Annotated in this window: 39 protein-coding genes, 2 tRNA genes, 1 other RNA gene and 1 pseudogene (1 of these 43 running past the window's edge); 16 read left to right on the forward strand and 27 right to left on the reverse strand. The window is 59.3% G+C overall.

Going from position 1 to position 57,671, the window contains the following annotated elements; genetic code table 11:
* Window positions 1-8: 8 nt before the first annotated feature.
* Both HMPREF2888_RS03800 and HMPREF2888_RS03805 read right to left on the reverse strand, forming a co-directional pair.
* Complete coding sequence (locus HMPREF2888_RS03800) at window positions 9-269, reverse strand: pentapeptide repeat-containing protein (protein ID WP_070497559.1); 261 nt, start codon at window positions 267-269, stop codon at window positions 9-11.
* Window positions 270-530: 261 nt separating this feature from the next.
* Window positions 531-1,961 carry a hypothetical protein gene (locus HMPREF2888_RS03805; RefSeq protein ID WP_070518294.1) on the reverse strand — a complete coding sequence of 477 codons (1,431 nt, stop codon included), beginning with the start codon at window positions 1,959-1,961 and terminating at the stop codon, window positions 531-533.
* A 114-nt stretch (window positions 1,962-2,075) separates the two neighbouring features.
* Here HMPREF2888_RS03805 and HMPREF2888_RS03810 point away from each other — a divergent pair, with 114 nt between their 5' ends.
* Window positions 2,076-2,600 carry a hypothetical protein gene (locus tag HMPREF2888_RS03810; protein WP_070518296.1) on the forward strand — a complete coding sequence of 175 codons (525 nt, stop codon included), beginning with the start codon at window positions 2,076-2,078 and terminating at the stop codon, window positions 2,598-2,600.
* 16 nt (window positions 2,601-2,616) lie between these two features.
* Here the strand turns inward: HMPREF2888_RS03810 and HMPREF2888_RS03815 are convergent, their stop codons facing one another.
* Window positions 2,617-4,164, reverse strand: coding sequence for a catalase (locus HMPREF2888_RS03815; RefSeq protein WP_061920137.1), 1,548 nt, complete (start codon window positions 4,162-4,164; stop codon window positions 2,617-2,619).
* A 185-nt stretch (window positions 4,165-4,349) separates the two neighbouring features.
* Here HMPREF2888_RS03815 and HMPREF2888_RS03820 point away from each other — a divergent pair, with 185 nt between their 5' ends.
* The 3 genes from HMPREF2888_RS03820 to HMPREF2888_RS03830 all read left to right on the forward strand — a co-directional run bounded on the left by HMPREF2888_RS03820 (window position 4,350) and on the right by HMPREF2888_RS03830 (window position 8,042).
* A complete protein-coding gene (locus tag HMPREF2888_RS03820; protein ID WP_061920135.1) occupies window positions 4,350-4,901 on the forward strand; it encodes an RNA polymerase sigma factor in 552 nt (183 codons plus the stop codon).
* A gap of 267 nt (window positions 4,902-5,168) precedes the next feature.
* Window positions 5,169-6,491: a YkvI family membrane protein gene (locus tag HMPREF2888_RS03825; protein WP_061920133.1), complete on the forward strand. Its 1,323-nt coding sequence runs from the start codon at window positions 5,169-5,171 to the stop codon at window positions 6,489-6,491.
* A 231-nt stretch (window positions 6,492-6,722) separates the two neighbouring features.
* The gene (locus HMPREF2888_RS03830; protein ID WP_070432787.1) at window positions 6,723-8,042 is read left to right on the forward strand and encodes a YkvI family membrane protein; all 1,320 of its coding nucleotides are present in this window, start codon (window positions 6,723-6,725) and stop codon (window positions 8,040-8,042) included.
* A gap of 97 nt (window positions 8,043-8,139) precedes the next feature.
* Here the strand turns inward: HMPREF2888_RS03830 and HMPREF2888_RS03835 are convergent, their stop codons facing one another.
* Together HMPREF2888_RS03835 and HMPREF2888_RS03840 are read right to left on the reverse strand one after the other, a co-directional pair.
* On the reverse strand, window positions 8,140-9,177 hold the full coding sequence (locus HMPREF2888_RS03835) for an aspartate-semialdehyde dehydrogenase (RefSeq protein WP_070432788.1): 1,038 nt from the start codon (window positions 9,175-9,177) through the stop codon (window positions 8,140-8,142).
* A 21-nt stretch (window positions 9,178-9,198) separates the two neighbouring features.
* A complete protein-coding gene (locus tag HMPREF2888_RS03840) occupies window positions 9,199-10,464 on the reverse strand; it encodes an aspartate kinase (RefSeq protein ID WP_070518297.1) in 1,266 nt (421 codons plus the stop codon).
* Window positions 10,465-10,723: 259 nt separating this feature from the next.
* On the opposite strand from HMPREF2888_RS03840, the gene HMPREF2888_RS03845 reads away from it, so the two are divergent.
* Window positions 10,724-11,581, forward strand: a complete 858-nt coding sequence (locus HMPREF2888_RS03845; protein ID WP_061920124.1) for a DMT family transporter — start codon at window positions 10,724-10,726, stop codon at window positions 11,579-11,581.
* On the opposite strand, the gene HMPREF2888_RS03850 is transcribed toward HMPREF2888_RS03845, so the two are convergent.
* On the reverse strand, window positions 11,578-12,729 hold the full coding sequence (locus HMPREF2888_RS03850; RefSeq protein WP_246815032.1) for a hypothetical protein: 1,152 nt from the start codon (window positions 12,727-12,729) through the stop codon (window positions 11,578-11,580). The two genes, HMPREF2888_RS03845 and HMPREF2888_RS03850, sit on opposite strands and share 4 nt — an antisense overlap.
* Window positions 12,730-13,045: 316 nt before the next feature.
* On the opposite strand from HMPREF2888_RS03850, the gene leuA reads away from it, so the two are divergent.
* The 6 genes and pseudogenes from leuA to HMPREF2888_RS03885 all read left to right on the forward strand — a co-directional run bounded on the left by leuA (window position 13,046) and on the right by HMPREF2888_RS03885 (window position 21,289).
* Window positions 13,046-14,863, forward strand: coding sequence for a 2-isopropylmalate synthase (gene leuA / locus HMPREF2888_RS03855; RefSeq protein WP_070432790.1), 1,818 nt, complete (start codon window positions 13,046-13,048; stop codon window positions 14,861-14,863).
* 19 nt (window positions 14,864-14,882) lie between these two features.
* Window positions 14,883-15,782 carry a hypothetical protein gene (locus HMPREF2888_RS03860; protein WP_070432791.1) on the forward strand — a complete coding sequence of 300 codons (900 nt, stop codon included), beginning with the start codon at window positions 14,883-14,885 and terminating at the stop codon, window positions 15,780-15,782.
* Window positions 15,783-16,689: 907 nt separating this feature from the next.
* On the forward strand, window positions 16,690-17,583 hold the full coding sequence (locus tag HMPREF2888_RS03870; protein ID WP_141744818.1) for a hypothetical protein: 894 nt from the start codon (window positions 16,690-16,692) through the stop codon (window positions 17,581-17,583).
* A 56-nt stretch (window positions 17,584-17,639) separates the two neighbouring features.
* Window positions 17,640-18,740 (forward strand): annotated as a pseudogene (locus HMPREF2888_RS03875) (DNA polymerase III subunit epsilon); the annotation flags it as partial.
* Window positions 18,741-19,224: 484 nt separating this feature from the next.
* Window positions 19,225-20,511 (forward strand): Mur ligase family protein, encoded by a 1,287-nt coding sequence (locus HMPREF2888_RS03880; protein ID WP_061920111.1) that lies wholly within the window; start codon window positions 19,225-19,227, stop codon window positions 20,509-20,511.
* Window positions 20,504-21,289, forward strand: coding sequence for a type 1 glutamine amidotransferase (locus HMPREF2888_RS03885; RefSeq protein ID WP_061920109.1), 786 nt, complete (start codon window positions 20,504-20,506; stop codon window positions 21,287-21,289). Before HMPREF2888_RS03880 ends, HMPREF2888_RS03885 begins: the two co-directional genes overlap by 8 nt.
* A gap of 140 nt (window positions 21,290-21,429) precedes the next feature.
* On the opposite strand, the gene recR is transcribed toward HMPREF2888_RS03885, so the two are convergent.
* The 6 genes from recR to ffs all read right to left on the reverse strand — a co-directional run bounded on the left by recR (window position 21,430) and on the right by ffs (window position 27,219).
* Window positions 21,430-22,086 (reverse strand): recombination mediator RecR, encoded by a 657-nt coding sequence (gene recR / locus HMPREF2888_RS03890; RefSeq protein ID WP_061920107.1) that lies wholly within the window; start codon window positions 22,084-22,086, stop codon window positions 21,430-21,432.
* A 78-nt stretch (window positions 22,087-22,164) separates the two neighbouring features.
* On the reverse strand, window positions 22,165-22,539 hold the full coding sequence (locus HMPREF2888_RS03895) for a YbaB/EbfC family nucleoid-associated protein (protein WP_061920106.1): 375 nt from the start codon (window positions 22,537-22,539) through the stop codon (window positions 22,165-22,167).
* A gap of 65 nt (window positions 22,540-22,604) precedes the next feature.
* Window positions 22,605-25,148: a DNA polymerase III subunit gamma and tau gene (locus HMPREF2888_RS03900; protein ID WP_061920103.1), complete on the reverse strand. Its 2,544-nt coding sequence runs from the start codon at window positions 25,146-25,148 to the stop codon at window positions 22,605-22,607.
* A 56-nt stretch (window positions 25,149-25,204) separates the two neighbouring features.
* Complete coding sequence (locus tag HMPREF2888_RS03905; protein WP_061920101.1) at window positions 25,205-25,681, reverse strand: suppressor of fused domain protein; 477 nt, start codon at window positions 25,679-25,681, stop codon at window positions 25,205-25,207.
* A 69-nt stretch (window positions 25,682-25,750) separates the two neighbouring features.
* A complete protein-coding gene (locus HMPREF2888_RS03910; protein WP_061920099.1) occupies window positions 25,751-27,022 on the reverse strand; it encodes an aspartate aminotransferase type Ic in 1,272 nt (423 codons plus the stop codon).
* A gap of 100 nt (window positions 27,023-27,122) precedes the next feature.
* Window positions 27,123-27,219, reverse strand: an RNA gene (gene ffs / locus HMPREF2888_RS03915) — signal recognition particle sRNA small type.
* A gap of 186 nt (window positions 27,220-27,405) precedes the next feature.
* On the opposite strand from ffs, the gene HMPREF2888_RS03920 reads away from it, so the two are divergent.
* Together HMPREF2888_RS03920 and HMPREF2888_RS03925 are read left to right on the forward strand one after the other, a co-directional pair.
* Window positions 27,406-27,494, forward strand: a tRNA-Ser gene (locus HMPREF2888_RS03920).
* A gap of 541 nt (window positions 27,495-28,035) precedes the next feature.
* Window positions 28,036-28,124 (forward strand) — tRNA-Ser (locus HMPREF2888_RS03925).
* 90 nt (window positions 28,125-28,214) lie between these two features.
* Here the strand turns inward: HMPREF2888_RS03925 and HMPREF2888_RS03930 are convergent.
* The 3 genes from HMPREF2888_RS03930 to HMPREF2888_RS03940 are packed head-to-tail and all read right to left on the reverse strand — an operon-like array spanning window position 28,215 to window position 33,424.
* Window positions 28,215-28,739, reverse strand: a complete 525-nt coding sequence (locus tag HMPREF2888_RS03930; protein ID WP_061920097.1) for a methylated-DNA--[protein]-cysteine S-methyltransferase — start codon at window positions 28,737-28,739, stop codon at window positions 28,215-28,217.
* 21 nt (window positions 28,740-28,760) lie between these two features.
* Entirely contained in the window at window positions 28,761-30,812 is a 2,052-nt protein-coding gene (locus HMPREF2888_RS03935; RefSeq protein ID WP_061920094.1) for a YhgE/Pip domain-containing protein, read from the reverse strand.
* Window positions 30,812-33,424, reverse strand: a complete 2,613-nt coding sequence (locus HMPREF2888_RS03940; protein WP_235590981.1) for a YhgE/Pip domain-containing protein — start codon at window positions 33,422-33,424, stop codon at window positions 30,812-30,814. The genes HMPREF2888_RS03935 and HMPREF2888_RS03940 overlap by 1 nt, the downstream gene beginning before the upstream one ends.
* Window positions 33,425-33,951: 527 nt before the next feature.
* Between HMPREF2888_RS03940 and HMPREF2888_RS03945 the strand changes: the two genes are divergently transcribed.
* Window positions 33,952-35,940 carry an acyltransferase family protein gene (locus HMPREF2888_RS03945; RefSeq protein WP_070518299.1) on the forward strand — a complete coding sequence of 663 codons (1,989 nt, stop codon included), beginning with the start codon at window positions 33,952-33,954 and terminating at the stop codon, window positions 35,938-35,940.
* A 21-nt stretch (window positions 35,941-35,961) separates the two neighbouring features.
* On the opposite strand, the gene HMPREF2888_RS03950 is transcribed toward HMPREF2888_RS03945, so the two are convergent.
* The 3 genes from HMPREF2888_RS03950 to gluQRS all read right to left on the reverse strand — a co-directional run bounded on the left by HMPREF2888_RS03950 (window position 35,962) and on the right by gluQRS (window position 38,891).
* Window positions 35,962-36,294 (reverse strand): hypothetical protein, encoded by a 333-nt coding sequence (locus HMPREF2888_RS03950; RefSeq protein WP_061920092.1) that lies wholly within the window; start codon window positions 36,292-36,294, stop codon window positions 35,962-35,964.
* 24 nt (window positions 36,295-36,318) lie between these two features.
* Entirely contained in the window at window positions 36,319-37,875 is a 1,557-nt protein-coding gene (locus tag HMPREF2888_RS03955) for a cation:proton antiporter (protein ID WP_061920089.1), read from the reverse strand.
* A gap of 71 nt (window positions 37,876-37,946) precedes the next feature.
* The gene (gene gluQRS, locus HMPREF2888_RS03960; protein WP_061920087.1) at window positions 37,947-38,891 is read right to left on the reverse strand and encodes a tRNA glutamyl-Q(34) synthetase GluQRS; all 945 of its coding nucleotides are present in this window, start codon (window positions 38,889-38,891) and stop codon (window positions 37,947-37,949) included.
* Window positions 38,892-38,943: 52 nt separating this feature from the next.
* Between gluQRS and HMPREF2888_RS03965 the strand changes: the two genes are divergently transcribed.
* Window positions 38,944-40,353: a hypothetical protein gene (locus HMPREF2888_RS03965; RefSeq protein ID WP_061920085.1), complete on the forward strand. Its 1,410-nt coding sequence runs from the start codon at window positions 38,944-38,946 to the stop codon at window positions 40,351-40,353.
* Here HMPREF2888_RS03965 and HMPREF2888_RS03970 read toward each other — a convergent pair.
* The 9 genes from HMPREF2888_RS03970 to HMPREF2888_RS13080 all read right to left on the reverse strand — a co-directional run bounded on the left by HMPREF2888_RS03970 (window position 40,340) and on the right by HMPREF2888_RS13080 (window position 56,751).
* On the reverse strand, window positions 40,340-40,870 hold the full coding sequence (locus HMPREF2888_RS03970; RefSeq protein WP_235590978.1) for a hypothetical protein: 531 nt from the start codon (window positions 40,868-40,870) through the stop codon (window positions 40,340-40,342). The genes HMPREF2888_RS03965 and HMPREF2888_RS03970 overlap by 14 nt on opposite strands.
* A complete protein-coding gene (locus tag HMPREF2888_RS03975) occupies window positions 40,867-41,880 on the reverse strand; it encodes a TRAFAC clade GTPase domain-containing protein (RefSeq protein WP_061920082.1) in 1,014 nt (337 codons plus the stop codon). The genes HMPREF2888_RS03970 and HMPREF2888_RS03975 overlap by 4 nt, the downstream gene beginning before the upstream one ends.
* A complete protein-coding gene (locus HMPREF2888_RS03980) occupies window positions 41,880-42,839 on the reverse strand; it encodes an apurinic/apyrimidinic endonuclease family protein (RefSeq protein ID WP_061920080.1) in 960 nt (319 codons plus the stop codon). Before HMPREF2888_RS03980 ends, HMPREF2888_RS03975 begins: the two co-directional genes overlap by 1 nt.
* Window positions 42,840-42,844: 5 nt before the next feature.
* Window positions 42,845-44,392, reverse strand: coding sequence for a GAP1-N2 domain-containing protein (locus HMPREF2888_RS03985; protein WP_061920078.1), 1,548 nt, complete (start codon window positions 44,390-44,392; stop codon window positions 42,845-42,847).
* Window positions 44,392-46,632 (reverse strand): SaeA-related protein, encoded by a 2,241-nt coding sequence (locus HMPREF2888_RS03990; RefSeq protein WP_061920076.1) that lies wholly within the window; start codon window positions 46,630-46,632, stop codon window positions 44,392-44,394. Before HMPREF2888_RS03990 ends, HMPREF2888_RS03985 begins: the two co-directional genes overlap by 1 nt.
* A 14-nt stretch (window positions 46,633-46,646) precedes the next feature.
* Window positions 46,647-49,508, reverse strand: coding sequence for a hypothetical protein (locus HMPREF2888_RS03995; protein WP_061920073.1), 2,862 nt, complete (start codon window positions 49,506-49,508; stop codon window positions 46,647-46,649).
* Window positions 49,508-53,179 (reverse strand): tubulin-like doman-containing protein, encoded by a 3,672-nt coding sequence (locus HMPREF2888_RS04000; protein ID WP_070518300.1) that lies wholly within the window; start codon window positions 53,177-53,179, stop codon window positions 49,508-49,510. The genes HMPREF2888_RS03995 and HMPREF2888_RS04000 overlap by 1 nt, the downstream gene beginning before the upstream one ends.
* 72 nt (window positions 53,180-53,251) lie before the next feature.
* Window positions 53,252-56,152: a vWA domain-containing protein gene (locus tag HMPREF2888_RS04005; RefSeq protein ID WP_070518302.1), complete on the reverse strand. Its 2,901-nt coding sequence runs from the start codon at window positions 56,150-56,152 to the stop codon at window positions 53,252-53,254.
* The gene (locus tag HMPREF2888_RS13080; protein WP_235590977.1) at window positions 56,152-56,751 is read right to left on the reverse strand and encodes a hypothetical protein; all 600 of its coding nucleotides are present in this window, start codon (window positions 56,749-56,751) and stop codon (window positions 56,152-56,154) included. The genes HMPREF2888_RS04005 and HMPREF2888_RS13080 overlap by 1 nt, the downstream gene beginning before the upstream one ends.
* 319 nt (window positions 56,752-57,070) lie before the next feature.
* Between HMPREF2888_RS13080 and HMPREF2888_RS04015 the strand changes: the two genes are divergently transcribed.
* Window positions 57,071-57,671, forward strand: partial view of a queuosine precursor transporter gene (locus HMPREF2888_RS04015; protein ID WP_061920064.1) — the 5' portion only. The gene runs 98 nt beyond the window's last position; 601 of the gene's 699 nt are visible here — the first part of the coding sequence; it begins with the start codon at window positions 57,071-57,073; its stop codon lies off the right edge, out of view.

The raw sequence follows: 57,671 nt of genomic DNA on the forward strand, positions 1-57,671 counted from the left end.
GGAGAGCTCTACAGAGACATCCCCACAGCCTCCGAAGCATCCGCTTCAAATCCTTCGCAATGCGCGAGCTGCTCTGACGAGGCGATTACTGGCTTCATGTACGCGTTGTGGAGGATGGCCCAGGCGAGCATCGCGCCGCGAAAAGAACAGCCGCGGCAGATACTTGCTTCCAGATTTATTCCGGTCAGGTCGTAGCCGGAGAAGTCTTTTCCGGAAATATCTCGGCCTGCGAATTCTTGGAACCAGGTATCAGGCGTTTGCTTATACATTGCCGGTTCTTCCTGTATAAGGGCCAAAACGGGAAACGACGCGGCGCCCCTACAGCAGCCGCGTCGCCCCTATTCCCTATCACTCACAACGGATTGGAGAAACCGTTTGCCTACCCCCTAAGTAGGCATTGTGAGCAAGATTCACTCTAGCACCGATTGGAAACAAAACGGTAACCAATCAAAAGTTTCCACAGAAGGAATCACAAAATTGCATGTTTGGTCTAATTTTAGAAAAACCAATTAGTCAGTACATTTAGCGTCTTAGCCTTTTCGTTTCGCCGAAAAGCCGCGCTTCATAATACCTATCGAAAAAATTCCAACTGCTACAAGGATGCCAAGCCCGATCCACGCGAGGCTCAGCTGCCCCGAGTTACCGGCAACCGTAAAGCCAACCGTTGACCAGTGCATTGGCAGCAAGCCCATCACGGTCTTCCACACCCCGGCCACAGCGGTGGCGGCAGTTGCAGACTTCCAGAACCAGCCCACCGCAGCAAGTTGCAGCAGGCCAAGAACGATGACCACGCCAAACCCAAGCTTCGGGAAGTAGTGCAGCACCACTGCCGTAAGACCAGCGCTTCCCAACGCGGTCGCCGCAGCCATGGCAGCAGCCAGCCCCGCAGCCATACCATCAACGCCGGTAGCCAGAATCATAAAGACAATCTCAGCCGCGGCAGTCAGCACAACTACACCAGCAAGAAGGCTCAGCCAAGGCTTCCGCGAACGCACCACATAAGCGCCCAGGGCAGTTCCACCGAGCGAGACCATCGCCGCGATAAGCAGCGCCACGATGGGGCTCAGCAGCTTTACTTCCATACCCTGACCAGCCGCGGCAGCCGGCAACGCACGCTGCACATCCTGCACCTTGGTTTGGTTCTGCTTCGCCATGCCGTCAACACGCTTGGCACCTTTGTCCAGCTTGTCGACGCCACCGAGAGCCTCATCAACCTTGGAGTTAAGCTCCTTGGTGCCATCGTTCAAACGCTTGGCGCCATCAGCCGCCTTATACACGCCATCGTGATAGGCATAGCCATTAACCGCGAGCTGATTGGAAAGCTCCCGTGAGCCATCCTTCAAACGCTTGAGTTGGTTAGTTAGATTCTGGTCAATCTGAAAATTATTGACTTGATTGCGCAGGTCCCCGAGCTGCGACTTGATGTTGCGCGCCTCGGGGGAATTATTTCCCTCAAGGTCCTTCAGCGTGCCGTCGATGGCGGCCAGCAGCTGGCCCTGCACCACGGTAAGACCTGTAATTTGATCCACTGCGTTGCCAACACCGTTTGCTACCTCAGTCGCACCATTGCCCAGCTGATTGGTGCCGGACTGCAGCTGAATCAGACCGTCGTAAAGCTCCTGCGATCCGGCGCTGAGCTTGTCGACGCCACCGCCCAGCTCACCAGCACCATCCTTCAGCTTGCCCGTGCCGGTGGAAAGCTGCTGGGTTCCCGACTTCAAAAAGCCAGCCTGGGCCTGCGCCTGGCTTGCAGCACGCGCCGCCTCGCTTAACGACGCCGCACCTGCTTGACCTTCTGTCGGCGCACCGGTTCCCTCACTCGACCACGCACGTGAGGCATCCCACCCCGGCACGCCTGTCACAATGGCACCTACCACCAAGGGCAGAACCACCAGCAAGCACAGAAGTGCGCCACGCAGGCGCGAGGGACGGGACGGCAAATCAGCAAGGCGGGAGTTCATCCTTTAAAAAATATCGCTCCCACCACCGCAAACAACGCAGGCGCGCCGTTTTAAGTCGGGGCAAAGATACAGAAATCCCAAAACTTCCAACCAACTGATCATAGGATTTAGCCCATGAAACGTTCCCTACTGATTCTCCCCCTAGCCGCACTTCTTCCACTCACCGCCTGCTCCCCCAAAGACACTGCAGATAGCGAGCCGCAGTTCGCAGCAGCCGAATCCAACACGGCCGCAAAAGAAACCGCCACTAGCGAGACCCCAACCACCACCAGCAGCAAGGCCGAAGAAGCACCTGCCCCAACAACGAAGACCGTCACCGCCACGGCCAAGCCGGAGCAGCCAGCGCCAGATACGCCACAGGCGCAAAGCAAGGGCAGCTGCTCAGTCGATGCACTTCAGCAGGCCAACACCTCGATGAGCAACATGACTGTTATCGATTGTGACGGTTCGTGGGCATACGTTGGCCAGCGCAATACCGATTGGCTCACCTGGGCTTATTGGGATGGCCAAAAGTGGAAGAGTGAACCTCACATCGGCACCACTCTCACTGGCATGGGCGGACCCTGCTATGACGTCGAAGGCATGAAAGCACGAGGCCTGAGCGACGCTATGGCAGTGGACGCTCAGGCCTGTGATTAGGAGGTTGTATTACGTGCTAGTTCTTCTCTGCGAAGAGCTCACGGACGCGCTTTTCTAGGCGTGGGGAAACTGCGCCCCAGTAAGCGTAGATGCGTTCCTCGGTCTCGGAGGAAACGCCAGCCATGGCGTTGGTAATGTTGTCCGCCATGCGCTCCTTCTCCTCGTCGTTATAGACGTTCTCGTACAGGTCGGTTGCCTGCGCGGTATCGGAATCCTCAGCGTGGCGGACATACGGTGCGCGAACCAAGTCCAGACCTGCCGGGTCCGGGTTGACGTAGAGATCCGGAGCGGTGGTGGTCTCCAGCTCGCTGCGATCGTTAACGTCACCGTCAAGGTAGCCGCCGCCCTTTGCGTGGCGGTTCGGGGAGTAAACCGGATCCTCAGGAGCATTGAAGAGGAACTGCATACTGCCCTCGTGCTCGTAGGTGTTGACCTTGTCCGCATTCAGCGGCTGGTTAACCGGCAGCTGCTTGTAGTTCGGCCCAATGCGGTAACGCTGCTGGTCAGCATAAGCAAAGACACGAGCCTGCAGCATCTTGTCCGGAGAAAGGCCGATGCCCGGGACCAGGTTGGAAGGATCCAGTGCAACCTGCTCGATCTGCGCGAAGAAGTTGCGTGGGTTGCGGTTGAGCACAAAGTATCCGACATCAACCAATGGGTAGTCCTTCTTGGACCAAACCTTGGTGAGGTCAAACGGGTTGAAGCGGTATTCAGCTGCTTCAGCAAGCGGCATGATCTGCACCTTGACGTCCCAGATTGGGTAGTCGCCCTCTTCGATGGCGTTGTAGAGATCCTCGCGGTGATAGTCGGCGTTCTTGCCGGCCATCTCGCCTGCCTCAGCATCAGTGAAGTTCTCAACACCCTGGCGAGACTTGAAGTGGTACTTCACCCAGAAGGCCTCGCCTTCCTCGTTGACCCACTGGAAGGTGTGGGAACCGTAGCCGTTCTGGTGGCGGGTGGTCTTCGGTGTACCGCGGTCACCCATCAAGTAGGTGACCTGGTGAGTGGACTCTGGGTTGCGGGTCCAGAAGTCCCACTGCATATCCGCGTCACGCAGGCCGTTGACGCCGAGTCGCTTCTGGGAATGAATGAAGTCAGGGAACTTCATACCGTCACGTAGGAAGAAGACCGGGGTGTTGTTGCCGACGATGTCGTAGTTGCCGTCCTCGGTGTAGAAACGCAGTGCGAAGCCGTGCACATCGCGCCAGGTATCCGGAGATCCCTGCTCGCCAGCAACGGTGGAGAAACGCCCCATCATTGGGGTGACAGTGTTTAGTTGAAAGAGATTCGCCTTGGTGTAGCGCGAGACATCGTTGGTGATGTGCAGCTCGCCAAAGGCGCCATGACCCTTTGCGTGCGGGGTGCGCTCTGGCACGCGCTCGCGATTGAAGTGCGCAAGCTTCTCAATCAGGTGAATGTCATTGAGAACAACTGGGCCGTTCTGCCCTGCGGTAATGCTGGTATTCTCGGTAGCAACCGGCTGGCCGGAAGGGCTGGTGGTATTTGGGCCGCCCGCGGGGCGCTGACCCTTGTCGAGGACCTTGTCAGCTTCAGAGTTAGTCATGGAAAGCCTCCTAAGAAAACTAGCGGGAACTAGTCAATAAAATTGTTGATAATTTGGGGTGGATTATCAATCACGGACAAGCGATAACCTACCCCGTTTAATAGGCCCTCGCAACAAAAATCAGCAAATTAATAAGTTCTGGCAGGGAAATCTAATTTAGCGTTCATCCTGGTAAGTTCATTTTGGTGAAACACCACTCCGAGCATGACGACGCCCGCGTCACTGACCTTGCGCTCAAGGCCGGCCGCGGCGATCGCGCAGCTCTCACGGAGTTTATTAAGTCCACTCAGGATGATGTGTGGCGTCTTCTCGCACACCTAGGCGGCGCGGAAATCGCAGACGATCTCACCCAAGAGACGTACCTAAGAGTTATTGGCGCACTCCCCCGCTTCGCCGCGCGCTCTTCGGCTCGCACCTGGCTGCTCTCTCTCGCGCGCCGCGTATGGGTGGACAACATTCGCCACGACATGGCGCGTCCCCGCAAGGCCGCAACGGAATATGAAGACGTAGCGGCACAGACGCCTTCGACCGAGAACTCCGGAGCGTGGAGCGATTGGATCGACGCCCGCACGCTAATCGACGCCCTGCCCGCAGACCGCCGCGAAGCCCTCATCCTCACTCAGGTATTGGGCTATTCCTACGAAGAAGCAGCCAAAATCGCTGGCGTACGCATCGGCACGATTCGTTCCCGCGTTGCCCGCGCCCGCAAAGACCTCATCGAAGGTACGGGAGCCTAGCCGGGAATCATTAGCGCGAATCGTTACCTACTATTTATCAGGCTTCACTTTCGGTACAATTAGCTGCGATTTTAGCGCCGGAACCCAGAAGTTTTCGCGAAAGTTCTGTGCACTTTTAGAAAATTTTCTGGATGAAAGACATTAAAGAAAAGTAGCATGGCTTAAAAACACACGTGACAAATCGAAGGTCGACCCGGGCCAGCGCGCTACAAAAAATGCGCGCATTTCTTTTTGCCCGGCGCGTGTGAGAATGCGAGAAATCTCCTCATGATGAAACGCGCATTGGCTATCTCCATGGCGTTTATCGGTGTTGTTGTCGGCGCGGGCTTTGCCTCTGGCCAGGAAGCTATGCAGTACTTTGTCGCCTTCGGAACCACTGGTTTCTGGGGCGTAGCGCTGGCTGCCGGGTTGATGATCATCACCGGCATTGCAATTTTGCAGCTGGGATCTTATTTCCAGGCCACAGAGCACACGGCGGTGTACGACAAAATTTCCGGACCAATTACCTCCAAGATCTTGGACTGGTCCACGATTGCCACGCTCTTTTCCATCGGCTTCGTGATGTTCGCCGGTGGCGGATCCACCATCACGCAGCAATTCCCAGATATAAAGATTTGGGTAGGCGCAACGCTGATGTTGGTGCTCGTCCTGCTTGTCGGCCTGCTCGACGTTGACCGCGTCACCGCAGTCATCGGCACCATTACTCCATTCATCATCATCTTTATCGTCTTGGCCACCGGCTATACCATCGTCACCGCCGACGTCGATTGGAGCCACCTCAACGAATTCGCCACGAATAGCGTTGACACCCCGCTGAGCAGCTGGTGGCTCGCCGCCCTGAACTACACCGGCCTGAACGTCATGTGCGCGGTGTCCATGTCCATCGTCATCGGCGGCAACATCCTCGACAATCGTGCAGTGGGCATCGGCGGCCTCATCGGCGGCTTTATCTACCTGCTTCTGCTGACACTGCTCGTGGTCTCCCTATTCATGGTGGCACCGACCGTGCATGGAAAAGATCTGCCGGTTCTAGAACTCATCAACACCATTCACCCGTCTCTGGGCTATGTGATGACGATTGTCATTTACGGCATGGTCTTTAACACCGCAGTGGGCATGTTCTACGCGCTGGGCAAGCGCCTGACCCGTAAGAAGCCGAAGCTTTTCTACCCAGTCTATGCCGCTTCCTGCATCATCGGTTTCATTCTTTCCTTCGTCGGTTTCAAGTCTTTGGTCAGTAACATCTACCCAATCTTGGGCTACCTTGGCCTTTTGATGATTGCCGTTATGGTCTTCAACTGGGTTATAAAACGCGACAAGATTACTTCCGAAAGCAAACGTCGAGTGCGTGCTCGCACCCTGGTCCAGCGCAAGCTCGACCCGCGCGAGCACTTCACCAAGAAGAACCAGAAGGAGCTCGCAAAGCTCGCGGCCGCTTCCAATATGAAGACCGACGAGTTTGAGGACACCGTTGCCGAAGAAATCCACGAGGAGCTCGAGGCAGATGACGAACTCGAGTACGACCGTGAAGATCCTGATCCTTCAGTTGTCTTCGTCGAGCACACCAAGCCAGAAGTTCCACGAGACTAATACAAAGCTCTCCCCTTCCTGCTTAAGCAGACCTTTCCAAGGCGTATGAGTTGGCCTAACCCAGCTCATACGCCTAATGTTTTACAACGCACACGTGATAAATCGAACGTCGAACCGGTCTTGCGCCACCATGGCAGCAAACGCCTCGCACACAAACTGCACAGCCTGCAAAATGATGAGCGCGGACTTACCCTCCGGCGCGTGTGAGATAGCGAGACTCTCCCACACCTTATGTTTAAACGCGCAGTAGCCATCTCCATGGCCTTTATTGGCGTTATGGTCGGCGCTGGCTTTGCCTCCGGCCAGGAAGCCATGCAATATTTTGTATCCTTCGGCACGCTCGGATTGTGGGGCATGGTATTGGCCGCCGCCCTCATGGTCGTCGCAGGCATCGCTTTCCTACAGCTTGGTTCCTATTTCCAGGCTTCGGAGCATACCGCTGTTTACTCCCAAATCACCGCGCCTATCACCTCGAAGATCCTCGACTGGGCCACCATCATCACGCTTTTTGCGGTGGGCTTTGTCATGTTCGCCGGCGGCGGCGCCAACCTCGCCCAGCAATTTTCTTCCCTCCCAACGTGGGTGGGCTCCTTGATCATGCTGGTGCTGGTGCTCATCACGGGGCTTCTCGATGTCGATAAAGTCACCGCTGTCTTGGGCTTTATCACGCCTTTTATCATCCTCTTCATCGGCTTCGTCACCATCTACACTTTGGTGACGAACCAAGCGACCTTTGAGGAAGCAAACAACTACGCCATCCACAACGTTGATCCGGCAATCGCTAATCCTTGGATCGCCTCCCTCAATTACACTGGCCTGACCGCTATTTGCACCGTTTCCATGGCCATTGTGATTGGCGGAAACTTCTTAGATAACAAGACCGTCGGCCTAGGCGGTGTTATTGGTGGCGCTATTTTCCTGTTCATGCTGGCGTTGCTGGTCTGCGCCCTATTCTTTGCCGCGCCGCAGGTAAATGGCCAGGCAATGCCTGTCCTAGCGTTGATCAACACCATCCACCCGGCGCTGGGTTACGGAATGACTTTTGTCATTTACGGCATGATCTTCAACACCGCAGTGGGCATGTTCTACGCGCTGGCTAAACGCCTGACGCGCGGCCATGAGAAGCGCTTTTACCCCGTTTACCTCATTACCTGCCTCTTTGGCTTTGCGTTGTCCTTCGCTGATTTCAAGGACCTCGTCGGACTGATTTATCCAATTCTCGGCTATGGCGGCTTGGTGGTCATCGCTATCATGCTCTTTGGCTGGGTTAAGAATCGCGGCAAGATGGTAAAGGAATCAGGCCGCCGTATGCGTGCTCGTACGCTGGTGCAGCGTCGCCTTGATCCGCGTGAGCACTTTACCAAGAAGAATGAGAAGGAACTGCGCACCTTGGCCACGGCCTCCAACATGGAAACTGCGGAGTTTGTCGATGCCGTCGAAGAAGAAATCCACGAAGATCTCGAAGCAGACCAAGAACTCGAGTATGACCGCGAGGACCCAGATCCTTCCGTGGTCTTCGTGGAGCACACCAAGCCGGAAGTACCAAAGTAGGAATCCGAAGTAAATAACTAAAAAGGAGCTCGTACGTCCTTTTATTGGATGTACAAGCTCCTTTCTGCGCTTTATGGCTTTGTTTTAGGTCCGCGCGCTAGACCAACAACTCAGCAATCTGAATCGTGTTCAAAGCTGCGCCCTTGCGCAGATTATCGCCGGAGACAACCAGCACGAGGCCCTTGTTGTCATCAACTGACTGATCCTGACGGATGCGGCCCACCAAGGACTCGTCCACGCCTGCGGCAGCAAGCGGGGTCGGAACGTCGACGAGCTTGACACCGGGGGCGTCGCCAAGCAGGCGGCGTGCCTCGTCTGGGGTGATTGCCTTGTCGAACTCCGCGTGGATGGTCAGGGTGTGGCCGGTGAATACCGGAATCCGCACGCAGGTGCCAGCAACCTTAAGCTCAGGAATACCCAGGATCTTGCGCGACTCGTTGCGCAACTTCTGCTCCTCATCGGTTTCCTCGGAGCCATCGTCAACCAACTTGCCAGCAAAAGGCAGCGCGTTGAAAGCAATCGGAGCAACGTATGGGCCAAGCTCTTCCTCAGAGACCTCGAGAACGGAGCCATCATGGACGAGCTCTACGTTGCGATCTCCGATCTCGGCGGCCTGCTTGGTCAAGGCCTCAACACCAGCCAAGCCAGAGCCAGAAACTGCCTGATAAGAAGACACGTGCAAACGGTTCAGACCGGCAGCATCGTGCAAGACCTTAAGAACCGGCATTGCGGCCATGGTGGTGCAATTCGGGTTAGCAATGATGCCCTTCGGGAGGTTCTTCGCCTGCTCAGGGTTTACCTCAGAGACAATGAGCGGAACTTCGGGATCCTTGCGGTATGCGGAGGAATTATCCACCACGGTCGCGCCTGCAGCGGCAAAGACCGGGGCCCAATCGAGCGAAGTAGCGCCGCCGGCAGAGAACAAAGCAATGTCGACGTCAGCGACGGACTCCTCGGTTACCTGCGAGAGATCCTCAACCACAACCTTCTCGCCACGGAACACCAGTTCCTGGCCAGCAGAACGCGGCGAGGCAAAGAAACGAACCTTGTCAGCTGGGAAATTCCGCTCCTCCAAGATGGAACGCATGACGCGTCCCACCTGGCCGGTAGCACCAACAACTGCAACGGTGGTCATGAAAAATTCCTTCTTCCTAAATTAACGGCCCGTGCCAGCGTAAACGGTAGCTTCTTCCTCGCCACCGAGCTGGAAGCGCTCGTGGAGCGCAATGGCCGCCTTGTTCAGTTCCAGCTCTCGCACCAGCACGGAGATGCGGATCTCAGAAGTGGAGATGAGCTCCATGTTTACCTCGGCGTCGCGAAGCGCCTCGGTGAAGTCTGCGGTAACCCCTGGGTGCGACTTCATTCCGGCACCGACCAAGGAAACCTTGCCCACCTGGTCGTCGTAAAGCACGTTTACCCAGTGGCCCTCATTCTTGAGCTTGGTCAAAATCTCCATGGCACGCGGGCCATCCGCACGCGGGCAGGTAAAGGTGATGTCGGTGGTTCCGGATTCCAAGGAGGAGACGTTTTGCAGGACCATATCGATGTTGATCTCCGCCTCCGCGATGGCGCGGAAGATCTTGGCGGCCTCCCCTGGACGATCCGGAATGCCCAGAACGGTGACCTTTGCTTCAGAGGTATCGGTCGCGATACCAGTCAGTACTGCTTCTTCCACAGGGATATCCTCCATTGAACCGGCCACCAGAGTGCCGGGGTCGTTTGAATAAGACGAGCGAACTCGCAGGGGCAGATCGAATGCGCGGGCGTATTCCACACTACGCAGAACCAGAATCTTGCAGCCGACGGCTGCCATCTCCAGCATCTCCTCGAAGGAAAGCTTCTCGAGCTTCTGCGCGTTCGGCACGATGCGTGGGTCCGCGGTGTAGACACCGTCGACGTCGGAATAGATCTCGCAAACATCGGCGTGCAGCGCAGCGGCCAGGGCTACCGCAGTGGTGTCGGAACCGCCGCGGCCCAAGGTGGTGACGTCGCGGCTTTCCTTATTAACACCCTGGAAACCAGCGACGATGCAGATCTTGCCTTGGCCCAGGGCCTCGGTGATGCGGCCCGGCGTGACGTCCACGATGCGCGCGTTGCCGTGGCGCTCCGTGGTAAGCACGCCGGCCTGAGAGCCAGTGAAAGACTGCGCCTCGGCGCCGAAGGACTCGACCGCCATGGCAACCAGGGAGTTAGAAATGCGCTCGCCGGCGGTAAGCAGCATGTCCATTTCACGCTGCGGCGGCACTGGGTTGACCTGGGCAGCAAGGTCGAGGAGTTCATCAGTGGTGTCCCCCATGGCGGAGCAGACAACAACCACGTCGTTGCCCGCCTTCTTGGTAGCCACAATGCGCTCGGCGACGGCGCGGATGCGATCCGCGGTTTCGAGGGAGGAACCTCCGTATTTTTGAACGATTAAGGCCACGTTGGGATATCCACCTTTCACTGTGCGTTTCCCGCGACAGTCTATAGCCACAGGGCCGATAAGCCCCGCTATACCTGTCGTGCATTAGTCAGTTGTCCATGCTACCCCGACGAGGTACTTCCTTTCACAATATGTGAAGGGGATCAAAGTGTTTTTATTCACCGCACCAAAAGAGGCAAACTTAACGACTTAGGAACATTTATTTTCACCCGTGAGCAGTATTCGTTAAAAAGGGCGACTACCTACTACGGTGGTGGGGGTGTTCAGCAATCTCTTGGCGGTTTTCTTTGCCCTCGCCTCCGCGCTCACCGTGGCCTGGGGCACGGTAGTCCGTCACCGGATCGCACTTGAAGCCTCCGGCTCGGTCATGCGCACCGCGATGCGCAATCCCGTGTGGTGGGTCGGCACACTTGCCGCCATTGTGGCTTATGGCCTGCAGATTGTCGCCCTAGGCTTTGGCACCCTGCTGGTAGTTCAGCCCATCTTGGTGCTCTCGCTGATGTTCACCTTGCCGCTTTCTGCCTGGTACTCCAAGCGGCCGCTGTCTTTTCATGAAATCTTCTGGTGCAGCGCGCTGACCATCGCAGTGGGCATCTTGGTGGTCTACGGCCGCCCCGTTGCCGGCGATCCGCGCCCCTCCCTTTCGCAATGGTGGCCGCCGCTGCTGTGCGGCGCACTGGGCTTGGCGCTGCTCGGCGTCCTAGCGTGGCGCTTCCCCGCTCGGCGCGCCTTGGCCTTGGGAACTTCCTGCGGCATCCTCTACGGCTATGTGGCGCTGCTATCTAAGTCTGTGGTGGATATCTTCTCCCACGAGGGCCTTGGCCAGCTCCTGGTGTCCTGGCAGTTTTGGGGCTTAATCGCCCTCGCCGGCGGCGGAACCGTGCTCCAGCAATATTCTTTCCACGCCGGTGCGCTAAAGCAATCCCTGCCAGCTATGACCATCATGGAGCCCATCGTTGCTTTTGGCTTGGGCTACGTGGTCTTGGGCGAGCAATTCCAGGTTGATTCGCTGGCGGGCTGGACGCTCATGTCCTTAGCTCTAGCCGTGATGATCCTAGGCACGGTCATCTTGTCGCGCCGCCCAGTGGGCTCCTCCACGCGGCAGATCCAAAGCTAAATAGCCCACTCGAATACGGCAAGCATGTGCGCCGAAAACCACGCACCGAAGAGAACATAGGCGCCGCATAGCGCTGCGGTGCTGCGGGTGCTCGCGGAATCAGCCAGCTTGATTGCCCATGGAATAAACAAGACCGCCGCGGGCAAAAGCAGGCGTGGGCGCGAATGCATGATGCCATCAGAGAACAACACATTCGCTATGAGCGCGGCGGCGAAAAGCCAAACCGGCGCTGGCAAGCGCCGCCAACCCAAGAGCAACAGGATGGGCGCGCCGACGATTACGAGCGCGGAAAGCAGATAGCCCACGTTGTCAGAGTTCAAAAGCGTGGACCATATCCACTTGAGCGTTGCCGCACCGAAATCGAAATGGGAGTTCCAGTGTTTTTCTTGGATGCCAAAGTAGCCTCCTGCCTGCCCGAGATAGCTATTCGCCCACGTCAGATAACCAAACAGGGGAATCGCGGCGAAGATAAGGCTCAACCAGGCCTTCCACTCGCGGACGGCCTTGCACAATACGATGAGGGCAAAGACCACGAGGACGTCGATTGAAGTCAGCCGCACGGCGGAAAGCGCAAAGCCAAAAAGGCCGGCCAGCCACCACTTTTCATCCAGCAAGGCAACGAGCATCCACATCACCAGCGCGCCGAAGAGCGCCTCGGTATAAGGCATGGCAAACACGATGGACATCGGAGCGCTGCTCACGGCGATGGCGGCAACCGCGCGGGCCTTAAAACCGGCCCCCATGCGCTGCGCGATGGCCATGACGCCCACAGCCATGAGGAAAGTGAAAAAGAAATTGAAAACAATCGCGACGGCAGCTTCATTCGCAACAAAGAAGCTGCCCACCTTGATAACGAGCGGAAAGCCCGGGAAGAAGGCCATCGTTACTTCATTGACGTTTCCATCTGCGGCAACGTCAGCACCGAAGTAACCAGCACGGGCAATCTCCGTGTAGTATTTCGCGTCCCATTTGGTCAGCAGGCCGCCTAAGTTATCTTCGTTAGCCTGCGCAAAAATGGCGAGCACCCCAATCCGCAGGAGGTTGCCCAGCACAGCAATTAGACTCGCGGCAATCCAATCCTGCCTACCGAGACGAGGGGCCGCGCTATGCGCTACTTCTGCGCCGGCCGCATTCTTGACTTCGTGCACGTTATGCAATGTTATCGGCATGCTTCAGACCCCACCTCGATTTACGTGGAATTCTCCCACCCCAACAAAAGGAGATCCCAATATGTGAGAACTCTTGCCACATCGTGAGAAGCGCGCTAGTGTGATTCACATGACTATGCGGCAGAGCCTCCTCCTTATTTGCCGCGGCGGGATTTAGGCCTTTCAAACCCACCGGCCAGCGCCCCCGTCGCGGGTTTTCACGATGCGCATCCAAACTGCGCCTTCCCACCCCCGCCGCTGCTGGCTAAACGGTACCTCTTTATCCGCTTCCTTAACGAAGCAGCAAGGACAAATCATGGCTCCCAACGATTCTTTTATCACCGCCCCACGCGAAATCACTACCCCTAACGGCGACTTTGGCAAGAACCAGCCCGCCTGGAATAAGCAGCGCGGTTCCGCAATGCCCACCCACCGTTACCGCAGCTTTGCCCAAGAAGTAGAAGACATTCAGCTGCCGGACCGCACCTGGCCGGATAAGAAAATCACTTGCGCTCCACAGTGGTGCGCGGTCGATCTGCGCGATGGCAACCAAGCGCTGATCGACCCCATGAGCCCGCAGCGCAAGCACCGCATGTTCGACCTGCTGGTCAAGATGGGGTACAAGGAAATCGAGGTAGGTTTTCCTTCCGCATCTCAGACCGACTTCAACTTCGTGCGCGAGATCATCGAGCAGAACAAGATCCCTGAAGACGTCACCATCCAGGTCCTGGTGCAAGCACGCGAGCACTTAATCCGGCGCACCTTTGAGGCCTGCGCGGGCGCCAAGAACGTCATCGTGCACTTCTACAATTCCACCTCGAAGCTGCAGCGCCGCGTGGTCTTCCGCAAAGACCGCCCTGCGATCAAGAAGCTGGCTTGCGACGCCGCAGCGCTCATCAAAGAAGTAGCCCAGGACTACCCCGACACGAACTGGCGCTGGCAATACTCCCCGGAGTCTTTCACCGGCACGGAGCTAGAATTTGCCCGAGAGGTATGCGACGCCGTGGTTGAAATCATGGAGCCCACGCCCGAGCACCCAATGATCATCAACCTGCCTTCCACGGTGGAGATGATTACGCCGAACGTCTACGCGGATTCCATCGAATGGATGCACCGCAACCTGGCCAAGCGAGAAAGCATCATCCTGTCGCTGCACCCACACAACGACCGCGGTGCCGGCATCGCGGCTGCCGAGCTGGGTTATCTGGCGGGCGCGGACCGCATCGAGGGCTGCCTGTTCGGCAACGGCGAGCGCACCGGCAATGTGGATCTGGTGGCGCTGGGCCTGAACATGCTCACCCAAGGCGTCGATCCACAAATTGATTTCAGCGACCTGCCCACTATCCGCGATACCGTGGAGTACTGCAATCAGCTGCGCGTTCCTGAGCGCCACCCCTACGGCGGCGAGCTGGTCTTTACCGCTTTTTCCGGTTCCCACCAGGACGCCATCAACAAGGGCCTCGACGCCCTGGCCAACGAGGTACGCCCCGGCGCCATCAACACGGACGTCTCGTGGGAAGAGCTGCGCGAGACCGAATGGGAGGTGCCTTACCTGCCAATCGATCCGAAGGACGTGGGGCGCGACTACGAGGCAGTTATCCGCGTGAACTCCCAGTCTGGCAAGGGCGGCGTTGCCTACATCATGAAGACCGATCACGGCATTCATATGCCGCGCGCGATGCAGGCAGAATTTTCCGCCGTGGTCCAAGAAGTCACGGATGCCGAAGGCGGCGAGGTCGGTTCCAAGGGCATGTGGGATATCTTCGCCACCGAGTTCCTAGACCGCGAGGCGCCGCTTGCGCACAAGAACTTCCAGATCGATAACGCGGTAGGCGACGACGCCGAAGCCAAGGTCACCGCGACAGTCATCTACAACGAGGCGGAGTCTGTGGTTTCCGGCCACGGCAACGGTCCGATTGCGGCCTACGCCAATGCCCTCGAAGCGTTGGGAATTGATTTCGAGGTAATCGAGTACGCACAGCAATCGCGTAGCGCTGGCGACGACGCCGAAGCTGCCTGCTACATTGCCGCCGACGTCAACGGCACCAAAGTGTGGGGCGCTGGCATTGCCGGCTCCACCACGCGTGCTTCGATTTTCGCCATCAATTCGGCGGTCAACCGCGCGCTGGGCTAAAGGTGGTAGAAGTCGAGGCATGACTTTATCGCTCTATCCCATCCCCCACTTGGGGCTCGGCGCGGTGCAGGAATTGCCCGTGCACCCCGCATCGGCATCCCAGAATTCGCCTTCTGCGGAAGCAAAACAGCGAGAGGTCAACGCCACTTTGTCCAGGCAGCCCGACGGCACCTGGCAGGTGGCGACCGCCGCCGGCGTCGTAGGTCTGATTGCGCCTCAGGATGCGGCTGAGTACCCAGAGATAGAGCTGCTTTTCGACGCCCAGCTGACTCCAGCAGTAACGCTTCGCCAAAGCCCCCAGCCCACGGTGTTGCTGCCGCGTCCGGGCCTGTGCCTGCCCGCGAATAATCCGCCGTCCAGCCCGTGGGCGCTGCTTTCTTTTGCCCCAGCGATAAGCATCACGGATATCCCAGACGAGGTCGACATTCCGCAGTTTGGGCGAATCCATCTGCTGGTTACCTTGCGCGCGGCCGAATCCGATCCGCAGCGCATCAGCGCTTATCTTGGCCCACAATTCATCGGCACGCTAGATAGCTACCCGGACTATCTTCCGGACCTGCTCGTCCAGCATGCCAAGCAGGGGCTAAGCACGCTCGCCCATGCCTACCACTTCCCTCGCCAAGGCGGACGAGTGCTCAACATTTATGCTGGCAAGCAGATAGAACAGGAAACCCGCGACGGCTCCGGCCAGGAACGCCTACTGGCGGAAAACACCCGTAGCGCAAGCTCTGCTGCGGCCACTTTTGAGACCGCCAGTTTCAAGGCCATCACCGATGAAGACTTGTCCCGTATCGACCGGCTCCCGCAAAAGGCCACAGCGGATTCCACCCCGACAAAGAAGAACAATAAGAGCTGGCTCATCTTCGCCCTCGTGATTGTTTGCATCGCCGTTTTGATCGCAGTGTTGATTGCCCTTTAATTGCACGCTCATTGCCCAACTCAGTCAGCGCACGGCAACCTTTCGACCTGCTCAAATGCCGCTTATACGTTTGAGTTCAAAGCTACGAGTCGGTAGGGTGGATTTAGTTTCTTTTAGAGGGTTAGCGCGCTCTAGGCGCAGCAGACCCTCTAAGTCTGTCTCCTTATAGCTCGCATCCCTACTCCCAAACTTCTTCCCCGCACCCTACGAAAGCGAATACAGATGAAATCGACAAACTACATGGTCCCTAACCATGGTTTTGGCGATGTAAATCAAATTCCCATCCAAGAAGTAAGCCCAGATTTCCTCGTCGAGCTAATGGAAGAATCTGGTTCTGAACAGCCTGCAGTGGAGGTCAACCTCACGGGCTCTTCTGACGAAGGCTTCCGTGTCCGCTACGAAGACACCACCATCGGCTACCTCGAACGGGAAGAAGCTGCGGCTTATACCGAGCTTGATTGGATCATCGATGCAGGTTTGCGTCCTCTGGTTACCGCACGCGTAACCATGGTGGAGTTTGATGGCGAGGAATGGCCTTCTTTCGATGTCGAGCTACCGGCCCCTGGCCTGTGTGTTCCGGTCAATAACCCGCCGGCAGAGCGCTGGGCCATGCTGCCTGGCACTACGGCTGCGGCAATCACTCAGTTCCAGTCCAAGATGGACGTCTTCCCGGAATCCGCCGAGCACTTCTTGGTCACCCTGCATGCGCGCCGTTTCTTTGGCCGCCGCAGCGTCAACGTGGCGGTCGATGGTGTGCAGATCGCCTCGCTTAGCCATGATGACGCCCACCGTTTGGCCGATACCGTTTCGAGCTACCAAAACAGTGGCCTGCTCGCCGTAGCACGCGCCTATTACTGCATGGATGAGGGCAAGCCTCGCCTTGTCGTTTATGCCGATGAGCAGTCTGATGACAAGCGTGCCGTTGTCGCTGGCGTCGCTGGCGCTGATGTCTTCGCAGACCTCCTCCATGCCTCTCGTCGGCGGCAGTGCCGGACTAAAACTCGTGGCCGCTGCCAGCGCAGCGATCATCGTCGGCGGTGGCGCAAACCTCGCGGCCTCCATCTTTTCCGTGGATGAGCAGGCTCGCGAAGAAGCTACCGAAGCACAAAGCCGCTCCTATGAGGACTCAGTCTTCCCACGCGGTCTTTCGCCCTACCGGGACATTTTCGGCACTTCCAGCGCCCAAAAAGCCACGGCAGAGCCTGGCTCACGCACCACGTCTCGCGAGGATTCCCGCGAAGGCACCAAAGACCGCAGTGCTGTAGCTACACGGAAGCAGACTTCCGACGCCGTCGAACCCACCGCAGAACCCAACACAGACGAAAGCTCCCGGGATTCCGCCGAACACGTCCTCGCTGCGCCAGATGCGCAGACCACGCTCGAGGGCAACAAGGAAAACCCACGCGGTCCTTCCCGCCCAACGTCGCCGCGCCATACTTCTGGTGACGACCAGAACCTTCCAGCGCCACTGCCGGTCCCGACGCTTCCGCCGGCCACCCCAACGACGGAACCTTCTACCCAACCGCGTAGTACAACCGAGCCAACGCGAACTGTACCTTCTCCTACCCGCACGGATACAACCATCCCGAAATCACCGGCAACCTCCACCACGCCGACGACATCGGAGCCGAGCTCGACTTCCTCCTCTCCTACCCCAACTAAGGAAGCAAGCACCACCGAAACTACGGAAGCATGCACTACCGAGGAGTCCACGACTCCTAACTCGACCACGCGTCCGGCCTCCCCAACGACAACGACCCGGAAGCCCATCACGCCAGGAACCATCATCATCCGCGGCTAGGTCACACGCTCGCCCGTTGAGCCAACGTGTCCAGCCGGGGTACTACACTTAAAACAATGAGCACCACCCCCGGCCCCGATTCAGCCCCCGCGCCTTCACCGGCCGCGCTGGCTGCTGGCCGCCCGCACAATCCCGGCCGGGCTAGTACCGACAAAGAAAGCAAGCAGCCAAGCGCGCAAGAAATAGCGCAGGCCGAGGCCGTTGCCGCCTACCCTTTCGTCGCACTCACGGTGCAGACCACCGGCATTCATCCTTCTACTGGGCGCCTCGTTGCCATCGATGCCCTGACTTATAACGAAAAGAACGAGGTAGGCCAAGAATTCCACGCCGTCATCAACCCTGGTACCAACCCGGGCCCACGGCACCTGCATGGGCTTAGCATTGAGGAAGTAACAGAAGGCCAGTCTTTCTCGCGGCTGCTCAAGCCACTTGATCGGCTAATTGACGGCCGCACCTTGATCGTGCACGATACCCCATTTACCTGGGGTTTCATTGTCTCCGAGGCGCGTCGCGCCATGATGGCCGCCGCGCGCCAGAATCGCTCGCGAAACCGCAACCGTAATAAGGGCAGGCGCCGCCGCCAGAAGGTCGGCCACGTTCCTACCCCGGTCAGCATCGTCGATACTTTGGCCACTGCCCGCCGCCAGGGGGTGTGGGATAACGATGTCCGCCTCGCGGCCGTCGCCAAGCGCAGCGGCCTTGATGTAGCTCCACCCACCGCAACCGTTGAACGTGCCCAACGCAGCGAGGCCGCCACCTCCCGCGAGCAAACCCAGCTGCTGTACCGCCTCTATCAGCATCAAGCAACCGGCACGCGTAGTGCATACGCGCCAGATGAGCTGCGCGCGGATCGCTTTGGTTTGCAGCGCTCGCACGTGCGTGTCGACGCCGCAGAATCCCCACGTCAGCACCACAATCCGGGCAAATATGTTCCTGGCAAGGAGCTGCACCGCGGCATGGAGATCGTGGTCGCGCCAGAGATCATGGAAGATCCAGACACCATCATCGCGGCTATCGCACGTGAAGAGCTCAACTATTCGGAAAAGCTCACGCGCGAATCCTCGCTGGTGGTTTGCAACATCACCACCGATTTCGTGGGCAAGCCCATGCACGCCCACCGCAAGGGCATCCCGCTGATGTCTGACACTGCTTTCCTTGCAGCGCTCGAGCGCATCCAAGAAGCAATCGAGCCGGAGCCAGAGAAGGATTCCGATAATCGCGCTCAGGCACACGTGCCGAACAGCAATAATCGCCGCTCCGGCAGCGCTAATAGGCGGCGCTCGCGCCGTAAGTCGGGCTCGGGCAAATCCTCCGGCCGCAACCAGCAGAAGAACAATAGTCAGCAAACAAACGAAAATCCCAATTCTTCCAACGCCAAGCCCGGCGGCAATCCGAAGAACGAGGAGAAATCCGGCTCTGGGAACTCGGGTGGCAACAAACGGCGGCGGCGCCGTGGCGGCCGCGGTGGCCGTGGCCGGCGTGGTGGCAAGCCCAAGGGCGGAAACTCGCAGGGCAACAAGGGCCAAACCAGCTCCGGAAAGAACAGCTCCGGGGCAAATGGGTCTGCCAAGAATAAAAACTCCGGCCAAAACTAGGCGCGCAAGTACCCGCCCCGCGGGCTGACGCGACTACCCTAGGGGCATGAGTTTTAACCTTTCCGGCACGTTGCGTTCATTGCGTACCAACGCCGCCACGACCGCTGCCAAGCTGGCCACCACCGCCTCCCGCGCAACCGGACGAGGCGCCGGCGGAATGATCGGTGGCCTTATCGCTGGCGCGATTGATCCACAGATCATGGCTAACCTCGGCGGTGGCCGCCCTGCGGTGCTGGTTACCGGCACCAACGGCAAGTCCACCACCACCCGCATGCTGGCCGCCGCTGTACGCAGCGAGCACAAAGTCGCTACCAATGACGGCGGCGACAACATGGATGCTGGCATCATCTCCGCGCTCATGGCGGGCAAAGACGCCTCCCACCTCGTGTTGGAGGTAGACGAGCTGCACGTTCCGCACGTGGCAGACAACCTGAATCCGCAGGCGCTGGTGCTGCTGAACCTCTCCCGTGACCAGCTCGACCGCGTCGGTGAGATCAATAAGATCGAGCGCGCTCTGCGCGGCGCCGTCGAAGCCCACCCAGACATGCTGGTCATCGCCAACTGCGACGATGTCCTCATGACTTCCGTGGCCTACGACGCCAAGAACGTCATCTGGGTCTCCGCCGGCGCTGGATGGCTCGGCGAGTCCGTGACGTGCCCACGCACCGGCGGCCACATCGTGCGTGATGAGGATGATTGGCGTGCGGTCAAGCCGCTTCCCGACGGCCGCGAGTTCCGCCGCCCCACCCCAACCTGGCGCGTAGACCAAGATGGTTTGCACACTCCGCAGGGTGACAAGGAGCTGAGCCTCTCCCTGCCTGGACGCGCCAACCGTGGCAATGCCGCCCAGGCCATCGCCGCCGCAGTGGAAGGCTTCGGCGTGGACGAGGCCAAGGCCATCGCCGCCACCGAATCCGTCAACGACGTGGCCGGCCGTTACTCCACCATCACCTTGGGTGACCGTGAAATTCGCCTGCTGCTGGCTAAAAACCCAGCCGGCTGGCAGGAGGCCCTGTCCATGGTGGATCGCTCTGCCGACGGCCTAGTCATTGCCACCAACGGCCACGTGGCAGACGGCATCGATATGTCCTGGCTGTGGGACGTACGCTTCGAGGACTTTGAAAACCTCGCGGTCAAGGCCGCCGGCGAGCGCGGCACCGACCTTGCTGTGCGCTTGGTCTACGCCGATATCTCTCACGAGCTCATCCCGGATCCAGTCAAAGCCATCGAGTCCTGCCCACCGGGCCGCATCGAGGTGCTGGCTAACTACACCGCTTTCCGTGATTTGAAGAAGGCGCTTGAGCGCAAAGTAAAGGAGAACGCCAATGGCTAAGACGCAGTTGCAAATCGGCCTCATTCTGCCCGACGTGCTTGGCACCTACGGCGACGACGGTAACGCCCTTGTCCTGCGCCAGCGCGCCCGCATGCGCGGTCTTTCGGCTGAGATCGTTCCGATCAAGCTAGGCGAGGCAGTCCCTGACTCCCTCGACGTCTACACACTCGGCGGTGGTGAGGACACCGCGCAGATTCTCGCGGCGGAGCACCTCATCAAAGACGGCGGCCTGACCCGCGCGGCTGAGGCTGGCCGCCCGATCCTTTCAATTTGTGCTGGCCTGCAGGTTTTAGGCGAGTCCTTCCGTGCCTCTGGCCAGATTATTGACGGTGTCGGTCTCATCGACGCCACCACGGCCTCCATGGCTGAGCGTGCCATCGGCGAGGTCTCCTCTCAGCCGACCGGCGCTGGTATCACCGCGGAGCTGACCGAAACCCTCACCGGCTTCGAGAACCACATGGGCGCCACCATCTTGGGCCCCGCCGCACAGCCGCTGGGCAAGCTCATTCGCGGCCAGGGCAACGCCGATACCGCAGCCACCGCCGATCTTTCCGACGCCGCCGAGCAGCGCATTGCCGAAGGCGCCGTCCAGGGAAGCGTCATCGCCACCTACATGCACGGCCCGGCACTGGCGCGCAACCCGCAGCTGGCTGACCTCCTGCTGGCCAAGGCCATGGGCGTTGCGCTCACAGACCTAGAACCGCTCGACATCCCGGCCGTGGACAAGCTGCGCACCGAGCGCCTCAACGCATCAAAGCCGCCGCGCTCGCAGCTCTAGACACGCAACTGCGGGGCGCTCAGCTGACGCTCGCGGCTTGCCTTAGCCCGGCTTGCCTTAGCCGCCCTAAATGCCAAATCGTCGCCATTTTCGCGCAACTTGGCGCCACAATCCGGCAATTAGGGCGGCTGCTAAGACAGCTACACCGTCAAACGACCCGACAGCGCGCGGGACAGTGTCAGTTCATCCACGAACTCAAGGTCGCCGCCCAGCGGCATGCCTGATGCGAGGCGGGTGATCTTCAGATCCGGGAAGTCACGCAACAACCTCACCAGGTAGGCCGCGGTAGCCTCGCCTTCCGTATTCGGATCGGTTGCGAGGATAACCTCTTTGATCTCCGGCGTCGTGTCATACAACGGCGCGTCCGGGGTGGAATCCGCCAGCTCGCGGTCAGGCAACACACCACCGATGCGCTGCAAGAGCACGGAGATGTTGAGGTCCTTCGGGCCCACGTTCGCCAGCGGGTCCAAAGCGCCGCCTAGAACGTGGTAGCGCCCCTCATACTCACCGGTGCGCTCGATGACCTGGATGTCCTTAGGCTCTTCTACAACACAAATAGTGGATGCATCGCGCTGCGAGTTCACGCAGATTCGGCAGACTTCTTCGCGCGAGATGTTGCAACAGATACGGCAGAAAGTCACGCCATCACGTACCGCGCCGAGCGCGTTTTGCAGGCGGTCGACGTCCTCCGGATCCATGTGCAGCACGTGAAAAGCGATACGCTGCGCCGACTTCGGCCCGACACCCGGAAGGCGCGAAAACTCGTCGATGAGATCCTGCAGAGGTCCTTCGAACACGATTCTCCCTATCTATGAAATGCAAAAAGGCCGCTTCCCCCACTGCGGGGAATAACGGCCTTTTAGTTTAACGCGCGACTACTGGTTGCCGCCGAAGACATCCTGGAAGGAAGGTCCATCGTAGCCCTGCTGGGACTGGCCCATGCCCTGGGACAGCGGGCCAATCTTTTCCTGAGCCAGCTTGCCAGCGGCAGCGTGTGCTTCCTTGAAAGCGCCGATGACGAGGTCCTGGAGGGTGTCAACGTCCTCAGGGTCCACAACGGACTTATCGATCTGGAGGTCGACGAGCTCTGCGCCGCCGGTCATGACAACCTTAACCAGGCCGTTGCCTGCGGTGCCTTCAACGTGTGCGGCCAGGATTTCTTCCTGTGCCTTCTGCAGCTCAGCCTGCACGCGGGCAGCCTGTGCGAGCAGGTCGTTCATGTCATTTGCCTGGGACATTGGGTCAGTCATGGAAAGTCCTTTCAACGTAAATTTCTTTAAGATTTTCGCTACCCGTCAAGTGTACAGACGCTTAACTACAAGCGCCGTGCACCTAGCTCCTTGGTGAGCAGTTCCATCGCAACTTCCGTGGAGCTGCGGTGGTCCATCTCGCCGGCGTTTTGGGCTTCCTCCATCATTTCGCGTTCTTGTTCATCGCGGGAGTAGGCCTGTTGCGGTGGTTGCGCAGTGCTTGCCGACGCCCCCATCTCCTGGTTCTGCTGCCCCAGCCCCGGTTGGCTGGGCTGCGGGTCAGCTGGATAGTACTCCTCTGGTGGTGCCTCAAAATCGTCTTCCGGCGCTGGTTCGGGCGGCAGCGGTACACCGTTGCCGAACTGCGGAATCTTGTTGAATTCCTCGTCACGCTTCTGTGCCACCTGTGAAGCCTGCGCAATTCGCGAACGCCAGTCACCACCCTGCTGGGATGACTGCTGTGCCGGCTTCGCTGCTTGCTGACGCGGGGCCTGCACCTGCGCAGGCGGAGTAGCTTGCGGTGCAGGTTGATGCGCGCTTGCCGCCGCTGTGGCGGCCGCCGCAGCCGCCGATGCCGCAGCCGGTGTCACTGGCCCGGGGCTCTCTTCGCGAGCAGGCTCGTTGTTCTGCGTGCCGATAGGTCGCGGTGCTCCCCACGGATCATCAGATGCAGACGCAGATGCGCTGGCAGACTGCTCCGATTGCTGCTCGGGTTCAGTCTGCGGGCTAGGCCTCTCAGACTCCTGTTCTGACTCAGCGGACTCGCGCTGTTGCTGGTTTGGGTTCCACGTTGGCTGCTGCCGCGGAGTGCTTTCGCTAAAGCCTGCTGCCTTCGGGTTGGTGCCGATAATGCAGTTGACCTTGATGTCACGGCGCAGCTCTTCCTTAAGAACTGCCACGATTACATCGTTGTTGGACGGCGAATTGATTCGCTCCGCAAGGGCACCAGTGGTGTGTCCCAAAATCAATGTGTCATCACGGAAGCCAAGCACGCGCGCCTCAGCGAGCATGATCTCTGCAACCTTGTTGCGACGTCCCACGGCCGCGCGAAGGTTCGACCACTGCGAACGCACTTGCTCCGCGACATCAACTGCATGTTCCTGCGCTGGTTCCTGAGCAGACCGCTGTGCCGGTTCCTTGGCTGGTTCCTGAGCAGACTCCTGTACAGGTTGAGTCTCGGTTCGCTGCTGAGGCGCCTGTTCGGCGCGCTCAGCTGGCTGTTCCTCGGACTGCTGCGGCTGCTGTGCAGATGCCGATTGCTCCGGCTGAGCCTGCGGCGCCTGGGCCTGTTGCTGTTGTGCCTGCTGTTGAGCTTGACGGTTACGGCGAGCAGCGATGATGGCAGCCGCCGCGGCTGCAGGGTCTTGAGCTTGGGCAGTAGCGGGTGCAGGTTGGTTGGAAACTGCGGTATTTGCGTGGCCGGCAGCAGGCGTTCCATCGGAAGCGCCTTGCGGTGAGCCAGCGGGCATGCCCTGTGGCAGCGCAGCAGTCTGGCCCGCGGCGGCTGCTGCAGGCGCAGAGCCAACCAAGAGGTGAGCACACAGGATCTCCAGAAGCAGGCGCGGCGAAGTAGCGCCACGCAGCGAAGAGATGCGGCTGTTGACGGTCTCTGCCAGGTAAGCCAACTGTGGGCCGGTGAAACGCTGGGCTTGGGCCAAAAGGATTTCGCCGCGGTCGGTCGGGGCCGAGACCAAGCCGGCCTCCAAAGCACCCGGCACTGCTTGCAGAATCATGAGATCACGAAGGCGATCCAAAAGGTCGATGGTAAAGCGACGTGGCTCGTGGCCGGCTTCAATGACGTCGTCGACGATCATGAACAAGGCTGCCTTGTCTTGCTCGGCAAGCGCCTCAATGGTCTTATCCAACAGACCTAGGTCAGTCACGCCCAGCAGCGGACGCGCAATGTCATAGGTCAGACCGTCAGGCCCCGCACCAGCCAAGAGCTGATCCAGAATAGACAAAGTATCACGCGGGGAACCGCCACCGGCCTGGATGACCATGGGATACACGGAATCATCGACGTGCACGCCCTCCGAAGCCACAGTGCGCTCCAACAGGCCCTTCATGGCCGGCGGGGTCAGCAGGCGGAACGGGTAATGGTGGGTACGCGAACGAATGGTGCCGATGATCTTTTCCGGCTCGGTGGTGGCAAAAATGAAGATCACGTGCTCCGGTGGTTCCTCCACCACCTTCAGAAGCGCGTTGGCGCCCGAGGCGGAAATCATATGTGCCTCGTCGATAATGAAGATGCGATAGCGCGACTCAGCAGGTGCATAGTACGCGCGGTCACGCAGCTCACGCATGTCCTCCACACCGTTGTGGGAAGCCGCGTCAAGCTCAGTTACATCCAGATTGCCCGGGCCACCTGGTGCCAGCGAAACACAAGACTCGCACACGCCACACGGGGTAGACGTAGGCCCCTGCTCACAGTTGAGCGAGCGGGCCATAATGCGCGCTGAAGAGGTCTTGCCGCAGCCGCGCGGACCGGAAAACAGGTAGGCATGATTGATACGCCCTGCGTCGAGGGCAGCGGATAAAGGCTTGGTGACCTGCTCTTGGCCGACCACTTCCGCGAACGTTGCTGGACGATATTTCCGGTATAGAGCCACGGTTAGTCAGTCTACATTCTGTGCCCGACACTCTCCCCCGCAGCGGGCGGAGCAAGCTAGCCGGCGCGCTTCCAATCGAGGATATCGACGCCCTGTTCAGCTACTGCTTCCTGCAGCTTGGCGACGCCCTCTTCCACCGCATAGGCATATTCTGAATCGGTAAGCATCAGCAGCTGACAGACCAAAGTCAGCCGGCCGTCCTCCGGCAGCTGAGGGGTGCTACCGCCCCACAAATAAGGCGCGATCAGCAGACCATGGTGCACGTTGAGCGAATCTTCCGAAAGTATCTCCGGCAGCATGATGCCCGGCTGGGCCGGCAGCATGCCTCGGGCCTTGATCAGCTTTTCTGCAGCCGCAGTAACCGCAGCAGCTACCTCCGGCTGCGTCGCGCGCGCTACGGTCAGCAGCTCGCAGCGCACATCAACGCCCTGCTCCGCATGCTTGAGCCCCGTGTCTACCTCGCCGAAGGTGGTGGTAACGGCGAGGGACTGGGCGTCGTCAAGCGCGGCTAAACCAAGCCGGCGGCCTTCCACGTTTTTAAACTCCAGCGGAACGGGAATGACCTGGCTTAACCAGTACGAAGTCTCGTCGGAATTGATGGCTTAAGCCCCCAACTTCTCCAAAGCGGCGAGCAGCACGCAGGTTGCGACGCCGTCCATTGCAGCCTCGACCTCTTCCTGCGGTGGCAGTGAAGGTGCCAAGCGGATGTTGCGGTCATTCGGGTCCTCGCCGTGCGGGAAGGCAGAGCCAGCCTTGGTCAGCACGATGCCGGCGTCCTTCGCCAGCTCCCAGACGCGGGTGGCAGTGCCATCGATGACGTCGAGGGAGATGAAGTAACCGCCCTTCGGCTCGGTCCACTGCGCGACCTCGTACTCGCCCAGGCGGGACTGAAGGATGCGCAGGACAGCGTTGAACTTCGGAGCCAACAGCGCCGCGTGGCGGCGCATGACCGCACGCACGCCTTCGGCGGAACCGAAGAATTGGTAGTGAGCAAGCTGGTTTATCTTGTTCGGCCCAATGCCGCGAATCTTCGCGTGGGAGAGGTACCAATCCAAGTTCTCGCGGGAGGAGGCGAAGAACGCAACGCCAGCTCCGGCGAAGGTGATCTTGGAGGTAGAAGACATAGCCCAGAAACGGTTCGGGTTGCCGGCCTTAGCTGCAATGTCGAGAATCGGCAGGATCTCCGGGAACTCATCGGTGAGAGTATGGACCGCGTAAGCGTTGTCCCAGATGATGCGGAAGTCTGGCGCTGCGGCTTCCATGGAGGCCAACTCCTTGGCGATCTCCTCGGAGATGGTCACGCCAGTTGGGTTACCGAACATCGGAACGGTCCACATGCCCTTGACCTGCGGGTCCTTGACCAATTCCTTGACGGCGCCGAGATCGGGGCCGTCGGAAAGCATAGGGACCGAAACCAGCTCGAAGCCGAAGTGCTCCGTGATAGCGAAGTGGCGGTCATAACCCGGGACCGGGCAGATCCACTTGACGGTTTCTTCCTGGGACCACGGACGCTCGGAATCGTTGGTGCCGAAAGCATAAGCCCAAGAGATGAGGTCGAACATGATGTTCAAGGAGGAGGAATCTCCAGCCAACAGCAGCTCTGGGTCGATGTTGGTCAGCTTGCCCCACAGCTCACGCAGTTCCTTGATGCCCTCAAGGTTGCCGTAGTTGCGAAGGTCGTTGCCTGCGGCGTCGGAATAGTTGCCCGCGCCTGGCAGCTCGAGCAGATCGTTGGACAGGCTCAATTGCGCCTTTGCGGGCTTGCCGCGGGTCAGATCCAGCTTCAGGCCCTTAGCCTTCAGCTCCTCGTAGTCCTCACGAACCTTCGCTGCGAGTTCGTCGAGCTCAGACTTTTCGAGATTGAGCAGGGACATTCCTGTCCACCTTCCGGGTTAGTTGCGGGTAGTTGCGAATATATGGCAACCAATACTAACGCTTGCGTGCAGCTTTTGTAATGTTTATCACCCAGAAAACTTAAAAGGGACCCCGCGCACCCGTCAGAGCCTCCTGACCCTTGCTGCATTCCTGCCCTGGGGGAGTTCAGAGGATGGACGCCACGCGGAATCCTGCCGATAAGCCTAGCGCGCCTGCTACCCCTGCGGCAAACCGTTATTGCCCCCAATCGCCGCGGCCCCGCTCCTTCCCATCGCTGCGGCCGCTGTTACGGCTACTCCACTAGCGCCGGACGCAGGTCGGCCTACCCGGAGTGCGCAGTACGAATTTTTCCTTTGGGCCTGCTCGTGTAGAGTCTTCCAACGGAGGATTCGACTAGCGGCCTATGTCACACGCCTGGAACGCGTGCGGGAGTCACATCCCTCAGGGGTTCAAATCCCCTATCCTCCGCCACAGGTCCCAGCTCTTCAGAGTTGGGACCATTTACGTTTTCTTGGGTCCGGCACCATTGCCCGACACCCTCCCCCGGCTTCTTTCGCCCGACATCCCCAAAGCACCGCAAATACCCAGACGGCAAAACGAGGATGCTAAATCCACGCACCGCCTGCGCCACTGATCCACTTCCATATCAGCAATTGCGACAAGGCTTGACCATTTAGGAACGCGGCCTGCCATTCAAACGGAGATCAGTACTCCGCGGCGGCACGAAAGGGCCAAATGGTGAGGTGCAGATGGTGAGTTCACCATTCAGCAACCCCACCAGTTAACAGCACCACCATCCGCAAAGGGTCGACCTCACCATTTGGACGTGACCTCACCATTTGGAGGCGGCGCCCGCACGGATTGCACTCAGGCCGCGCGATTCATGCTCGGCCCGAATAGTTTGCGCTCGGCCCGCGTGGCTCGCGGACGACCTGCGCGATTTGCGGGCCACCTTTCCGCTATTGACCTGCGGATTTTGCCGCTCTAAACAAGGCTGATAATGTTTTCCAACGGAGGATTCGACTAGCGGCCTATGTCACACGCCTGGAACGCGTGCGGGAGTCACATCCCTCAGGGGTTCAAATCCCCTATCCTCCGCCACGGGTCCCAGCTCTTCGGAGTTGGGACCATTTGCGTTTTCTTGAGTCCGGCTGGGTTGGCAGAGCAAAGGCGGAGCTAGGGGGACAAGGACTAGGGCGTTCGAGCGCCACTTTCTAGGCGCAGCAGCAGCTCCTTTGCAGCCACGCCGCCGCGGTAGCCGCCGAGGCTGCCGTCGCTGCGCAATACGCGGTGGCACGGCACGATAATCGGCACGGGGTTACGCGCGCAGGCGCTACCCACGGCGCGGACGGCCTTGGGGTTTGCGGCGGCGTCGGCAAGCTGGGCGTAGGTGGTGGTCGCGCCGTACGGAATGTCCGTCAGTAGCCTTTGGACGCGCTGGCGAAAGCCCGAGGTGAGGGCCTCATCAATGGGCACGCTGAAAGTGCGGCGCGCGCCTGCGAAGTACTCGTCTAGCTGTACCGCTGCAAGTGTCAGCACCGGACTTGCGCCCATGGTTGCCGGACCGATCTTGTTGTTAAGGAGCGCCAAGACTTCCGCGGACTCTTCGCACGCGAAGGCCAGATAGACCACACCCCGCTCAGTCGCCGCCACGAGGAGTTCGCCCACAGGCGAGTCGACGTAACGATAAGTAACTGAGCGGGGTGTAAATGCCATGCCGGCAATTCTAGTGCGGGGCTACATCAGCTTGGTCTCCGCAAGGGCCGCATCCAGCTTCGAGGTATAGGCATGCAGCGGCTTGTGCAAGACGAGGCCGAGGAAGAACATCGGCAGCAGGAAGACCAGCAGCACCAGCAGCGAGAGCCAGTAATCAGCGTGATAGACGCCGCCGATTGCCGCGCGGAAGGCGCGAATCGTGTACGTCGCCGGCAACCACGGGCTGATGTTCTGGAACCACTCCGGCAAAAGCTGCAGCGGATACGCGCCGCCGGCACTGGAGACCTGAATGACCAACAAAAGCACGCCCAAAGCCTTACCCGCGTTGGCGAAGGAGACCACGAGCGTATAGATGATCATCATGAATACGGTCGAAGAGACCCAGGCCGCCAACCACAGCAGCACCGGATGTGCCGGTTCTAGCTGCACGAAGAAGATAAGGCCAAGCGAAAGCAGCGTGGACTGGAAGAAGCCAATCAGCGCGAAGATGCCGAAGCGGCCAAAGAAGCGCTGCACCACGGTATAAGAGTCGCGGTTGCTGACGTCAGTACGCAACGTGACGGCCGTAAGAAGGCTACCTACCCACAGCGCCAGGGTGGTATACAGCGGCGCCATGCCCGCGCCAAAGGACGCCACCGGATAGACCGGTTGGCGGTCCACTGAAACCGGCGAGGCGATAAAGCTTGCCAGGGCATCCGGGTTATTGCCCACCACCTTGGCTAGGCGCGAGAGATCGCCGGTATCGCGTGCGCGGTCGAGCTCATCTTTTAGCTCGCCGAAGCGGTCCGCATCCGAGTCCAGCTCCTGAGCAAGGGTGCTCAGTGCATCCCGGGCGCCAGTCAGAGACTCGGTGTCCAAGCTGATACTGGAGCCCTGCGAGTCGATGTCACTGCCGATGCGCTGCAGGGAGTCTTGGAGCTTGCCCACAGAGGTGCGCAGCTGCGAGTCGCGGCTAGACTCGATCGCTTGCTGGGCGCGGTCGATGGAAGAAAAGTCCGGCTTCTGCGCACCCGGCGCATTCGCTGCGGCCACCAAGCGGGAGTGTACGGCCTCCTGTGCCGCAATGGCCTCGTCGAGGTTGCTGGTCAGCTGCGCGGCCTCAGCCGGCAGCACTGGCTTCACATCGCTATTTACGCGATCCCGCAGGCCTTTGTAGGCATCAATCTGGCCTTGCACCTGGCCTGCCAGCGTATTCAAGGTGGCCTGCATCGAGGCGCGCGAGGTATCTGCTGAATCGTATAGTTCGTCGATGCGCTGGCGTACTACATCGTAGCTATCGGCGGTCTGCGAAAGCGCCGCGTCGAGGGACTCCGTGGACAGGTTCAGATCTCCAGTTGGGCCCGACAGCGAAGGCCGCGGCGCATTGGCGATGCGCTGTGCGCTTTCTACGAGCGGCACCGAAGAATCCACCAGGCTGCCCATCGAACGGGCCGTACGCGCGCCGGTGTGCAGCTGTGCTTCGATGCCATCGGCACGATCTTCAATGCGCTTCAACGTTGCCTTTGCGTCGGACTCGTTGAGGTATTCGTCGAGGGAGGAAATCAGGCCTAGGGAGACGTCGCCAAGCGTGTGTGTGAAGGACTCCGCGATCTGGGAGGAAACGCCCTCTGCGCCCTTATTCGTAATTTTCGGCGCCAGCGCGTTCTTCTTCTCGTTGGTGTACAGCGAGATTTCGGTCGGCTTGGAGCCTTCCGCATAAAAGGTCATCATGTCCGAGCTGAAGTGCTCCGGCAGCACGATGGAGGCGTAGTACTCGCCAGATTTCGTGCCGTCGATGGCGTCTTCAGCGTCGGTGATGACCCAATCCAACTTGTCATTTGCACGCAGCTCCGAGAGCACCTTCTCGCCTACGTTGACCGGAACCGGGAAGATGTCGCTTTTATAGCCGGTATCCTCACTGGCCACGGCTACCTTCAGCTGGCCCGTGTTGGAGAAAGGATCCCAGCTGGCCAACACGTTGAACCAAGTAAACAGCAAAGGGATAACGACGAGGCCAAAGAGGATGACTGATGCCATGACGTTGCTAGTGGCACGGCGAAGATCATCGAAGAAAATTCCACCGATCTTTTTCATTATTTCTCCTCGCCTTTTTCGTCGAGAGTGCCTTCATTGTGCAAGACGCCGTCTTGGTACTGCGCCTCCTCAGCCGAAGCCGAATGCACACCTTCACCGCGGGCGGCAACGGAGTGCCGGAGCTCTTCCTCGTTGAAGTCCACCAACTCGGTGGACTGCGCGAGGCTCTTGCGCAGGTACTCGAGGGTGACCACGATGCCCAAGATAAGCAGGCACCACAGCGTCCAAATGCCCAACAACAATGGTTTCTGCGAAGGCACAAGCGCAGCCACGATGCCGAGCACCACCATGCCCACAACGCCAAGTACTGCAGCCACGCGGATCCAGTGCCTGTAATCGTGCTTGCGTTTTTCCAAATCAGCTGCGAATTCCTCACGGCCTTGCAGTGCCTTCAGGACATCGGCGAAGCGGTAACCATCGCCGACGATCTGGACGTTTTCTGCCGCGATGAGATCGGTCTTGGCCAGCTCGCGGTTAAAGAGCAAGTTAAAGTGCGCGAAGCTGCGACGCCCCAACAAGCCCAAGGCGAAAGCCACTACGAACATCAAGGCCAGCACGGACATGAACTTGAGATAGTGCAGACCATAGAAGCCGCCGATGGTCTCGCGCATGGCGTCGATGCCATATGAGAATGGCAGAAGCGGGTAGATGGAACGGAAGAAGTTCGGCATCAGCTCAATCGGGTACAGGCCGGAGGCACCCGGAATCTGTACGATGACCAGCACCACTGCAAGGCCACGGCCCACGTGACCAAGGGCCGTCGACAGCGCGTAGATGATGCTGAGATAAGCCAGCGCGATGAGCGTGCCGGTGGCAACGAATGCGACTGGATTTACCGTCTGTACGCCCACGGCCAAGTCACCCACGGTGACAATTACGGCCTGCACCATCGCCATCACGGCCATGAGCAGGAAACGGCCCAGATAAGCCTGGCCCACCGTGAGCCGCTTAAAGCCTTCGAGATCCACCTCCACGCGGAAGATGACCACGAGCACGAAGGCACCGATCCACAGCGAGAGGTTCGTAAACAGCGAGGCCATCGCGGAACCGTAGGAGCCCACCGGATAGACTGGCGCGCTCTTCACCTCAACGGGATCAGCGAAGAAGGAACCAATCTCATCGGAGTTCAGGCCGGTGATGGTCTGCAGTTCCTTGGTCCGCGAGTGAGCGGTGATGGCGCGGACGTCGTCACGCGCGCCCTCCACACCATCTTCCAGGGAGGCAAGATCTGAATCGAAGGAACCAAGTGCGTCCTGGGTTGCGCCGAGCTGCTTGCCGACGCCGTCCAGCAAGTTCTGTGCTTCCTCCATCGTCGCCTTTTGGGTGTCCAGCGAAGCCGAGAACGCACCGACCTTGGAGCTTAGGTTGCTCATCGCGCGATTAATCTCCGGCACAGACTTATCGACTGTGTCCGAGAGAACCTGGGAGGTCTTCTTCGTATCCTGCGCCGCCTGATTGACCGCATCCGCCGTGGACTTCACGGACTTGGCGGTCTCATTGCTGTCATTGCTGAGTGCCTGGAGATTACCCAGCAGCTGCTTATTCGCAGCGTTGCCCTCCTCCAAAGTGGCAATTGCATCATTGAGCGGGCCCGCCACACCCGGAGCTACGGCGGGCGAATTAACGACATCGCGCAGCTGCCGGATGGATTCATCCCCGGCGGCAATAGCATCGTTGGTTTGCTGGGTCGCGGAGTTAAAACGGGAGTTTGCTTGGTCGAGCTGCGCAGTAATATCCGCGACGGATTCCTGGGCCCGCGCGGTGCCTTGCGCGACGCCGGTTGAGCCCTCGACGAAAGCCGAGGTCAGGGAATCGGTATAGCCGGTGACGTCGCCTTGTGCGCTGGCGATGACATCCTGGACGTCGCCAAGTGCGGCTTGTGCATCCGTCATAGCCTGCTCAACATCGCGCACCGTCTGCTTGGCATTTTGCATCTTGACCTGCGAGTTGCCAAGCTTATCGCCAACCTCACGCAAATCCGCACGCGCGGACTCGATGTTATTAGCCGCCTTGTCGAAGGCACCCTCCGAACTCTGGCGAGAGCGCTGCAGCCGGTCTTCGAACTTATTGCCCTCATCGCGCACCGAGGAGGCCGCTGCCTCCGCCACCTGCTGCTTGAATGCAGAGGTGATCTGCTCGTCCAAGCTAGATGCGGCACTGTCGGTGATCTTGGGCGCGATTGCGCTGGCCTTCTCATTGACGCGGTACTCCAACGTTGGCTGCGCATATTGGCCATGCAGCGCGCCTAGAAGATCCGAGCTGAAATTCTCCGGGATGGTCACCGTGGCGAAGGTCTCCCCGCGCTCCAAGGAGCGCTCGGCTTCTTCAGCGTCAAGGAATTGCCAGCCCAGCTGGTGATTGTCATGCAGCTGCTCCGTGACTTGCTTGCCGACGTCGATATGACCGGTGACATCAGAAGATCCGCCCTTGTCCTCATTGACAACGGCGACCTTAATATTTTCGGTTGCTCCATATGGGTCCCAGAAGGCCGCGATATTGACCCACGAATAAAGCGCGGGCGTAATGACCAAACCGATGAGAATGATCCACGACTTCTTGGTGCGCCCAAGACGGGCAATATCTCTTAGAAAAATTTGCCAAGCATAACGCACGCTGAACACACTACTTAAGCTTTCGGACATGGCGTTAACCAGCACCTTTATTGTTCAACGAACGAAAGTAGTTCATTTTAGAAACTATTCATTTCAAGCTGCGGGCCGACGGTTTTATACAGCTTTCCTTCCCCGGACGAGGGCTTGAGCAAACTTGGGACATCGGAGTTATTTCCCGAGCTTCTCGGCCTAAACGGAACCCGCACTATCACTTACGCTTTCGAGACTCGCCTTAGCACGCAAAAGGCACAGCCTTTCAACACCGCGATCTATAGACCACCTTTAAACCACTTTGTTAAATATGTCACTCACCGTATATACGAGGCCTAAAGAACTACATAAAACTTTTACTCACCCCCGCAACCCCCACACCGTGGGGAATATTCTCCCCCAAGAGCCAAACATGTCGAGACAAGGGTTTAGAGTAAGTGGAGCTTTGCGCTGTGACTGGCCTTCATTTTTAAAGCAGCGCGAGAGATGTCCGTTTCCGCCCCCTTGATTGATGTTTCCCTATAGGAGAATTCCGGATGCCAAGACCGGTTGATTCACATACCTCTTACGTGCCCGCAATCGACGGCCTGCGTACCATCGCTGTGCTCAGCGTCGTGGCGTATCACCTAGACCCGGCCTGGCTGCCCGGCGGCTACTTGGGCGTCGGTATGTTCTTTACGCTCTCTGGCTACCTCATTACTGCCAACCTTATGCGCAGCCACCTGCGCGGCAAGGGCCTTGGCCTGCCTACCTTCTGGCTGCGCCGCTTCCGTCGCCTCGTGCCGGCAGTCGTGCTCATGCTGGTCGCCGTAGTATTGCTGACGATCTTCTTCGATCTCCCCAAGCTCGGCGAGACCAGCGGCCATGCGCTCAGCGCGCTGTTCTACGTCAACAACTGGCATGTCATCTTGGAGGGCCAGTCCTACTTTGACCGCTTTGCCGGCCACGCACCGCTGGACCACATGTGGTCGCTGTCGGTGGAAGAGCAGTTCTACCTATTCTGGCCGCTCGTGTTGTTTGTGCTGCTCAAACTCACCCGTGGCAAGCGCAAGCCGCTTCTTATTTCCACGCTGGTGCTTGCCGCACTGTCCTTCGGGTGGATGGCCTTCCTGTTCAACACCGGCGCCGATGCCACCCGCGTCTACGAGGGCACCGATACCCGTGCCGGCGGGATTCTGCTTGGCGCTGCCCTCGCTATCGCACTGACCAAGCAGCGTGGCTACCGTATCCCGCCGCGGGCACTTACCATCCCGGCTTCCATTCTCGGTCTGGTTGGTATTGGCCTGCTCTTCTGGTTGCTGCCGGACTATTCGCCGCACCTATACAACTGGGGCCTTATCGCTCTTTCCATCGCCACCGTCGCGGTCATCGCCGCGGCCTTGGATCAGCGCAGCCTTCTCTCCCGCTTCTTCGCGCTGGCACCACTGCGCTGGATCGGTGAGCGTTCCTACGGTATCTACCTCTGGCACCTGCCTGCCATCGTGTTCATTCCAGATTGGTCCGTAGCGCACCCCATCTTGGTCACCGTGATCTCCATCCTCCTCGCGGCCATTTCTTGGGCGCTAGTTGAGGACCCGATCCGCCGCAACGGCGTCGTCGAGCCGGTGAAGAATTGGTGGGCGAAGCGCAAGAGCATCGGCATGCCGCGCCTTGGCCTTACCGTTCCAGCCACGCTTATGGCGGCCGTGGTTGCCATGGGCATTCCGGCCGCATGGAACGATGCACTGGGCCAGGAAGAAACCCCGGGCTCCCAGCAGATGGGCTTGAAGGTCGGTGGAGGCGGACCCAAGAAGGACACCGCGGCTGCGGCACCAGCACCTAATGCGCCTTCTAGCGCGGCCCCAAGTTCCGCTGCCCCAGATCCGAACCAGAAGGGCAAGACGCGCTGCACCACCATCATCCACGTCGGTGACTCCACCTCCATCGGCATGTTCTCCGATGACTACGTCTCCGATCCTTCACTCAATGCCCAGGTGACCTACAAGAACGTCGGCGCTCAAGAAGTCGTCGCAGACGTCACCGGCGCCCGCTCCACCGTTGAGGCCCTCGAGGGGGATCCAACCATCCTCGATTCCGTTAATCAGCTGTTGCAGCAGGGCTACGGCGAGGACGATTGCTGGGTCATCGGCGCTGGTGTGAACGACGCCGCAAACCGCGCCGTGGGCGGTTCCGGCGAGGAAGACTGGCGCGTGGACCAAATCATGCAGGTGCTTGGCAAAGCCCCCGTAATGTGGCCGACTGCCAAGACCAACCTGGATTCCGGTGCTTACGCCAACGCCAACATGGCGCCTTTCAACGAGGCCCTGCTCAAAGCGCGTGACCGTTACCCGAACTTGGTGGTCTATGACTGGGCTGCCGATGCCCGGGCCGAGTGGTTCTTGGAGGGCGATGACGTCCACTACAACACCGGTGGCAACGAGAAGCGCGCGGAGTACTTCTCCAAGGCAATCGCCAAGGCATTCCCTGCTGACGGCTCCAAGCCGGACAAGCAGATCGTGGCCGTGGACTCTCAGCCCACGCAATAAGAAGCTTCTTAAAAGCGCTCGTTAGAAGGCCGGTGGCTCGTAGCCATCGGCCTTTAACCATTCAATATGAGGTGGGGTGTTGTGGCCCCACTCATTGCGGGTCCACACAAAAGCCTCTTCTACTTCTGCTTCCGAGTAGCCGCCATCGCGCAGATAGGCCTTGAAACCGTTTTTGCCCGGCTCCTTAATCCACAGCCAGATATAGTCCAGCACACTGTGATCCCCCAGCAAGTCCTGCAGAGACTCCGGCAGGTATTCACGCTCGGCGCGCACGCGGGCTTCTAGGTCCTCGTCGAAGAAGTCGTACAGATAATCCATACTGTCTTCCAGCTGGGCATATTCGAGTGCATTCATGTTTTTACTCCTTGCGGCCCCAGCCTAGTGGGCCTTGGTTCCCAGGGTCATGCGGTCTACTTCCTCGAGTACTTCATCCACGATCATCGGGTTGAAGTTGCGGTCACGGCGCAGGCGAAGCAGCTCCTGTTGGGCGCCTGCCAAGGCAACCCGGCGCGCCGCCAGCGCGACGTCGCGAGCTTTGATCGCCTTTTGCAGACGGGTGCTGGCATCGTCGCCGTCCTCGTCTTCACCAAGGCGATCCTCAAACCACTGCGAGATATTGGCGGCAATCTCTGGGTCCAATTCTTTGTATTTCCTCCGCATCGAAGCCACGCCAGCTTTGCGCGCACGCTTGGTGATTTCCGCGCGCATTTTGTCAGAAGCTGCCTGTGAATACGTGGTCAGATCCAGCTGACGCATGAGCCACGGCAGCAGGAGACCTGGCAGCACCATGGTCATCACCAGAACGGTCAGCGCGATAACGGAAAGTTCATCACTATAGGCAATGGCATCGCTCGGTATGGACAAAACCAGCGCGAGGGTGACCAGGCCACGCATGCCTGACCAAGCCATAAGCAGCACTTCCTGTAAGCGCAGCGGTGCAAGGCGTGGCTTTCCGCGCCGCAGATTGATGCGGTAGAAAAGCCACATCCATAGCAGCCGAACTACAAAGGCCACGAGGGAAAGCAGCACGCCAACGATGATCGAATGCCCCAGGTTGGTGCCCGCCTCGTGTACCGCACTGTTAACGGTCATGCCGATAAGGCCAAAGGCCACGCCCGTAAACAGCAGCTCGATGGTCTCCCAGAAGGATTGGCCGGAAAGACGGTCTTCGGCCTGAATCGGCGCGCGCGAATGCAGCTCCACCGCGGCGATAACGACTGCGATAACGCCAGAAGCATGGAGTTCTTCCGCAACTACATAGACGGCGAAGGGAATCACCCAGGTAAGCGCATTGCGGGCAACCACTTCATGAACTCGCGCGATGAACATGGAGGCAAGGCGTCCGCTGCCCCAGCCCAGCACACCCGCCACTGCTGCCGAGTAGAGGAAGTTCAAGATAGCATTCCCCCAGGTCATGGTGGAATCATCGGTCACCGCCACGAGTGCGAGGTGGAAAGCCACAATCGATGCCGCGTCGTTGAACAGGCCTTCAGTCTGCAGCGTGGAAATAATGCGGCGCGGGATACCCGCGGGCTCAGCCACTGCTTCCACCGCAACTGGGTCAGGCGGCGCGATAGCAGCGCCGATGAGAATCGCACCCGCCAGGCTGACTCCAGGCAAGAAGGCATAGGCAGTCATGCCCACAGTCAGCGTGGTGGCAACCACCAAGAGCACGGACAAGCTCAAGATAGTCACCCATTGCTCGCGGATTACACCCCAGGAAGTTCTACGCGCCAGTGCCCACAGCAAAGGCGGCAGGAAGACGGGCAGGATGAGATCGGTTGGAATCTCAAAGTCCGGCAGCCTCGGAATGAACATGGACAAGGCCGCCAGAATGGAAAGCAAAGCCGGCCAGGGAAGCCCGGTCTTATCCCCGACTGCCACCACAATCACGGTCAACAACATCAAACCAATGAGTACTAGCAGTACTTCCACAAAACTCACTCCACATACGCGCCGACTCTGCCCCTTGTAGCTTTACCCTTTAAACAATAGTCTGGCCGGTATTAGTCCTGTGCGGCACCTCGGCACCCATCGCTCCACTCATAAGGCTGAGTGCTCAGCGCCTCCGGCTGAAACTTTTCCAGTAGCTCGTGAGCGCTTGCTGCCGTATAGCCCAGCGAATGCGCCATCTGCCCCACCACCTGCTCCGGGGTATAAAACTCCAGCAACTGGCGCAGCGTTACCGCACCATCCCGTTTGGACAAGCGCTTGCCTTCCGCGTTGAGAACCAAGGGAACGTGAACAAACTCTGGCGCCGGCTGGCCCAGCAAGCTCGCGAGATAAGCCTGCCGCGGGGCGGAGCTCAACAAATCATCGCCGCGGACTACCTGGTCGACTCCTTGGTAGATATCGTCTACCACCACCGCCAAGTTATAAGCCCAGTCCGTCTTTGGATTATCAATATCGGTAACCTGGCCGCCGCGCCGCAAGATGAAATCGTCGACGTCGCCTGTGTAATTGCCATGCAGCTTGTCCTGGATGGTGAACTGATTTGTTTCCGCACGCAGCCGCAGCGATGGCACGCGGCTTTGCGCGGCAAGCTCGCCGCGTTTTTGCGCTTTGGTTCCCTCATCAAGATAGCGGCAGGTGCCCGGATACTGCCCGGGGATGGCATGCGGGGCGCGCGCGGCTTCCTGAATGTCTTTGCGCGAACAGAAGCACTCATAGTACGGCAGCTTCTCCAAGGCCGCGCTGTAGGCGGCTTCCCTATCCTGCTGGTAGATGACCTCGCCATCCCAGTCGATTCCGAGCGTGGCCAGATCTTCCAATTGGCGCTGCGCTGCATCAAGCGAGGAGCGCTGCTTATCGATGTCCTCGATTCGCACCACAAAGCGCCGCCCTGAAGAACGCGCAAAAAGCCATGCCAGAAGGGCTGTGCGGAGGTTTCCGAAGTGGAGATCCCCCGAAGGGCTCGGGGCGTAGCGTCCAGCGTGGGTGTGAGAATCCATGGAATCTAGTGTACGAGCGAAATTTATATGTTCCTGCACTAAAATCTGCCCCATGCCTACCGATGTGACTTACCCTATTCTCGATGCTCAACGTGCCACCGCGCTTTTGGATATTGCGAAAAGCTACGACAACGACACCGCTTTTCCCGCAGCGGAATTAAAGGAAATCGGCGCACTTTTAAGCCAAGTCATCGGTGACGATAAATTCGTGGGCTCAGCTGAGGACGTAACGCCTACCGCTGACCTGCTCAATGCATTCATGCTCCTGCTTATCTGGCAGGACCCGTCCTCTCCCGCAGCGGCCCAGTCCGCGCTGCACATCGCAAGCCTCGGCGCCTTAGCTGGTAATCCGACCATCACCAGCCGCGGCTTTAGGCTCGCGTCCCGTTACTACGATGCTCTGCAAGACTCCGAGAAGGCATGGGCATACGCCAAGAAAGCTGCCCAGGCAGGAGACGACGCCCAACTGATAAAGCTGCAGAACATCGCCGAGCAAGAGCGCGCCGCCGAGGAAGCATTAGCCGCCCAGCAAGCACAAGCAGCCGAAGCAGAAGAAACAGCAGAGCTAGAGCCAGAAGAACCGGAAGAGCGCGAGCGAACCGGCACCCTCGAAGAGCAGCTAAACGAGCTGCGTGACCGCCTCGAGATTGCCAAGCGTGAGAACGTCAAAGAGCACAGCGAGGAATTCGTCGACATCAACCGCCAAGTCCAGCTCGCTGCGTTCAGCGAGGAAGACTCGCTTCCGGCTTCCCCGGTCAGCGCGGTGCCGAACCCAAACTCCGCCCTCGCGAAGGCGCTGTCTATCCTCCTCGAATCCGCTGTCGGCGCGCTGTGGGCGTGCCCTTCCTTTGCGACGCGCAGCCACGTGGCGAACAAGAGCAACGAGATCCTGCGCAAGTACCACCTCAGCCCCGAATATGCCACGCTGCCTGCGGGAATGCTGGCACGCTTTTACGCTGATGCGGCCGGAAACAATACCGATACCACGGGCGAAACCGCAGCTGATTTCTACGGCCTTGCGGCTAAGGAATACTCCCGCAACGGCAATGAAGCCCGCGAGCTAGAAATGCTGCTGCGCAAGGTCGAGGTCTTCCTCATCGACAATGACCGCGATGAAGCGCACGACATCTTGGCTTCACGGTACGTCAACGCACTCAAGTACACGGAGCTGCCCATCGCCGCACGCTGGACCGTCTTGTTCTCCGAGACGCTGCGCACGGAGGCAGAAAACATGTTTAAGTCCACCCAGGTCCTGATGGACTTTCTAAGCCGCCACCCCATCGCCTCGGCGCGCAGCCCCCTAGATTTCAACGCCTTGGCTGAAGTCGTTGAGCTCTTGGGGGATCGCTATACCTCCGCGAACGATACTGTCACCGCACGTGAGAAGTACCGCGTGGCCTATGAGCTGTTTAATACGGCGAACAATCAGGAGGCACTCGCGGCATTGGCTAAGAAGGCTTAAAGCCGAACCATTCCTTGTTGCCTGGTAGCCACAGCAGCACGATGGTTACCATTGCTGCCAAGGAAATGGGCCAGACATGTGGCAACACGAGCATCAACACCACAATGGCAAGGATGACCGTCAGCCAGATTCGCGCTTTGTGCTGGGCATGCAGCGTATAGACCATGAGCACGCACAGCGCGAGCACCACGAGTGAAAGCCCCACGCCCAGCTCAGTGGCTAGGCGCTCGATGCGGTTCAAGTGTTCGGGAACGCGCTCGGAGGCCACGAGCTCGAATACGTAGTAGACGATGTAGGCCGAGATTCCCAGCACAAAAAGCGCAGCGATCTGTAGCGCCCACGGCGCCCGCCAGGCGGACATATCGGCGGCCCGGCGCGCCGCCTTCTGTTGGTCTGCAACCTGCCCATAGCGGTAGTCACTGACCGGCATCGCTGGGGAACCAAACTGTGCTCCGCCAGCACCGCTTTGGGAAGGAACCCCAAATTGCTGGTTTCCGTTGGGCGTACCGAAGGTCACTGGACATCCTTTCCAAATACGCCGTAGCCGCTAAGCAGCGTACGGATTGGGTCCAGCACGCGGAAAGGTGCGATGCCACTGCGTGCTAGGTGCCGGCCTGTCGGCGCCTCGCCTAGAGCGGAGACCGCGAAGTACCGGTATCCGTTCTTGCTGACGTTGGCGACCATGTTGATGAGGTCGAAGGCTTCCAGGTAGCGCAGCAAGGAGTCCACTTCCTGGTGCAGGACGTAGGAATCGTCGAAGTGGAAGTTCCAGCCGGTATCGCGGCGGAAGGCAGCGCCCGCGTTGCCCATGATCTTGGCCCACGGCGTATTCGGGTTATGCTCCAGTTTCTGCAGCGTATCGAACTTGGAGATGGTAACTGCCAGCGGCGGCGGGCACTCCGTTCCCATCAGCGTGATGAGGTTTTCCAGCACCTGCGTGGGCTCGGCACCGAGCTCACCAAAGTCCGGAACAAGTCCGTGCAGGTAGTCCCGGATTTGTCGCTCACGCAGCGGGTCAAACAGGAAGATAACCAGGTCGGCGTACTTGAAGAAGGACAGCGCCTCGCGGTCTTCTTCCCGCTCCGGCAGGTTCTCCAGGTCCTCGCCGGCAACGTCGCGGAAGACGAGATAATTGGTACGCATTACGCCTTCGGCATCTGGCCAACGGCCCAGATCAAAGATCAGCGGGTCACGCTGATAAGCATCGGTGGCCACGGCGCTCGGGGTGGGCTCCATGCTCTGCATTTCCTTAAAGAGCGGATTTTCGTACTTTTCCGCATAGCGCTGCGCCGTGGATTCATCGGCCGCCAGCACGGAGTGATCGTGCTTGTGCGCAAGCTGCTTGAGCTGCTTGACCATCACTGCGGTATACAGCGACTTGCCGGAGTTACGCGCGCCGGCCATGGCCACGCAGTGGGTCACGGATTCCGTCCAGTCCGGCAACAGCTCGCGGTTGTTATATGGGCTTTCGGTAGCGCCCTTTTCCAGTGGACGGAAAGTCCACGGGCATGCGGCGGTGCTGGTCATTAGTACTCCTCCTTGAGCATCGCTGCCACTTCATCGGATAGGCGCGCAAGATCGCTGTTGAATGCGCTGCGCTGCTTATCGACGTCGTCTCGGTCAATCACCACGAAAGCCACCGGGTGCTCGCCTGCACTTGCGCGAGCGAGTTCAACTTCCTGCTCGGCAATCGGGCTAACCACAATCACCACGGCGGGCTTTTCACCGCTTAGCATCGCGGCAGTAGGGCTGTCGGTTACATAGATAAACAGCGAGGAAGATTCATGTAAGTCATGTCCCTTCCACTGGCGGCGCCCCACGCGGTCAGCACCGGCATCGATAACACCAGTGATAAAGCTCTGCAGCTCGCTTACGGTATGGCCAGCGGTACGTTCCTGCCCATCGGTCGCGGTGAAGTTCGCGAAGGAATCCGCTAGGGCATTGATGTACTTCGCCGCCAGCTCGATAGCACCATCGGAAGTATTGACCTGCATGGAAGCAGAGCTATCGATAACCGCGATGGCATCGGCCAGCTCAGCGTCATCAAGCGCCGCGCGGCGCATCTTAGAGCGGACCTCGCGCGCCGAATCGGTGATTCCTGCACCCTCGGAAGAACCAAAGGCCGAAAGACGCAGCTGCTGGTCCTCAACCTGCAGCTCGGCGAGACGCTCGGGGCTATCTTCCGCGCCGTCGATAAGCACGCGCGGGAAGCTCACGGTGTCCTCACCGTTGCTGATATTCAAACGAATCTCGCTGCGCAAACCAAAGGTGCCGAAGCCCTTCGGGCGCACCTGGATCGTCGCATCCTGTGTAACCGCATGCACGATGAGCAGCAGGTCATCTACGCGGGTGTAATCCACACCCTCGGGCACGATAGCGAGTTCAACCTGCGCGCCACCCGCACCGATTTCGAAAGCCTCGACGCGAATGGTGTCAGTGATTGTAAGGTGACGAGATTCCCCGTCTTTCAAAGTGTATTTAGCCATTGTCTTTAACTTTCCGTGAAACCGTGTGCTCGAATTATTTCTGCAAAAATCTCGCTCAAGTAACGTCCTAATTCACCAGTCGCCGCACTCCGCCGTTCCTCAGGCTGAATAACAGGGGCAAATCTTTCGATAGTGAGTGCACGCGCTTGATCCAGCGACGCCGTGTCGATGCCGCCCAAAGCCTGCGAAACTAGGAAGTTATAATCGGCCGGAAAATACTTCACCCAAGAAGCCAATGCTGCCGCCAGCGCAAAGACCCGCGTTCCCTCGGGGAAGCAGGAAGGATGCAGCAGCGCAAAGTGAATAGCACGCCCCCGATGCTTCTTCAGGTAACCCATCCACCAAGCTGGATCGAAGTCTCGCAGCTGTTCCAGTTCATCTGAGGTAAGCCCCGGAAGGACGGCGTTCGCACCCGGCGCCGCAGGGGCCGCTGCAGCTGCTGCGGTCGGTGCAGGCTCCGTTTGCGCGATGCCTGGCGATGCCCCGTTTTCCTCGCCCCGTGGCGCAGATTGCGCACTTTCGCTGAAAGGGTTTACCTGCGACGCAGCCGACAAGTCTGCGGCAGCTGCGGCCGGCGACTCAGCCCATGGCTCGGCCACAGATTGTGCGGGTTCGTCAACAAAAGGCGAGTTCGCCTCTGGCTCTACTGCTGCCGGTGCTGGGGTCGGCGCCGACGCTATTTCCCCAGCGCCCTCGTAGGCGCTCAAGTCCGGCAGTGGCTCGCCCAGTTCGAAGATCACCGGATTGCCAGGAATAGCGCGGGCCTTGGTCAGCTCGGCAAGGCGCAACTTTTCGGACTCAGGAACCACCACCATGGTCGAAGTGCCCAGTGGAAGCTCAGCTATGGCGGCTGGCTTTTCAAAGGTAGAGAATCCGAATCCCAGCTCGCCTACCTCGCGGGCTGCGGCAGCAACCCAAAAGGCCGCTTGGTTTTCGGGCGCTACCAGGATGACGAGAGTTTTCTTCTTCGCAGAAAGCACCTTCGCCATCGCTTCTACCAAGCGCGCGTTATAGGCGGCGTCGTTATGCGGCACTACAGACTTGAAGGGCGTGGGCAACGCGGCAGGGCTGCGGAATTCGCCGGCCAAGAAGTCGTCGATAAGCGCATCGCTCGCAAGCGGACCTTTACGCGAAATCTTTTCCGGGATCTCCACCTTGTCCACTTCAAAGATGGAAAAAGGCGTCGGCACATCCGGCGAATACAGAACGTCCGCCGGTGCGGGCGGCACTCCCCCGTCTGAAACCGCGGTGTAGGTAAAGACGTTGCCGCCGCGGCCCGTGGCGTCGATGCCGGCGGGAACGGAGACCATGGTGACCCATTGCTCGCCTTCCTCGGTCATCGTGAATACCGCAGTGCGGCGCACCAGCTCCGCGCGCTCTTGAGCCGAAGGAAAGTCCGGAATAGGCGTACCGCTGTTCAAGCTCGTTGGCACAAAGCTAACCAGCTCCTGCAGCTGCTCCTGGGAAATATCCCCGCTTACTGCGCCCACTCCCCAGCCGCCTGCCCGACCGTTGCCGCGCGAGAAGGATGCAAAGCTAAAAGCACCCGCCATTAATACTGCCCTCCTTGCTGGAAGTTCTGCGCGCCATCCTGCGGGGAAGGCAATGGGTCAAAGCGCAAGCGCTGGGCGACGCCGCTTTCTACCACGACCGTCCTATCAGTGGCATTGAACTGCGACGCCGAATCAGAATCGAAGCTGCCCTGCTGGCCCAAGCTGAAGTCGTGGCCGAAGTCAGGGTTGAAAGATTGCGCGGAAAAATCACCCGTAGCAAAGTCTTCGACCGCAAACAGGCGAACATAGCCGCCGTTCCAGGTTCGCTGGTCTAAGTCCACGATGAAATCAGGCTGCTCAAAAGTGCCCTGGTGCAGGCCCTGGCTGGTGTAGCGGTCCGTGTTCATGCCAGACAGCTTCAACGGCACACCATCCTCAGCAAACAGCGGCAGGCGCACCGGGTTATAAATCACCTGGCAAGAAAATGGGCGCCTATCGCCCATGTCCAGGCTGGACAGGTACACGCCAAGCTGCCGGGTGCTGAAGTCATAGTGGAAGTCATAAGTCACCGTGCGCAGGCCGGGGTATTCAATGACCTGTTCGCGGGCCTCAGTTCTTTTACCCGCAAACATGGCAAACGGGCGCAGGCGCACGACGTCACTGTGGCGCTCGAGTTTCAGGCGAATGCCGCCCTGCAACTCGTATTCCTCCTCGCGCACCGTGGTAGTGCCGCTGTTGGTCGTGCACTCCACCATCGTGGCGCCGCGCGGCCAGGTGAAGGAAATCAACTGGCTATCCACGCGCTCGATAAGCCGCACTTCATCCTCCCCGATGGGCAGCACACGCTGCAGAACGCGCGACTCACCGACCCATGCGTCGGCCTCGTTGAAGTTAACCGGGGTGACATAAACCTCGTACCAATCAGAAGGCCACGGCATCGTGGTGTTCTGCACGGAATCCGGTGGGGTTGCGCCTCGCGTTTCAGTCACGGCGTCGGCAAACGCGTTTTCCACATAAGACTTATCGATGGCCTTGGTGCGCAGCTCCGGACGTGGGGCGTGCGGGGTCAGATAAATCTTGACTTCGCCCGTCTTCGGCGAGTTCCACTCAATCTCGATGTTGTCGTGGCCATCGGAATTCTCCCGCTCACAGCGCGTAAGCGACATCTTCTCTAGCTCACTGGCTAACTTCACCGAATGCTGCACTACCGTCTCATTCGAGCTGGTCAACCTGCCATCTCGGAACTGCGCCTGGCCGAGCAAGGAGACAACCATGGTCTGGCCCGCCTCCTGCACACGGATGGTGGCCTTACGCCCACTGCTTTCGATGTCCTGCTCAAACCGCGGGGAAAGCAAGTCGCGCTCGGTGTCCTTGCATGCATAAACGACGGCGGCCTCATGGCCCTCCAGCAAGTCCCAAGAGACCTGGATTGCGCCCTTGATGGTGGTCACCTTGACGTTGACCGGCGGAAAGACCACTGCCGTCTCGCCCATAAACAGCGGCTGGCTGCTAATCGCTTCTCCCAGATCGGCTCCTTTATAAGCCCACACCGCATAGTGGCGCAGACCGGCCGCACCCGGATCCATGTCGCGGTAAGCGGTGCCGCGAGTGATCATCAATGTCTCGCCTGCTTCCGGCGAGGCAATCATCTCTCGGTCATCGGCAACGACGCGGTAGAAAACCAGTTCTCCCGGCTGCGCAGAAACCGGCTCCCACCAAATGCGCACCGGGTGGCGAACGTCCGAATTATCCTCTGTCGGCTGCTCGTAGCCATAAGGATCTTCTTCTGCTTCTGCCGCTGCATCGGTGGTTTCCGGGACCTCAACCACAGCGTGCATCTCAGGCACTACCCAACCCTCTGGCTGCTTGCCCTTATAAGGCGCGCTGAATGCATCTGCCGGCAGGTTGGTGTAATCGTCCTCGTTGACCTGGGTACGTACGTTCTCCTTGGCCTTGAGCTTGGCAAGCTCCGCTGCCCAGTCGATGTCCTTGTTACCAGGCTGTGGCGACTGTGGGTCTTCTTTTTTGGGACTCATGTCTTTGATCTCCGAAGTTCCAAAGGAGGATAGGGTGGCGCCCGTTTGGGGCTCCGGAGCAGGCGGCTGCGGGTTGAGATTGGCCGCGTTAAGTTCCGGATGCGCAACGGCGCTGCCGTTGAATACCGCCGCGATTTGTTCTGCAAACTCGCCGTACTGCGGTGCAATGTGCCGACGCACGTCCTCGGCCGAGACCTGCTCCAAATCGTGCAGCGGGAGTAATTGCGAAAGCGGAATATCCGTAATCTTGGGTGATTGCGTCATCTTGGTGATTGCTCCTAGAACGTCTCGTCCAAGTCATCGAGCGACGGCGTCTGGCTGTGGCGGCCAAAGCTAAAGCCGGTGGAACCCTCGCCGGCGCTGTGGCGGCCCGGCTGCACCTGCGAAGCATTGTTGAAAGAGTCCATGTGGTCGGTTTCGTCCAGTCCACTGAGCGCATCTGCGAAGGAAGGTAAAGCAGCTTCCGTCTCCGGCTGCGCTTCCTTTGGCAGCAAGTATTTGAAATCGGTGATGCGGCCGAACTGCACCACGGTCAAAGAACGCGAAAGCTGGCTGGTTAGCGCGGTATTGCTATCGACCTCGATGATGCGAGTGCGGGAAGGATCGATCTCGGTGTATCCATCGGAAGCGCCCAACGTGGTCAGCGATTCATTGCTGAAGGCCTGCATAGCGCCCTTTTCTTCGCTCATACCCGCCATGAACTGCTGGGTGGATTGCTCCTGCCTGCGATTATCGTCCAAGAAGGTCACCTTGGACAGGAACTGCTGCATGCTGCCCGTCATTTGTGGATTGGTAATCGCACTGTGCCAGACCTGCGGCTTCAAATCTCGATCCGCCATCGCTGGGTGATCCAGGTTGCGAGCGATCATGTCCAGCGGCGACTTCGAATACTGGCCGCGCATGCCCCACATGGCGCTCGGCTGGATAGAACCGTTGCCCACCTGGTGACGCTCGAAGACAGAATTCATGTAATCCACGAGCCCACGCAAAGACTTATGAGCCCAGGCCTCAGAGAAAACGTGGGAACGAATTCCCTCGGCCATGCGGCTGGTTTCATCGTCGGTGACCTTTGCCTTGCCGATACGCGCGTTATCCGGCAAGCCGGATTCCGGGGTGCGCAGGTGGTCGCTGGTGGTGGACTTCAAGCCGAATGGCGCATAGATTGCGCGACCCAGAACTGAAGACCAGCTCAGGAACTGACCGTATGCATTGATGTTGCGGTCGATGTCTCCCGCTGCGAGCACGATGTTGCGCGCGGCAATCTCCTGGTTCTGGCGATTGAGCTTTTGCCTTTGCACGTAATCGTAGATTTCGCGCTGCGCCTTGGTGAAGGCAAGCCAGGAACAAACCAGGAACAAGGCGATGGAAACAATGACGCCGAAGGTGGTCCACTTCCAGTCCAGGGTGGGCATGGAATCCCAGATCCGCAAGTCGCTGTTGTAATGCGAGATGCACAGGTAAATGAGCACGAGCAAAATCGCGCCTAGCACGCCCCACATGGCGCGCAGCTTGGTGGTCAGCTTGCGGTTTTCAGCGTTGAAGTCACGCTCGGCAAAGCCCTTGGCTTCCTCGCTGAGCTGGCGGGCGACGTCCTCGAAGTGCGCCTCGCGCTGGCGCGCGGAGTGCAGGCTTGCGGCCAAACCAGAGCCGACCTTCCATGCGAAGGTTTCCTGGTGCTGGTTACGCCATGCCGCGAATTGCTGCTTTTTACGGTTGATCTCAGTGTTTTGTGTGCTCTGGCTAGTCCACTCCAGGTCAGCCGCGAACTTCTCCGCAGCGAGTGGATCGAAAGGTGCAATCGTTGCCTGCGCCTCGTTTTCATAGCCCACCGTGCGGTTCATCAGTGGGTGGAAACCACGGAAGGATTGGCTGACATCGGGCACGGACTGCTTGCCGTGCTGGACAATGAGTACGTCCTGGTTATTGCCCTTCGGCGGGGCGAAGTTGGCGTTTTCCTTCCACTGGCCATCAACTAAGCCCAGCGCAAAGTCATGATAGGCCTCCCACATGCCAGCCAGCTGCGGGGTATCACCAACGTCGAATTGGACCTTCTGGGCTTCATTCAGCGTCCGGTTATTCTTCTGCTGCATCTGTGCGATGGATACAGCATTCTCGCCCTTGCCGGAATGGCCATCCAAAACCACCTCCATGTTGGAATTGCGGCCATAGAGAAGATTCTGCAGGAACGAGGCGGTTGCGCTGTTTACGGCACCGCGCCGGTCGTTGACCCAATCCTGCGGCTTGCCGATGACGGTGGCCCAGTACAGGCGCAGGTTATCGCGCAGCGCAGCCCACGCGCCGATCTTCTGCGTCTTCGGGGTCTCCAGCGGGATTTCCTGGGAAATCAGGCTGCCACCAAAAGCGTGAAAGAGAGTATCCGCGTAGTGCTGCGTAAGCGCGTTCGGATCGGTAGCGTGCTCGGTGTAGCTGGTGTTATTCACGCGGGTACGCGGCAGGCGATTATTCGGATTGAATACTCGGTCCTTGACCTCATTTTCGACCTCGCTGGCATCGATAGTGCGGTGGAAAGCACGCACGAGACGGAAGTTTTCCCAGTTGCCGGTTTCCATCAGCCGGCCCGATTCGGCCTCGAATACAGCTGCCTCCTGCATTCCGCGCCACAGGCCGAAGATGGATGCCACGGCAGGAGCTGCGAACTGTGCCAAGGCAAAGCCATCTTCGCTGCGCATGATGGGGCGAATATGCGAAGCGGAAGGAGTGCCGCCCTCTTCTGGGGAAAGCACCAGGTTCTCCCACACCTGCAGCGGCTCAATGTGTGCCGGCTGCAAAGGCAAGGTGGTCAGCAACAGGCGAACGCGCTGGTTCGAGGCCTGGACGATGCGCGAATCCACGGCCGCCGCCCACCGCGACAAAGCGTCTGGCTGCAAGGAATCACTTTCATCCAGCGTATCGATGACCACGAGGAGCATATCGCCTTCGTGGTTGCGCAGAGACTCGTCGAGAGTGGCAATACGTGGGTTTCCCTCGGCGTCGAAGAAGCGCACTGCGGCTGCCGACGTCGGTTGGGTGTAGTCCACCCACATGAAGTTCTGCAGCAAGCCAACAGCTCGCAGGTCGAAAAGGCGGGAACGAATCTCATCGGCCGTGGCGCCGTGTCCAAAGAACAGTACGTTAGTCATTAGAAGGTGTCATCCAAGTCGGTGAGGTTGAATTCAGGCTCAAAGCGCGGGGTCTGGCTGGAAGAATCCCGGCTCGCGGGAGCCTCAAAAGTATCGGGCGTTTCAGCGACAGTCTTTGCCTGGCCCAGCAAATCGCGGATGCGCTGCGCCATGACGACGACGTCCGGCGCCAGGTCGCGGTAGTACGGCGTAGCGGAGGCGACGTCGCGGCGGCGAATGTTTGCAAATGGCTTGTCATCCATGCCTTGGCCCGGCAGAGAATTCATACCACCCGGAATGAAGTGATCAGCGCCGCGGACGAACTTATCGAGCTCCGCAACGAAGGATTCATAACGATCCTGGATGCTGGAGCCGACGACGCCGCGGCCCGGCACGGTGCCATCACGCAGGAAGGCCGCCAGACGGTGGACCAGTGGGTGCGTCGAAGCACCAGAGTGCGCAAAGTCCTGGCCGTCGTCGTAAAGCCCGCGCAGCAACTGGTACGGGTACAAGGAAGAGGCAAAGCCGTATGCGCCGTTCTTTTGTACCCTCGCGTACGCGATGAAGATGGACTCAAGCACGGAAGACATCCAGTCGGACTTCTTAACCATGCGGCGCGGGGAAATCAGCATCGGGTTCGGGAAAGGTACCCAATCGCCTACGCCATTGGCGGTGTCGTCGTAGATATGTGCCGCGGCGTTATCGGAATCCGGGTTAGAGATGTGGATCCGGCCGGTAATGCGGCCGATGATCCAACCTGCCACCATGGCCTGACGCTCGGTCTCAGTCAGCGGCAGAGCCGCCGCGAGCGGACGGGTACGACGCTCCGACCAGTAGGAACCATCGAAGTTTTCTTGCTTATCGATGTCCTCGGCGATGTAGCCGAACATGGAAGAAAATACGATCGGCGAGTAGTTCGGGTAGGAACCGAAGATCTCGATGTGCTGTACCTGCTCGGACATGTTCAGCGAGTTACGCAACGCCACCTGCGATGGCTCGTCAATAGAAGGCGTAGAAAGCAGCTCGCTCAGGCGTGGAACGATGCCGGTTTCTTCGCTGCCCAAAGCCTCGAAAGGAATATCAGAGAAGGAGTAGGTGTACTGCACGTCCTTGCCGTGGATGCGCTGGACCATGTCGCTGGACACGGCAGCCAACGGGCGGGCGTAGCTCAGCGCCATCTGGAAGGCGCTGACGAAGCGGTCAATGCGCTGGGAGTGCTCCACCTCGTTGATATCCGGGGTCAGCGTCAGGTAGCTGCGCAGATCCACGGAGTTGAACTTGTAGAACTCATAGTCGCGGCGGTTAATCCACGCACAGGAGCGCTCCAGCAGATCTGCCGGGCGGATGCGCGAACGGTACTGTGCGCGCTGGGACTCGCGACGCTCCCCGGTCTGCGGATGCTGCGATAGGTGCTTGGATACCCAACCTGCACGGTTGCTGTATTCATCGTTGGTGCGCTTCTGCGGCGCCAGCGTATCCCGCGGTGCCTTGTTGGCATCTAGCGAATCCCACTCGCCGCGAATGACCGCACGCACCGCGAATGGGTAAGCCTGATCGTAATGTTGTACATCGGCAGTGGACTGCTGGCCCTGAATGGTGCGCAACATCTGGGTTTGGTAGTCGGTGATAAACGCGTTGACGTCGGTCAACATGATTTCGTTTTCCGCGCCCTTGAAGCGAGACTCAACGACCTCGTCTACTTCCTCCGGCCAGGCGTTGACCTCGTTGGTGCGAACGTCTGCCAGCTTGTTGGTCTCCGGGCGTGACTGTGCCGCCTTCTCGAGCACCTCATGGGCGTCGCCAAGCTCACGCTGCAGATGGAAGAGGTTCTCGTCGACGTAATCCTGCAGAACGTCCTGCAGAATATGCGCCGTAGCCAACAGGAAGTAGTGGTAGAACTGCTGGTGATAAAGGCCCAGTAGCGCGTTGACAGTCGGCGTTGGATCCGTCATCTGGCCCTTGCCGGTCAGCGGGCTAAGGATCGGCTCCGCGCCTTGCGGAAGCGCAAGCACGGCGAAGTTCTGGAAGGAATTAGAGAACTCGTTAAGCTGCGGCTGCAGGCGGTCGCCGCTGGCCAAGACGTCCTTGACGCGATCGAGCATCTCGCGAACATAAGGCAGGCCCACTGCCGCCAACTCGCCCTCGACCGTGCTCAAGACCTTGTCGGAGAAGAAGTTAGCGAAACGATAGGTGGTGTCATACGCTGCCTGTTGGAGCATTCCCGCGATGTACTGCTGGTTCTGTGGATCGCTCAGGTTCTGCATGAGCTCTGCGCGCCACTCGTTAACGTTGCGCCCTTCCCCTACCGGGATGAAGTTACGCAGGCTGCGCGCTGCGTTTTCGGCAGCTGGCTGGCCCATGCCGCCGAATACGGTGTTCAGCCAGTTATACGCGGAGTTCGGATCGATAGGTCCGCCCATCGCCCAGCTCGGATCCAACATCATGTCTTGGAAGCGGCCCGGCAGGCGTTCATCAAGGCGCTTTGCAATCTGCATCTCGCCGGCCTCTGGATTGGCCTTATCGAGGTGTCCGTTGAGCAGGCGCTCAAAGGAGCTGCGGGCAAGGCGCTGCGCGGAATACTCGGCGAAGCGATCGCGGCCCATGGAAATCTGCGCATAACCCAGCGAACCCCACGGCAGGCGGGCCCACGGGGTACCGCCCTGGGACTGATCACGGTCCCAACCGAAGAAACGGCGGCCGCCGTCACCGGAAGGAGTATTGGTCAACGCATAAGAGACCAGGTTGTCAGACGCACGAGTCGAGGCCATCAAACCGGCCAGCGCACGGCCCAGGCCGCGGTAGATCGACATCGCGGAGCCATCGCCAAAGCGGGAGCCGGTGGTGCCCATCTTGGAACCGATGGGAAAGATTCGGCCAAAAGTCGGGCCCTCTGGCGGGGTGCCCATGTCAAAGGCCTCGAAGATGGCGCGGTCATGCGCAGTGGAGTTACCCATCTGGGATGCAACGACCTCACCGAACATGGCCAGGGAATTCGGCCACGCACCGGCCATGTCTTCAGCCTTGTTGTCGGAGAAGATCTCCGGGGTGTACATGAAGACCAGCGTGCTGGTCGGATCGAGATTCTTGATGGTGGTCAGAACGCGGCAGACATCCAGGAACATCGAAGCGCCTGCGCCGCCTGCCATGGAGGAAACAACCAGCACAACCGGCGCGGAGGAACCAGTATCTGTGCGCTTCTTCGACTGCTTGTAATTGAGCTCGTTGAGCTCCTGGATAGCTTCCTGGGTAAACATCTCAGACACCGCCGCGTTCAATGCGCTGCGGATGTCCTTCAGGTGGCGCAGGGTCAGGATGCGGCCGATGGCGCGGTACTGGCCGGCGCCGTCGGCAAGCTTTGTGTCATTCGATTGCGGCGTACGCGAAGCCCACGTGGCGATCTCGCCCAGCTTGCCGAAGCGGCCCAACGTTTCAGAGATACCAGCATCGAACTGGTTGTAATGCTGGCGTGAGCCGATACCCACATACTGACCGCCGCTTTGGGTAACGTTCGGCAGCTTCTGCGGGCCGGCCTCCTCTTCGAGGGGAACATCGATGTTCACAAACTGCCACGCCTTGGGCAGCTCGGTGATGTCTGGATCGATGGTGCGCAGCTCCGCCTTGAGCTGGTCCATGATAAAAGCCAAGGTCTTGGCGCCGGAGCCACCGCAGCCAACTACGAGGAACTTCTTCATCTGCTCTTAAAACCTTTCGGGATGTCTCTTTAAGTGTTCAACTTGTGCGTTCTGCTTGCGTTCTGGTTCGGACTAGTTGTTTCCGAAGGAAGGCCCCTGCGGCCATCCACCGTTGTTGCCGCGCGGCCCGTTGCCCGGCTGGCCGAAGCCGCCTTGCTGACCGAATCCACCTTGCTGCGGGTTCTGGCGCGGCCCGTTGTCCGGCTGGCCGAAACCGCCCTGGCTACCTGGTTGACCAAAGCCGCCCTGGCTACCTGGTTGACCGAAGCCACCTTGGCCACCTGGCTGACCGAAGCCACGCTGCTGACCTGGCTGGCCCGGCTGCTGCACCTGGCCCGGCTGCCCCGGGAACTGCTGCACTGGAGCGTTAGCACCCGGCGCGTTCTGCGGTGCCTGTGCACCTTGTGCGCCTTGCTCTCCCTTCGGGCCCTTCGGAGCCTTAGGCTCCTTCGGCGCGGGGAACTGCACCTGCTCGAAGAGCACCGGTGCGGAGCGGTTGATCTCCTCGGAAAGCTCGTCATACTTTTCGGCATGTGCCATCGTGTCGACCGTCAAAACGATCTCGCCGCGCTCCTTGTCATTCGCGTTGCCCACGAAGAACCAGTTGTTCTGAACTGCCAGCGGCAAGATGGCGCGGCCACCGGATTGCTTGCCCTTGCCGGAGATGGAGCCATCCCTTTCAACTTCCACATGGGCCGCAGTAAATGGGCTAAGGCCCATCTTTACCTTTGCCTCGTACAGGCCCAGATTTGCCCGGCGCGGCGCGGCGTCGACAGGCACTGCGCCCTGGAACTCCTCCTTGGAGACCGCAAACGGCTTGCCGGTATCCGTGCGGATGAGGCTCGTGCCTTCCTTCTTGACCGGAATCGTCTTCGCGAACATGCGCGGGGACTCAGGGATGCGGCCGGAGAACCACTTCATGAAGTAAAGAACCGCCAGCGGAATCAAAAGGCCCAAAAGGACCGCCAGCACGAATGCCAGGCCGAAGGCACTCTTGCTCAAAGGCGTGGTCATCGAGCCCTTCAGCTGCAGCGGCAGCTGCGCTTCCTGATTATCTTCCGCAGACTGCAAGCTCAGCGTTGGCTTGAGCGCCAAAGCGCCGTCTTCCATGTTCTCTGCAGAAAGGGTGATCGGCAGCGTCGCCTCTTCGCCCTCACCAAGCTCGAGCGCGTTATCCGCGGAATCGTGCTTGGACGTAACCTTGAGCGCATCCACGCCCTTCGGCAGCGTGGCCTCGTCAGCGCCGAAGCTTTGCTCCGCCAGCCACACCTTGCCCGGACCAGTTACCGGAACATCAACGGTGACTTCCTTTTCCGTCATCGACACCACCTGTGCCGAGCCGACGGAGGGCATGTTGACCGGGGTAATCGTCAGCGGGGTTTCACTCTTGATGGGGTTGAGCTTGGAGCCCGGCTGATTATCGACGCCCTTCGTGGTGATGTCCACGCTGGTCACCAGCTTGCCCGCGGCAACGTTTTCGACCTTGTCCAACGGGATATCCACCGCGTTGCCGTCCACGATCGGGGCGTTTTCGAGAAGCGTTACTGGCTCGCCCTCTTCGGGGACGAACTCCGCGCGCAGCGTGCCTTGGCCTTCGAGCTTGCGCGGCTCACCGCCGCCGTCGACAAGCTGTGCCTTAATAACTTGGTCGGAGTTGATGCCGCCGCTTAGCTTCTCACCGTTTTCGCGCTGCAGGTTGAGGTTCAGACCCGGAATCATCACCATGGATGCCTGGTACTCGCCCTCGGCGCCGCCCTCCAGCTTGTAGCCAAAGGTCCACTTGCCGGCCCAGCCTTCGCCGCCCTTCTTCATTGCGACGTCGACCATGCCCGGCAGTCGGTCATTGGTGGTGATCTCCACGTCAGCGCCGGCGACCTTCTTGGTATCCGGCTTCAGCTCTACCGTTTGCCCATCAGGACCGGTGAGGGTCGGAATGATCTTGCCTTCTTCTACGCTGGTCTTCGGAACCGCGGACAGGCGGACTGGGTCGACCGAATTATCCAGGAAGAAATCGAATTGCTCGGTGAAAGTGCCTTCCTTGCTCAAGCCACCGGAGGTAGGAATGAGGTTACGGAAAGCTGCAAACAGTGCGGCGGGATCCTCACCGCCGTTGAAGAAGGCGCCGTTGGGTTCGCCTTGGCCACAGCCCTCGCCTTCAGCCAGGTCGGTGAGAAGCTCCGTCTGCTCCTTCGCATCGCGCGCCGGTACGAGACCGACGTTGAAGAGGCGGATATTGGACTGGCGGAATGCGGACACCGTGGAATCCGGGGTGCACAAAATGTTGCGGGCTGCTGCGTTGTCCTTGCCGGTCTCAACGCCCACGTAGGCGCCGTCGGTGAAAAAGACAATGGCGCGGCAATCGCTGCCATCATGATCGCCGAATTCCTTGAGCGCGCCCGAGTAGGCCAAACCGTAGTCGGTTTCTAGATCGGAGGTGCGCTCCTTGTTGCGGAAAGCGTCAATCTCCTTGTCCAAGGCGCCGGCGTTTCCGGAAACATTGGTCCAGCCGCCGTACTCGCCGGCCTCGGAGTAATAGCCTGAACCGAATCCGGCAAGCTTGACATTGATATCCGCGCCGGCGTCCTTGCCTAGGCTGGCCAGCTGATTGACGATGTCCTTGGTGGCATCAACACGGAAGTGGGAGCCATCGGTGGCTGGTTCGCCTTCGTAACCGATGAGGGACTGCGACTGGTCGAGCACGAACAACAGGTCCGCGGATTTCTTATCCGCGATACACGAACTAAAGTCCGCTAGGTTTTTCTGCGAGGCCTCAGAGAGGCTGCTCTCGGAGGCCTGCGGTGCTTTATCCTGTGGAGCTTGTTCTGGTGGGGCTTGTTCTGCCGGCGGGGCCGCCTCGGGCGCTGGTGCTTGCTCAGGCGCTGGCGCATCTTGCGCGGAAGCTCCCAAGGAACCTGCGAAACCGCACAACAGTGCAGTGCTGCTGAGAGCGAGGAGACGATTTAGTTTTCGCATTAGGCGCCCATCACCTTTCCTACGTAGAAGGCGATCTCCACTGCGGAAGCGATCACAAGCAAGAAGCCGCCGATCATGACGAGGCGGTAGACCAGCGTCTGGCGCGTATCCTCAATGTAGAAGCTTTCCGCTTGGCGCCGAGTATTTTGCAGGGTGTATAGGCCAAGGAGCACAAAGGCGACGATGCCGGCAAGCACCCATCCCGCGATGGCCAAGCCAAAGAAAAGGCCTTGGGTTGCAGTGGAGGCCAATGGCGCGGCGATTACCGCGATTAAGGAGAAAATAGCGGCCACACCAGCGGCGATGAGCAAAGGCCACGGCCCCTTGGTGGGTGCGGCTGGGGTGGCAGGGCGCGAGCTGCGCGGCGCGCTGGGCTGCCCGCCTGGTGCGCCAAAACCCTGGCCGCCACCTTGTGCGGGGCCAGCTGCGCCAAACGACGGCGCGCTTCCTCCTGGTTGATTCGGCGAACCGAAGCTAGGGGAACTTGGGAATCCGAACCTCGGGCCGGCTGCATTGTTAGGGCCGTTGTTGGGGCCGCTACCCGCTCCGGGGCGCGGACCACCAAACTGGGGCGATGAGCCAGGCGAACCAAATGTCATAACTAATGACCTTTTCTCAAATAGCGCTCCCCCAGCCAAGAGAGCGGCCAGGGAAACCAAAGGGAACAAAATAGGCACAAGTGTTGCAAGCAAAAGAATGCCATACTTAAGGCCTCATTTCGCCTCTTCCTTGGGATTTACCCTCCACTACCCCAGCGCCACATCGATAATGCCGGATTCAGCTGCACATATCTCGCTGGATCTACCTTGAGGATCATTCCCCAGTCTCCCCTAAGATGTGTGAGCATTTCTGTTTTCTCAGGCCATAAGACAGCGCCATAAGACAACGCCATAAGACGGCATGGCAAGATAACTGCCCATGACAGAAAAATCGGCAACCGCAACCACTTCCAGTGGCGAGAGCATCCGATTCATCCCGGTACAGTCCACGCTGTACCCGTGGCTGGTTACGGTGTTCGTCGTTACGTTCCTCATTTCCAACATCAATGCCACAAAGGGCGTCCAGCTCGGTCCGCTCATCACCGACGGCGCCTTCTTCTTATTCCCGCTGGCTTATATCGCAGGCGACGTCCTGTCCGAATGCTATGGCTTCAAGTCCACGCGGCGGGCGGTCTACATCGGATTCGTCATGGCGATTCTGGCCGCGGTGTGCTTCTATATCGCGATTTGGCTGCCAGCGGCGGATTTCTACGAAGGCCAAGAGGCCTTCGCCGCTACCTTGGGCCTTGTGCCGCAGATCCTCGCCGCTTCCTTGGCAGGCTACTTAGTGGGCCAGCTGCTCAATTCCTTCACGCTGACCCGCATGAAGGCAAAGTCCGGTGAACGTGGACTCATCGGCCGTTTGGTCGCCTCAACCGTCGTGGGCGAGCTCGGCGATACTGTGTTGTTCTGCATCATCGCCGCACCAGTCATCGGCATTTCCACATTCAGCGGCTTTCTCAATTACGTAGTGGTCGGCT

It is taken from the genome of Corynebacterium sp. HMSC077D03 (assembly GCF_001808545.1).
GTDB classification, from domain to species: Bacteria; Actinomycetota; Actinomycetes; order Mycobacteriales; family Mycobacteriaceae; genus Corynebacterium; species Corynebacterium simulans.

Bases quoted from the DNA above. Each gene is read 5' to 3' on its own strand.
- HMPREF2888_RS03800 (WP_070497559.1), bottom strand. From the start codon at position 269: ATGTATAAGCAAACGCCTGATACCTGGTTCCAAGAATTCGCAGGCCGA.
- HMPREF2888_RS03805 (WP_070518294.1), bottom strand. From the start codon at position 1,961: ATGAACTCCCGCCTTGCTGATTTGCCGTCCCGTCCCTCGCGCCTGCGT.
- HMPREF2888_RS03810 (WP_070518296.1), top strand. From the start codon at position 2,076: ATGAAACGTTCCCTACTGATTCTCCCCCTAGCCGCACTTCTTCCACTC.
- HMPREF2888_RS03815 (WP_061920137.1), bottom strand. From the start codon at position 4,164: ATGACTAACTCTGAAGCTGACAAGGTCCTCGACAAGGGTCAGCGCCCC.
- HMPREF2888_RS03825 (WP_061920133.1), top strand. From the start codon at position 5,169: ATGATGAAACGCGCATTGGCTATCTCCATGGCGTTTATCGGTGTTGTT.
- HMPREF2888_RS03830 (WP_070432787.1), top strand. From the start codon at position 6,723: ATGTTTAAACGCGCAGTAGCCATCTCCATGGCCTTTATTGGCGTTATG.
- HMPREF2888_RS03835 (WP_070432788.1), bottom strand. From the start codon at position 9,177: ATGACCACCGTTGCAGTTGTTGGTGCTACCGGCCAGGTGGGACGCGTC.
- leuA (WP_070432790.1), top strand. From the start codon at position 13,046: ATGGCTCCCAACGATTCTTTTATCACCGCCCCACGCGAAATCACTACC.
- HMPREF2888_RS03860 (WP_070432791.1), top strand. From the start codon at position 14,883: ATGACTTTATCGCTCTATCCCATCCCCCACTTGGGGCTCGGCGCGGTG.
- HMPREF2888_RS03870 (WP_141744818.1), top strand. From the start codon at position 16,690: ATGACAAGCGTGCCGTTGTCGCTGGCGTCGCTGGCGCTGATGTCTTCG.
- HMPREF2888_RS03880 (WP_061920111.1), top strand. From the start codon at position 19,225: ATGAGTTTTAACCTTTCCGGCACGTTGCGTTCATTGCGTACCAACGCC.
- HMPREF2888_RS03885 (WP_061920109.1), top strand. From the start codon at position 20,504: ATGGCTAAGACGCAGTTGCAAATCGGCCTCATTCTGCCCGACGTGCTT.
- HMPREF2888_RS03895 (WP_061920106.1), bottom strand. From the start codon at position 22,539: ATGACTGACCCAATGTCCCAGGCAAATGACATGAACGACCTGCTCGCA.
- HMPREF2888_RS03910 (WP_061920099.1), bottom strand. From the start codon at position 27,022: ATGTCCCTGCTCAATCTCGAAAAGTCTGAGCTCGACGAACTCGCAGCG.
- HMPREF2888_RS03930 (WP_061920097.1), bottom strand. From the start codon at position 28,739: ATGGCATTTACACCCCGCTCAGTTACTTATCGTTACGTCGACTCGCCT.
- HMPREF2888_RS03935 (WP_061920094.1), bottom strand. From the start codon at position 30,812: ATGAAAAAGATCGGTGGAATTTTCTTCGATGATCTTCGCCGTGCCACT.
- HMPREF2888_RS03945 (WP_070518299.1), top strand. From the start codon at position 33,952: ATGCCAAGACCGGTTGATTCACATACCTCTTACGTGCCCGCAATCGAC.
- HMPREF2888_RS03950 (WP_061920092.1), bottom strand. From the start codon at position 36,294: ATGAATGCACTCGAATATGCCCAGCTGGAAGACAGTATGGATTATCTG.
- gluQRS (WP_061920087.1), bottom strand. From the start codon at position 38,891: ATGGATTCTCACACCCACGCTGGACGCTACGCCCCGAGCCCTTCGGGG.
- HMPREF2888_RS03965 (WP_061920085.1), top strand. From the start codon at position 38,944: ATGCCTACCGATGTGACTTACCCTATTCTCGATGCTCAACGTGCCACC.
- HMPREF2888_RS03975 (WP_061920082.1), bottom strand. From the start codon at position 41,880: ATGACCAGCACCGCCGCATGCCCGTGGACTTTCCGTCCACTGGAAAAG.
- HMPREF2888_RS03980 (WP_061920080.1), bottom strand. From the start codon at position 42,839: ATGGCTAAATACACTTTGAAAGACGGGGAATCTCGTCACCTTACAATC.
- HMPREF2888_RS03985 (WP_061920078.1), bottom strand. From the start codon at position 44,392: ATGGCGGGTGCTTTTAGCTTTGCATCCTTCTCGCGCGGCAACGGTCGG.
- HMPREF2888_RS03990 (WP_061920076.1), bottom strand. From the start codon at position 46,632: ATGACGCAATCACCCAAGATTACGGATATTCCGCTTTCGCAATTACTC.
- HMPREF2888_RS03995 (WP_061920073.1), bottom strand. From the start codon at position 49,508: ATGACTAACGTACTGTTCTTTGGACACGGCGCCACGGCCGATGAGATT.
- HMPREF2888_RS04000 (WP_070518300.1), bottom strand. From the start codon at position 53,179: ATGAAGAAGTTCCTCGTAGTTGGCTGCGGTGGCTCCGGCGCCAAGACC.
- HMPREF2888_RS04005 (WP_070518302.1), bottom strand. From the start codon at position 56,152: ATGCGAAAACTAAATCGTCTCCTCGCTCTCAGCAGCACTGCACTGTTG.
- HMPREF2888_RS13080 (WP_235590977.1), bottom strand. From the start codon at position 56,751: ATGACATTTGGTTCGCCTGGCTCATCGCCCCAGTTTGGTGGTCCGCGC.